Origin of the sequence: Sphingobium estronivorans (assembly GCF_008692605.1) — a bacterium.
Taxonomy (GTDB): domain Bacteria; phylum Pseudomonadota; class Alphaproteobacteria; order Sphingomonadales; family Sphingomonadaceae; genus Sphingobium; species Sphingobium estronivorans.
This window is the reverse complement of the sequence record NZ_LFCT01000012.1, coordinates 109,547-163,265: the sequence shown is the minus strand read 5'-3', so window position 1 is coordinate 163,265 and position 53,719 is coordinate 109,547. Positions and strand designations below refer to the sequence as shown.

The following is a 53,719-nucleotide window of genomic DNA, read 5'->3' as shown; positions in this document are numbered from 1 at the left end:
TCCGAATTTCCGGCACCACCTCAGTGTCCTGGATAAATTATATGATGGTGGCCGGGGCGTTGAAGTCACCTGCGAGCCAAAGGTGCGATTTCCCATCGCTTCAAATTTCGGTCGAACTTCCAGGTAAAGAGCCAACCTTCGTAAAGGAACGGCAGGAGGTTCGGTACCTTACCACGCTTCTTCGGAAGCGCGGGCCGGGGAAGAAAGGATAGATCGCGGACCTTCTCTTGAACTTGCAGTCTCTCCGCCTCTGTCCAACAGGGCGAAGAGGCTACTTCCGCGTCGAAATCCCGTGGGTCATAATCGCTGCATACCTTAACGTCCCAGACCTGTGTCGCCGGGTGATAGGACCAGTAGCAGGTATCATCGATGACATGGTATAACCCGAATATCTCCTCATAATGAGGGTCCGAGGGGTTTGGCAGTCCAAATGCCTCCACCATCTCGACGTGCCGGGCGGCGGCATGGATATTCACAAACATTGTTTTTAGGCTCCTTCAGCGGGTTAATCGAACAGCGCAGATGGCTGTCGCAACGGCTCTATGAATTTCGGCATGCGTTCCGGAAGCTGCGCAAATTTGCACAAAAAGACCGCCTAAGCCGCTGACGACGAACCGTTCTAATTTGTCGATGAAGCGTGAACCTTATGCTGGGCTCGTTAGCTTCTTTCGCAATAAAGGACAGCTCGACAGGGAAGGATGTGCGTGACCAAACCGATAATAGATACGGCATCGACAGCGTTCGATCTGCGGCTAGGCTGGTTGGAAGCTTTCGCGGCCACGGCCCGTCATCTCAGCTACGAACGTGCTGCAATCGATCTTGGGATTGAAGAGAGGCAGACGAAACGCAGAGTCGAACAGTTGGAAGGCTGGCTCAATCGGGTGTTGGTGCTCGATGGGACACCGCTGGAATTGAACAACGCGGACGACATTTGGTTTTTGCCAATCGCGATGGAATGTCTGGAGCGCTTCTCAGCCAGCAAAACTTGGCCAGGTAATGCGCCCCCAGAGCAGGTGCTTCGAAAATCGAAGACCTCAAACATCCGCTTGCTCGACCTGCAGACGTTTATAAAACTTGTGGAATCTGGGAACTTTAAGGCGACTGCCTATGAGATGGGATGCTCTCATGATCAAGTTCGTGAGAATATCTCGACCTTACAAGGAGCGTTGAGAAAGAACCTCGTTCGAGGCTGGTCAGTTCTGCAAGCAACAACTGATGGAATTAAATTTTTGGATACCTGCGATTTTATCCTAAGCTCCCTGTTCAAAAGCCGAGCTATCATTCCGGAAGATTATGATCCCAACAAACAAAAATTAATATCTTCCGCAAACACCCTCAATATTCATCGTATAAATCTTTCAGCATCTGTGTCTCGCCTCGAAAAGAAGAACAAGCCATCGAAAATGGACAAACTCGAAATTGCAGACTCTCGCAAAGCGTTAAATGTTCTTGATAATTTGCCGAGCGCTCTTTCCAGTTTATCAGACGCTGACGATTAGCGATATCGATGCTGGACCTGAAAGCAGAGCGGTGATCCCCGCGCCTCGCTAGATCTGGGCGGGGAGCACGTGGTATGCCCGAACCGAAAGCCCAATGTTGTTCGACGAGAAGCGTCAGTTTTTCAGCGCCGCACCGGCCGCCCCTACCGTAAGCCTGCAAAACTGCGGGGCTAGAGCATGCCCTGTCTTGCTGCTCCTTGGAAAAATGGTGAGCCGTCTCACATGGCAGGAGTTATGTAACTCGCACACATAGTGCGCAGCGTCGGATCGATCCCCTCGCCGTCCGGCACCAGCACGATAAAGGCGAAACCGTCGTTGCCAGCGGTCCTGATCAACTCCCAGCCCCATCCGTCCAGGCGTTCGGTCCAATCCCAAGGCGGAATATGATCTGGATCGCCGTAGCGGGTTTCGGAGAGCGGGTTCCAGAAGGGCGAGAAAGCCGCTTCCCTTATGAAGTCACCCTCCCCATCGCCCGGTTCGACGATGATGATGTGGGTCAACTCTTCCAGCGCGCAGGCAATGATATCTCGGATGCGATCGGACAGGAGGCGATGCAGGGTGGGATCGAGCGGCAGCAGCAGGGCCGCATTCATGTTGTTGATGTCGTAAAGTGACAGCATGGGGGAGATTCCTTTCGGGCATAAAAAATGCGCCCCGGAAGACGCTTTGTTCGTTTCGCTGGATTTGGGCTTCGAGAGGGTGGCCGGGCGGTCTTGGCTTAAATGCCCTCTGCCTTATCGTCTGGGTCACGACCTTGCTGATCGGCATAGGCCCGGCACAGATCGAGCAAGGTAGGGTCGATGCCTTCTGCGTCAGGCACGATCAGCACATGCCCCGCCCCTGAATCAGACAGCACAAAGGGCATTTCAAATATGGTGCCATGCCGCTGGACCCATTCGAAGGCCGGAACGCCGTCCATCAGGATCGGCCAGCCGGTTGCATCTTCGATCGCCGTCATGGTGTCACCCGGCTGGACGATGACGAAGATGCCTAATTCCGAAAGATCGCCATATTTCAACAACTGGTCACGGCGGGTTTGCAGGAGGCATTTCAGATCGGAGGCAATGGGGGTATCCAGATATGCGGCCAGTTCCTGCCACGTTTGAAAGATGTGCATGAGGTAGCTCCAATAAAAAAGCCCCCGACCGTGAGGCCGAGGGCGCGTTGTGTTTGATAATGGGTTGGGATCAGGCGGGCTTGGTCATCGCCTTATAGATGCCGATCAATAGCAGGATGCCGATGGGAATGCCCGTTGCCAGCGGATAGTGCAGGAGCAGATGCCATCCGCCCAGCACCAGCAGCAGACCCAGCGTTTCCTTGGTGCGAAAGATCAGACCAGCCAGGATCAGGAGAATGATCGCCAGCTTCAGGGCCATCATTATCGCCCCGAATAACAGCAATGCCCATATGACCCTTGCCATCAGGCGTTTTTGGGATTGGGTCCGAAACGGTTCTCGCCGGGCGTCCCATCGATCAGCATCATGGCCAGCACGATTAGCGGACCAATATAGGGAATGAAGTTCAGCAGCACGAACCAGCCGGACCTGTCCTGATCATGAAACCGCCGGACCTCGACGGCCAGCAGCGGAATAAACAGACCGAGCAGGCCCAGAACAAGGATTACCAGCATGAGCCTGCCAATCAGCCCCGTCTCGCCAAAATCGTTCTGATCGATGGCCGCCAGCGTCAGTGTGACCGCGAACAAGGCGATATATACCAACTGGAACATCCAGAATTCCCTGCGGCTGGCCCGGCCGGTGAACTGGGCATAACGCCGAACGGGAAGGATCATCCAACCGACATGATCGTCCTGTCCCGGATTGCCTGCCGGAGCGGAAGGCGCTGTTTTCTTCTGGCTGCCTCCGAACAGTAGCCGCTCCTTGGACCGTTCGAACTCGGTATCGGAAATGATACCGTCATTCTTGAGCTGATTCAGTTTTTCGATATTCCGCAAGGCCTCGGTATCGACCATCTGCGTTTCCTTTATGCGTGAGGGACTGAACCGCAACCCGGACGGGCACGGCTGAACAGGCAGCATCGCTATGGCTGTTGATGTTTCACTGCTCGCCCCCCTCACGCCTGGAAGAGCGACCTTCGGCTTCAACCTCGTGTCACCCCTATGTACCTCTCGGAGCGACGGCCGAAGCCGGATGTTCAGAACCCGCTGAGACAACGAGCGCGCACACCTTTACCGTCACCGGCTGGACATACGTGTACGCCACCCGGCCTCCGAATTTCGGCGACCGAGTTTGTCTCAAATTGGGGTTCTGACGCCCCACCCTCCGGCTTTCACGGAAGGCAGGGCTTTTCTGGCGGGATTAGAGCAGCTTCGCAATAGGCGTTTGAATCCGCCTGTTCATATAAGATGACGGATTTTGCGCGCCGGAGAGGAAAATTCATCCCCTTGCGAAACATTACACACAACGATATTGTTGTGTTCATGCTTCCGGCGCTCACTCCTCACTTCACTAATGGCCTGCTTGTCCTCCCGCCGGGATTGCATTTTGTGACGCTCCGGGAGTTTCGCGATGCGTTTGCCATAAATCCTAGGCGAGGTTGGCTATTTGAGGGGCTTATGGGCGCTTGCAGGGCTTTGAGAGAATCAGGGTGCAGCCGGATTTATGTTGGCGGCAGCTACGTTACGTCAAAGGTTGATCCTGGAGACTATGACGCCTGCTGGGATCCAACCGGCGTGTCAGGCGATCTCGACCCCGTTCTATATGATGACAATTTGGCCCTTGAACGACGGCAGCGATATCGGGGGGATCTTCTGTTTGGCAAGGTGGATGAGGGGCCTGCAGGCGAAAACTTCCGCTTCCTATCCCGAGACAAAATAACGGGAGAGGAGAGGGGCATGATCGGCATAAAATTGAGTCTTCTGGAAATACTAAATCTATGATAAAGAACGAAAAAGAATATCTTACCACGCGCAAAGCACTCTCGGGGTATGAGGATGCTTTGAGCAAGTTCGATATTCTTCAACTGATACGATCTGGCGTTGACCCCGTTATAGCTCGCGCGCAGCGGAATTCTTATGAAAGACAGGCAAAAGATCTTCGGGACCAATTAGAAGCATATGAAGCACTAAAAAGTGGAAATACGAATAATATATCCCTTGAAGAAATTGCCGATTTGGGAAAATCTCTCGTAGAAGCGCGCCTAGCGCGTGGCCTTACACAAAGAGAATTGGCCAATGTCGCCGGAATTCAGGAACAACAGATACAGCGATACGAAAAAGAATCATATGAAACAGCAAGTCTGAAGCGGATTTCTCACATTGCCAACGCAATAGGCATCGAGTTCTCGGCTAAACTTCGGATCAACAGAACAAATGAACCGGAGACATCGCAACTGCCAACAGGACTTTCGCTGGCAGATTTCCCCTTTGCAGATATGAATGCCAAGGGCTGGTTCGGCACGCGCATTAATCTGCGTAAGGTGTCAGCGGCAGAGCGCGTGAAGGTATTGGAAGGCTTCTTCGGTCAAGCGCCTCAGGAAATTGGCCTCGCATTGCATCGGAAAACGAACTCCGAGACTTCACCAGCTCGACGGGCAGCCTTGCTCTCATGGCAAGCACGCGTCCTAACTCGCGCTCGTCAGAAAGCTGCTTTGGCACGGCGTTTTGAAGCCCTCCCGGCTGACGTCATCTCCCAACTTCCTAAGCTCAGCACTGACAAGGACGGCATTAGAAAGGCCGTCGAAATGCTCCTGGGGTATGGAGTAATACTAATATTCGAACCTCATCTTCCCAAGACGAAGATCGATGGCGCCGCTATGTCTTTGGACAAGAAATATGCGGTCATAGGGATGTCAATTCGATTTGATAGAATCGACAATTTTTGGTTCGTTTTAATGCACGAGCTTGGACATATCGCACTTCACTGGCCCAAGGTTCTTTACACAGCAATCATTGACGAAAATGCCGGAGAAGGAGACGATGATACGTTAGAAAAAGAAGCTGACGAGTTCGCTGAGAATGCAATCATGCCAAAAGAAAAATGGCAATCATCCCTCATAAGATTCACAAAATCATCTCAAACTATTGAAGATTTCGCGAATCGTCATAACCTTCATCCAGCTTTAATTGCTGGCAGGATTCGGCGGGATCGAGGTTATACTGATTTCAGCGATATGCTCGGATCTGGCGAGATCAGGGCCAACCTTCAAGCTGCCGGGCTTTGGGAGTAACAGATGATGAACCTGTCGAATGCTGTCTATCTCTCCCAACTAAAGTGGAAGGCCGGAGAGCGGCGGGCACTTGCTACTGCACGATCAGCCCGTTCAGGTCGAATGATTCCCGCGTTCAAGATCCCGCCAGCGGGCGGGTTCGATCCTGAGCAGCAAAAGGTTCTGACCACGACCGAATATTTGCGGAGTTTTGGGAAACAGCTCGCGGATTGTTGGGATCGGCGTATCGCCTTCATCGACGCGGCATTGATCGATGATGAACACCATCGCGAAGCCATAGGCGGGCACCCGCTAACTGAACTGCTGGAGAGAGCCCGGCTCGCCGGAGGCAATGCAGCGCCAATTTTCTCGTCGGGAAATTCAGACGATTACAAGGCAGCCGTTCGCCGCTTTTTGGGCCGGAATGATAGTCCGCCATCCTGCCTACGGTTGAAGATCGATGAAATGGAAAATCTGGAAGGGCCGGAAGCGCTGCGGGTTATAGCAGCAGACTTCGGCGCCAATCCATCATCAACGGTCATCCTTCTGGACGGCGGGCCACTCGCGATCCACGAAGTGAACGAATTTGCAGACATTCTTGCCGGTCAGATTGCTCGCTTGATTGCTCCGAACACATGGATGCGGGTGTTCTGGAGCGCCACATCCTTTCCGGAGCAGCCGAAGTTGAAGGCCGGTATGGATGGCTCATTTCCACGTCTGGATTGGCAGCTCTACCGCGCATTGATGGAACATGCTGGCAGCCTTCCGGTTACCCCTATGTTTTCGGACTACGCGCTCGAATACCCATCGGCCTACGCACCTTTCAATGGCGCTCCATCGGCTCACCTTCGCTACTCGTCAGTTGATGAATATTTTATCTTCAAAGGCCCATCTGTTCGCCGCGAGCAAGGCTATAAGGCGATCTTTGAAGTGGCTGAGCGCCTTGTTTCCTCGGACGCTTACGCTGGCGCAGATTACAGCTTAGGTAACGCGTTCATCGACCGGCTAGCCACCGGCATCGGGAAAACAGGCCATGCCAGCATGTGGCGCTGGTCTTCTACGGACCATCATTTCAGCTTGGTTATCGAGCAACTGGCGGAGATGTTTAAGCTGCCGAAGGTCAGTGTGCGCGTTTCCGAGCCAATGGAGCAGTTGGCCCTGCTTTAAGGCATTGTGGCAGCTCCTCCTCCCTTCGACCCCGCCGAATCATAGGCCCGAAGTGCTTGCCGAAGGGAACCGACTCCGTCCCATTTCCGCCCCACGCTTCACCCACTGGGTTGCTGTGGGATCAAGCCAAAGGCACACAAACAAGGCAACCTTTCGGTCATAAGCCGAAAGGCACTTTCGCTAGGTTTTTCAGGAATTTCCTGCTGAAGGAATGGTGCCGCCTAGAGGACTCGAACCTCCGACCCTCGCATTACGAATGCGATGCTCTACCAACTGAGCTAAGGCGGCCTAAACCCTACTAATCCCGTACTAACTTCTTCCCCGCCGCGCTAGTCTGTTGGTTTCACTCGGCAATCCAGCGGAGACCCGCTAATTACGGATGCGATGCTCTACCAACTGAGCTAAAGCGGCGTTGGGGCGGGCAGATAACAGCGCTTTGAGCGAAGGACAAGCGTTCAATTTCCGGTTTCGCGCACCCTTTCCTCCGCTGAACCGCATCGGACCATCATTCCACCCCCGTCTTTACCGCCCGTTTACCATCCCATGGCACTCTCGAGTCTCGACTAAAGCTTTTATCTGACCTGAGGACCGATTGGATGGACATTCTGCGGGGATATGGAATCGCCAGTGAAGCGGACGATTTCGAGTCCGCGAACGACGCGGCCATCGAAACGCCGCCCATGGTCGGGGCGGACGAGCGCCGCATGCAGGTGCGCGCCTATAATTATTGGGCGTCGCTGCTGGGCGATCGCAACCTGCCGTCGATCGAGGACCTGTCCCCTGAGGATCTGGAGGATTTCGGTCCCTACAGCGTCCTGCTGGACTTCAGCACCGGCCTCGACAACCCGGCTGTCGTCTATCTCGGCACGGCGCTGCGCGCGGAGTGCGAGATCAGCGGGCCGATCCAGTTCATCAACGATGTCCCGGCCCGCTCGCTGCTGTCGCGCCTGACCGATCATTATCTTCAGATCATCGCCAATGCCGCGCCCATCGGGTTCGAGGCCGGCTTCCTCAACCAGCGCGGCGCGGAAATCCTCTATCGCGGCATATTGATGCCCTTCTCCTCCGACGACCAGACGATCGATTTCGTTTTCGGCGTCATCAACTGGAAGGAAGTGGCCAATCGCGACGTCAGCGCCGAAATCGACCGGGAGGTGGAGGAAGCCCTTCGCTCCGCGCCCAGCGCGCCGCCGGTCGCGCCGATCTGGGCGGACGGTCCCGCCGCCGACGAGGAATTCGGCACGCTCGACCTCAGCGGCATGGAAAGCCCGGCCGAGGACGCGCCGCTGGTCGACTGGCTGGCGCTCGCCCGCGACAGCGCGGAGCAGGCCCGCACCAGCGAGGCACGCAGCCATGCCGCGCTCTATCGCGCCATCGGCCTCAGCTACGACTTCGCGCTCGTCACCATCGCCCGGCCGGAGGAATATGCCGAACTGCTGGAGAATAGCGGACTGAAGGTTCAGGCCCGCGCACCGATGACCGCCGTGGTGAAGCTGGTCTTCGGCTCCACCTATGACAAGACGCGCATCACCGAATATGCGACCGCGCTGGACCATGCCCGCGCCAACGGCATAGAGCTTGGCGCTTTCGGCGACTATCTCGCCCGTTATGACGGCGGCCTCAAGGCCCTGGTCCGCGACGAACGCGCCCAGCGCCGCAGCGACAGCCCGGCCAAGCCCGACCGCCAGCAGACCGCCCGCGCCGCGATGAAGGCGGCGGTCGCGCTTGATCCCTTCGCCGTCGCGACCGACGGAGACGGCCTGGCCGTCGTTGTCGCTCGCCGGGAAAAGGACGGATCCCTCGTCATCGTCGGCGCCCTGCCTGAAGGATCGGACCTTAGCCAGCGGGCCATCGTCGCCGCCGCCGGTTGATCGCGCGGCAGTCGCCCTTCATCCGTAGCCAGGCTCACGCCGAGTTGACACACGGCGTTCCAGGGCCGATTCCTTGCAGTCATTCCCTCGGCATGGCGCTCTGCTCATGCTGCGATGCATCATATTATTACAACTCAGCGTAATTTTATTTCTTATTCTGGGTTGAGCCTCGCGACGCAGTAGCGCATAGTGGACGGCATCGGTTTGAGAAGTCGCGTGGCGGTTCTCCAGCGCCTTCTCCGTTCACCAGAAGCGGGTCCGATCCCGCGAGCAAGAGGCAAGCACATGACGGCATTGGCTGAGCCGAAGATCAAGGAAGTCGACATTTCCATTCGCGACGCGCTGGAAGCGGCGCTGGCACGGGGCACCCTGCCCGGCGAGAGCGAGGGGTTCGATCATGAGGCAATGCTGGATGCCGCCGCCTTCATCGGCCGCACCGCCGCCGCGCGCAAACCGGGCCAGGTCGCCATTGCCATGGAAACGCTGGGCGAAGGGGTCAGCGGGCGTTTCATGCGGATCGCCATCGTCAATGACGACATGCCCTTTCTGGTGGATTCGATCGCCAATGCGCTCGCCGCCGCGGACATCATCATCCACCGCCTGCTCCATCCGGTGCTGTCGGTCGAGCGCGACGGCCCTGGCCGGTTGAAGGCGATACTGGACGACGAAGCCGCCGGGGCACGGCGGGAATCGATGATCTATATCGAGGCGGACCGCGCCGATGCGAAGGCCCGCCGCACGCTGGAAAAGGCGCTGGCAGAAACGCTGGAGGATGTTCGCGCCGCCGTCGCCGACTGGCCGAAAATGCGCGAGGCGATGGGCAATGACGCCGACACCGTCACCGATGAGGAAGGCGCGGCGCTGCTGCGCTGGTTCCTGGCCCGCCATTTCACCCAGATCGGCCATGAACGCCGCACCCGCGACGGCAAGGCGAAGGCGCGTATCGGCATTTGCGCGCTGCACGATCAGGCGCTGCTGGCCCCGGCCTCGCTGGAAGCGGCCTTCACCTGGTTCGAGGAAGGCAAGCGCACCCCTCTCATCATCAAGTCCAATCGGCTGTCGCGGGTGCATCGCCCGGTGCTGCTGGACCTCATCATCGTGCCGGTGCGCGAGGGAAAGACCGTCACCGCCCTATCGATCCACGCGGGCATGTGGACCAGCGCAGGGCTGGCGACCACCCCGGACAAGGTACCACTGCTGCGCTCGGCGCTTTCCGCGCTGATGGACAAGTTCGCCTTCGATCCGCACGGCCATGCGGGCAAGGTGCTGACCCATGCGCTGACCGCTTTGCCCCATGACATCCTGATCGGCTTCGACCGCGAGACGCTGGAACGGCTGGTGCTGACCTTCATGTCGCTGACCGACCGCCCTCGCCCGAAGCTGGTGCTGGGGACGAGCGCGCTGGCGCGGCATCTTTACGCCTTTGCCTGGCTACCGCGCGAGGAGCTGACCACGACGCGGCGCGTGGCGGTGCAGGACATGCTCACCCAAGCGTGCAACGGCCCGGTGCTGAGCTGGTCCATCGCGCTGGAGGAAAGCGGGCTGGCGCTGCTGCGCATTACGCTCGACCTGCGCGACGGCGGGATGGTGCCCGATGAACAGCCGCTCGACCGGCAGTTGAAGCAGATGGTGCGTGGCTGGCTGCCCGCCGTCGAGGAGGCGCTGGCCGAGACCGAGGAGGCAGGCCGCGCGGCGGCGCTGGCGCAGCGGTTCGCGACCGGCTTTCCCATGGCCTATCGCAACGGCGCGGGTCCGGTCGAAGCCGCCATCGACATCCGCCTGCTCCACGGCCTGTCAGGTCCGGGCGACAAGTCGATCCGCATCTACCGCAATGGAGAGGACACGCCCGAACGGTTGCGGCTCAAACTCTACAGCCATGACGCCATCGCCCTCTCCGAAGTCGTTCCCGCCTTCGAGAATTTCGGCTTCCGCGTCATCGAGGAAATGATGACGCCGGTGGGCGCCAAGGACGAGGGGGGCACATTGGGCTTTGTCCAGCGCTTCGTGCTGGAACTGCCGGCGGGTGGCCATGCCGATGCGGTGATCGCCCGCGCCGACATCGTGACCGAAGCGATTGCGCAGGTCACCGAAGGCGTGGCGGAAAATGACCGCTTCAACGAACTGATCGTCACGGCGGGGCTGGATCAGCGATCGGTGGTGCTGCTTCGTGCTTTGTTCCGCTATCTGCGTCAGACGGGCATGGCCTATGGCATGGCGACCTTTGCCGAAACGCTGCGGCGCGAACAGGCGATCGCCCGCCAGCTGATCGAACTGTTCGAGGCGCTGCATAACCCCGCCGCCAAGGATGGCGCCGCCCGCGCCGCCGCCGCCCAGTTGGAGATCGAGGCGGGCCTCGAAAAGGTCACCGCCATCGATGAGGATCGCGTGCTGCGCCTGCTGCGCGTCGTCATCATCGCGACGCTGCGCACCAATTTCTACAGCGACGCGGCGGCGGAGGCGCTGGCCTTCAAGCTGGACAGCGCGATGATCCCCGGCCTGCCCGCGCCGCTGCCATGGCGCGAAATCTGGGTCTACAGTCCCCGTGTCGAAGGCATTCACCTGCGCGCCGGACCCGTCGCGCGCGGCGGCCTGCGCTGGTCCGACCGGCGCGACGACTTCCGCACCGAGGTGCTGGGCCTGATGAAGGCGCAGCGCGTCAAGAACGCCGTCATCGTGCCGACCGGCGCCAAGGGCGGCTTCTATCCCAAGCAGCTTCCCAATCCGCAGGTCGACCGCGACGCCTGGTTTGCGGAAGGGACCGAAAGCTACCGCATCTTCATCCGGGCGCTGCTCTCGGTCACCGACAATATCGTCAAGGGCAAGGTGAAGCATCCCGCGCAGGTGGTCGTGCTGGACGGCGAAGATCCCTATTTCGTCGTCGCCGCCGACAAGGGCACGGCGACCTTCTCCGACGTCGCCAACGCGATTGCGCTGGAGCGTGACTTCTGGCTGGGCGACGCCTTCGCCAGCGGCGGCTCCCACGGCTATGACCATAAGGCGATGGGCATCACCGCGCGCGGCGCGTGGATCAGCGTGAAGCGCCACTTCGCGGAAATGGGCGTCGACGTGCAGAGCGAGCCGGTGCGGGTCGTGGGCTGTGGCGACATGTCGGGCGACGTGTTCGGCAACGGCATGCTGCTGTCGAAAGCGATCAAACTGGTCGCCGCCTTCGACCATCGCCACATCTTCCTCGACCCCGATCCCGATCCGGCGAAAAGCTGGGAGGAACGCAACCGCCTGTTCCAGCTCCCCCGGTCGAGCTGGGACGATTATGACAAGAAACTCATCTCCAAGGGCGGCGGCGTCTTCGCCCGTTCGCTCAAGAAAATCCCCCTCACGCCCGAAGTGCAGGCGATATTGGGCGTCAGTGACACGGACATGGAGCCGACCGCGCTCATCTCCGCGATCCTCAAAAGCCCCAACGACCTGCTCTGGTTCGGCGGCATCGGCACCTATGTGAAGGCCGCCGCGCAGAGCCATGGCGATGTCGGCGATCCGGCCAACGACCGGCTGCGCGTCAATGCCGAACAGCTGCGCGTCAAGGTCGTGGGCGAAGGCGCGAACCTCGGCACCACGCAGGCGGCGCGCATCGCCTTTGCGCTGCGGGGCGGGCGGATCAACACCGACTTCATCGACAACAGCGCGGGCGTCGACTGTTCGGACAATGAGGTCAACATCAAGATTGCGCTCAACAAGGAAATGGCGGAAGGCCGCCTGCCCTTCGAGGATCGCAACACGCTGCTGGTCAGCATGACCGACGCGGTGGCCGACATCGTGCTGGAGGATAACCGGCTCCAGGCGCTGGGCCTTTCCATCGCGGAAGCCGGCGGCGCGGCGGACCTTGCCAGCTATGTGCGGCTGATCGAGACGTTCGAGGAGTCAGGGCGACTGGACCGGCAGGTCGAGGGGCTGGCCGCCAATGACCAGCTGCTGCGGCGCGGGCAGGACGGGCTGGGCCTCACCCGGCCCGAACTCGCCGTGCTGCTCTCCACCGCCAAGCTCGCGCTTCAGGACGCCATCGAACATGGCGACCTTGCCACCGACGCGTCCATGGGCGGCGAACTCGCCGCCGCCTTCCCGCCGGCGATGCAGAAGAAGGAAGCCGACGCCATCGCCGCCCATGCGCTTCGCAAGGAGATCATCGCCACCAAGGTCGCGAACCGCATCGTCAATCGCCTCGGCCTCATCCATCCGTTCGAACTGGCGGAGGAAGAGGGCTGCTCGCTCGCCGACCTCGCCAGCGCCTTCCTGATCGCGGAGCGGCTCTACGGCATCGGCACGCTGTGGGCCGACATCGACGCGGCGGACATGTCCGAAGCGGCGCGTCTCGCGCTGTTCGGCGACATTGCCAGCGGAATGCGCGCGCAGATCGCGGACATTCTCCGCGCCCTGCCGACCGGCACCCTGCCCGAAGCAGGCCATAGCGCGCTGGCCAAGGGTGTCGACAAGCTGGCGAAACAGGTCGACGACCTCCTCACCAGCGAGGCGCTGCGCCGCGTCGCGGCGGTCACCGACCGGCTGCTCGCGCTCGGCGCGCCGGAGCATCTGGCCCGCTGCACCGCCGGCCTGTTCAAGCTGGACGGCGCGGTCGGCATCGCCGCGCTGGCCGGGCGCATGGCAGTCGACGAGGTGGCGCTCACCCGCGCCTTCACCCATCTGGGCGAAGCGGTCGGCATCGACTGGGTCCAGTCCACCGCCGCCCGCATGGAACCCTCCGACCCGTGGGAGCGGCTCCTTATCTCCGGCGTCGCCCGCGACATGCAGCAGGTCCGCCTCGACTTCCTCGCCCAGGGGAAGGGCAAGGATATCGCCCACCATGTCGAGTTATGGCTCAAGGCCAAGGGCGCCCGCATCCAGCAGTTTCGCGCCCTTGTCCACCGCGCCAAGGCCGCCGCGACACCCAATGTCGCCATGCTCGCCGAAATCGCAGGACAGGCGAGAGGACTGCTCGGGCGGTAAGGCGCGGGCACAAAAATAACCGTCATCCCGCCTCCGCGGGATGACGGTTATCTTGAATCCGATACGCCCTTATTGCGCCTGAGCGAAACCGACTTGTGATCGGTCGAAGTCCGAGCGCGATGATATTATTGTGCGTCGTCAGGGATATTCACCGGCACCTTGCCCATCCCCGGTCCATAAACCGGCGTCACGCCCTCGCCCGTCCGGCCATGCAGCGCGTCGATCTCAGCTTGGCGCTGCTTCAGATACAGGTCGCGATAGGCCGAATAGGGATCGGCCTGATCGCGGATATTCTGGATCGTCTCATCGAACGCCGCGCGCTCGCCAAGCTGGTTCAGGATCGTCGCCGGGATCATATATTTGGGTTCGGTGAACGGCTTTCCGATCATGAAGGGGACCACCATCTTGTCCACCGTATCGCCGATGATGTCGCGCAGCGTCGTCGGCCCGACGATGGGCAGGTACATATACGGCCCCGGCCCCACGCCGTAATAGCCCAGCACATTGGCAAGGCCATTGGGCCGGTAGGGCAGGAAGAAGGGCTTGCGCTTCGCCACGTCGAACAGGCCCGCGACGCCCAGCGTCGTATTGATGGTGAAGCGCCCCGCCGTCTCCATCGCCTTGCCGGGCTTCAACTCCAGCATATAGGCGATGAACACCACCGGCTGCTGCAGGTTGGAGAAGAAGTTGCGGAACCCCTTGCGCACAGGCTTGGGCAGGCCCTTGTTATAAGCCTTGGCCACCGGTTCGATGACGGCCTTGTCGACCGACTGCACCGTCTCGAAGCTCTTGAGGTTCAGCCGTTCCATCGGATCGCCCGGCGGCGGGGCGGTTCGGCCCGTGACGACGATGTCGCCCTGCTGCGAAGCGGGCGCGACGGGCGCGGCAACCGTCCCCGGCAGGTTCGGCATCACCGGCGGCGGCGGCAGGATGACCACAGCGCCGTCCTGCGCGACCTGGGGCGGACCGGCCTCGGCCGTCCCGATCAGGGCAGTTTCGGCCACGGGCGCGCTTTGCGGCGGTGCATCGACCGCCCCAACCTGCGCGCCCAACATCATTCCAGCGGCAACGGCCGGCAACAGCATGTCTTCGTCCTTTATGGGCAGGCTTTCGGAACCGACGGCCTGTTCATGTCACCCCCGTCCCGGTGGCGGCTAGTTGGGATGGGCCCACCCGTCAATAGCAGGACGTCGCCACACAGCGCCGACGGGCGTTCCCGCGCGGCGTTCCGGCCACCATCCCATATATTTTGATACATTTTTTCCAGCCCCCCAGGTTTGCAATTGCGAGTCGTTCGCGTTATTCAAGCCTCACTCATTCACCTCAGGACTCGTCCAGCCTCCGATGCACGCCCCCGTCCGCGCTCAAGCCCCGAAGAAAAAGAGCGCCAAATCCTTCTGGCTGAAACAGCTTCATACCTGGCATTGGGTGAGCAGCGCGATCAGCCTGATCGGCCTGCTGCTGTTCGCCTTCACCGGGATCACGCTCAACCACGCCGCCGATGTCGAGGGATCGCCGCAGACCGTCGCCAAATCCGCCACCCTGCCCCCAGCCCTGCTGAAGCAGGTCGCGGCCGACGATGTCCCCGACGCCAAGAAACCCCTGCCTGCCCCCGTCGCATCCTGGGTGGAACAGCAGATCGGCCAGAGCGGCAAGGGCCAAGCGGAATGGTCGGCGGATGAAGTCTATCTCGCCCTTCCCCGCCCCGGCGGCGACGGCTGGGTGTCGATCGACCGGCACAGCGGCGAAGTCACCAGCGAAGCGACCAGCCGCGGCTGGATCAGCTATCTGAATGACCTGCACAAGGGCCGCAATGCGGGCGATGTGTGGAAATGGTTCATCGATATTTTCGCCGTCGCCTGCTTCCTCTTCGCCCTGACCGGCCTGGTGCTGCTCTGGCTCCATGCCCGCAAGCGCCCGACCACCTGGCCGCTGGTCGCCATGGGTTTCGCCGTTCCGGCGATTCTCGCCGTCATCTTCATCCATTAAGGGGGACCGTTCACCTCATGCAGATCAGCCACAAGATCGTCCTGTCGGGCAGTGCCGCGCTCGGCGCGCTCGCCACGCCCGCAGCCGCGCAGACGCTGGACGTCACCCTCACCTTGCCCCGCATGTCGGTGGCCGAATATCACCGCCCCTATGTGGCGATCTGGCTGGAGAAGGAGGGCGCGCCCGCCCGCACCCTCACCATCCTCTATGACGTCGACAAGCGTAATAATGGCGGCGCCAAATGGTTGCGCGATGTGCGCATGTGGTGGCGCGCCTCAGGCCGTTCGCTGACCGTGCCCGCCGACGGCGTGTCCGGCGCGACCCGCGCCCCCGGCACCCACAAGCTGAGCTTCACATCCGGCAAGGGCGGAATGCCGACCCTCGCCCCCGGCAAATATACGCTGATGGTGGAAGCCGCCCGCGAAAATGGCGGCCGTGAACTGGTCCGCGTGCCGCTCAATGTGACGGGCGCGGGCGCAAAGGGCAGCGCTGCGGGCCAGTTCGAACTGGGCGCCGTCAGCGCCGTCCTGTCACGCTGACAAAGGGGGAAGCCATGATGAATTTCCGCAAGTCGCTGCTGCTGCTCGCCGCCACCGCCGCCATGGCGATGCCCCAAATGGCGGGCGCCGCGCGCCCGTGGATGCTGCCGTCCGAAACCATGTTCGCAGGGTCGGGCAATGAGTGGCTGACCGTCGACGCCGCCATTTCCAGCGACCTCTTTTATTTCGACCATCCGGGTCAGGAGTGGCAGCCGGTCGTGACCGCCCCCGACGGCAGCACGGCACAGGTCGAAAACCGCACCGTAGGCAAGCTGCGCCAGACCTTCGACCTCGGCATCAAGGCCAAGGGCACCTACAAGATCGCCATCGTCAACGAAATGCTGATGGGCAATTACATGCTGAACGGCGAGCGCAAGATGCTGCCGCGCGGCACCACCGCAGCGACGCTGGCGACAGCCGTGCCGCAGGGCGCGACCGATGTGCAGACCGCAACGGCGACGACCCGCATCGAAACCTTCGTGACGGCGGGCCAACCGACCGGCACCGTGTTCACGACCACCGGCAAGGGGCTGGAAATGGTGCCCGTCACCCACCCCAATGACGTCGCCATGGGCGAGCCGGCCACCTTCAAATTCCTGCTCAACGGCAAGCCCGCCGCCGGGCTGGACGTGGTCGCCATTCCCGGCGGCATCCGCTACCGCTCCGACCTCAAGCAGATCGACGGCAAGACCGATGCGGAGGGCAAGATCACGCTGACCTGGCCGGAAGCAGGCATGTATTGGGTCAGCGTCAACTCCGGCGGGCGGCGCGGACCGGGCGAAGGAGGGCCTGGCGCGAATGGTTCCGGCGGCGCTCCCGGCGCTGGCGGCCCGCAGGGGCAAGCCGGTCCGGAAGGCGCTCGTCCCATGGGCCCGCCGCAGGATCGCGCCACCTATGCCATGACGGTCGAGGTACAGGGCTGACCACTCCCCCTCTGCGCATCGCCATTCCGCCCGGCCTGTCCCCCGACCCGTTCGTGGGCCTGAACAGGCCGGGCCGGATCAGCGACTTTGGCGGGCCGACCATGGGCACAAGCTGGTCGGCCCGCATCGCCGATGCGCCCCCCGGCAGCGCCGAAGCCATCCAAGCCGTCCTGGTCCGCGTCATTGCCGAGATGAGCAATTGGGAAGCGGACTCCGCCATCAGCCGCTTCAACGCCCTGCCCATCGGCCAATGGATGGCACTGCCCGACGATATGGCGCGGGTGCTACGCACCGGCCTCGACATCGCAAGGCTGTCGGGCGGCGCTTTCGATCCGGCGGTGGGGCGCCTGGTCGCGCAATGGGGCTTCGGCCCCGGCGGCCTGACCGGCCTGTCCACCGCCCCGCATCATCCTTCGCCCTGGACCGCCATCGAACTGGACGGCCAGCGCGCGCGTCGCATGGCCGATGTGACGCTGGACTTTTCCGGCATCGCCAAGGGCTTTGCCGTCGATGCCGTGGCGTCGGCCCTGCGCGCCCTGGGCGCCGCGCATTTCCTGATCGAGATCGGCGGCGAATTGCGGGGACAGGGCCTCAAGCCCAACCTTCAGCCCTGGTGGGTCGACATCGAGGCGCCTCCGGGCCTGTCGCTGCCGACGCTGCGCGTGGCGCTGTCCGGCCTGTCGGTCGCGACCTCGGGCGACTATCGCCGCTTCCGGGAAGAGTCAGGCACCCGCCTCTCGCACAGCATCGACCCGGCGACCGGCGTGCCCATTGCCCATGATGTCGCGTCCGTCACCGTGCTTCATGAAAGCGCGATGCTGGCCGACGCCTGGGCGACCGCGATCACCATTCTCGGCCCGGAACGCGGCATGGCGCTCGCCACCCGCCACGGTCTCGCCGCAATGCTGATCCGGCGAACGGAAACGGGCGGGACGGAATATCTGACCCCAGCCCTCGCCGCGATGCTGGATTGAATGACGGCTTCCGCACGATGCTCTGGAGCGATTCCCAAGCGTTAGGACAGGATCGCTGGTTAAGAAATCGCGGCAAACAAATAGCTGAGAGCGGCGATCTGATTCAGACCGAAAACCGCTCTAGGGATCGACCGTTCGGCCGATCAGCAATTTTTCTCGCATGATGGTTTGAGACATGGAGATCACATGATCCACGCCTTCAATGGTGATCGCCAAGGTCCCTTGCTCGGTCGTCTCGATAAGGTTTTTCGCCTTCAGATACCAGATATGGAACTCGAAATGCTCATCCGAGCAATTGAGCATCTTCTGAACAAAATACCGGCCAACCCCGGCATCCTGAGCATTTTCTCTTCTTCTTTTATATAGAAATATCAGGATTCTGGAATGCGCATCCGCGTCATCATACGCGAATTTCTCGCCATCGGCTTCTTCATTCGCAGGAAATCGGAACCCCGTTTTCTCTGTGTACAGAAGATTATACTGAGCGCGATTTTCGGCACTCCTGAGCGCCTTATAGGCGGTGATCACTTCGTTGAATTTCGTGACGTCGGCTGTTTCCGCATGGTCGGGGTGGTACATCTTCGCCAGAAGGCGGTATGCCGCTTCCAGCCCGCGCCCGTCACAGGTCGGGCTAACCTGCAAAATCTGATAGTAATCAATAAATGGTTGGCTATCAGTCATCGCAAAGCCCCCCGATCCCTGCCGATCTCCTCTATGCCGGTCCGATTAAATTGTGGCAACAGGTCTGAAACCCATCTGCCTTGTCAGGCGCGCGACGGGCCATGCCGCATCGCGGGTTTGACGGGTCGCCCGGCTCCAGCCAATCAGGCCTCCGCCCAGCGCCGCAACAGATTGTGATACACCCCGGTCAGCCGGATGACCTGCGCATTGTCATGCCCCAGATCGACCGCCAGTTGCTGGATGCTGCTGTCGAGGTCGAACAGCATCTGCCGCGCCGCATCGTCGCGAACCATGGACTGAAGCCAGAAGAAGCTCGCCACCCGCCGCCCCCGCGTCACCGGTTCGACCCGATGGAGCGAGGAGGACGGATAGAGCACGGCATGACCGGCGGGCAGCTTCACCCGCTGGACGCCGAAATTGGTCTCGACGGTCAGTTCGCCGCCATCATAGCTTTCCGGCTCCTCCAGAAAGATCGTGATCGACAGGTCCGACCGCACGCGAAAGCCCGTGCCTGCCTGAATGCGCACGGCATTGTCGACATGGGTGCCGAAGGCCTGCCCGCCCGCATAGCTGTTGAACAGCGGCGGAAACACCTTGAGCGGCAAGGCGGCGGCGATGAACAAGGGCGAACTGCCCAGCGCGTCCAGTACGATCTGCCCCGCCTGCTGGGCCTGCGGCGCATCTTCCGGCAATTGCAGGTTGCGCTTGGCGAGCGCCGATTGATGGCCGGAGGTGACATTGCCGTCGACCCAATCCGCCGCGTCGATCAGCGAACGGACGCGCGCCAGGGTTTCGGCATCGAGCAGGTCGGGAATGACGGTCAGCATGTCGGGGCCTCCTTGCCCAGCAGAGCGGCAAGCCCCTTCTGCCGCCACAGATCCTCGGGCCAGTCACGCAGATGCGCGGCGGCCTTGTCAAGGAAGGCAGGCGTCGCCGTTGCCCGCACGCGCCCGAGCCAGAGCAGCGCCTCCTCGGCCGCGCCATCCTCAGCCAGCAATCGCGCGAGATTGAATTGGCCGCGAAAATCGCCGCCTTCCGCCGCGATCCGGTAATGCCGCAACGCTTCGGTCCGGTCCGCCGCGACGGCCCAGCCGTCCTCATGGAAGCTGCCGATATAATTGGCCGCCTTGGCCCCGATCAGGCCCGGATCGGCCGCCGCCTTGCGGAACCAGTCCAAAGCCGCCGCATGATCCCCCCGCAGGGCAAGTTGCGTGGCATGGTTGTACATGGCTTCGGCCACGCCCTGCCCCGCCGCGACGCGATAGCATTCCGCCGCCCGTTCAGGGTCCACGGCGACGCCCCAACCCAGTTCGTAACAGCGCCCGACCATGTTGAGCGCGAACATGTCGTGGCTGGCCGCTGCCCGGTTGAACCAGCCGAAGGCCGCGCGCGGATCGGCGGGCAATTCTCCCCCGTCCAGCAGCATCTGGCCCAGCACAAGCTGCGCCTGCGTCACCCCGCCTTCCGCCGCAGCCCGGACCAGCGCAACGCGGTCCGTCCCCGGTTCCGCCAGCCGCGCGGCCAGTGCCTCCGCACTCATCGCGTTCAATTCGGTCAGCGAAGGCGGGGACGGTTCGGTCATCCGCTCAATATTTGACGCTGAGTGTCGCAAAGGCCGACCGGCCCGGTGCAATGCCCGCATAGTGGCTGGTATAGGCCTGGGTGAAATAGGTCTTGTCGGTCAGGTTCTGGACATTGACGGCCAGGCTGATCTTCTCGTTGAAATCATAGCTCGCCCGGGCATCGAAACGCCAGTAACTGGGTATCGAGCGGGCGATGATCTTCGTCGCCGGATTGACCGTGACCACGCCCGCGCTGTCCTGCGTCGCGGTGCGGTTGTCGGCATAGCCGCCGAACACCCGGCTCATGTAGAAGGCGCCGCCGCCCAGATTCAGCCCCGGCAGAACTTCCACATTGGTCCAGAGCGAGAAGCTATGCTTGGCGGTCTGCGGGAACTGGCGGCCGGTATTGACCGATTCCACCAGCACGGTCTTGGCCGCCTGCCCCGGCACCGCCGCCGCGGTCAGCGCGGTGAAGCCGCCGTCCACGATCTTCGCGTCCATATAGGTATAGCCGCCGAACACGCTCCACTTGGGCAGGATTTCGCCGTTGAAGCCCAGCTCCACGCCCTTGATCCGGCGCTTGCCAATGAACTGGATGCTGTTGTCGGCGCCGGTGACACGCGCGTTCTTCGTCTCGGTCTGGAACAGGGCAACGTTCAGCGACAGGCGGGAATGGAACAGATCCGCCTTGGCGCCGATTTCATAGCTCTTGGTGCGCTCAACCTTCAGCGTCTCCTCCGCAGCGGTCCGCAACGCGGCGATGGCGGCGGCGGTGTTCCCCGGGGTCGTGGTGGCCGCGATCGTGCCCAGCGCATTGGCGTCCTGCCCTTCGCCCAACAGGCTGTTGGGCGGCGTGGCCGAGGTGGCGTAGGAGGCATAGAGGCTGGTGTTCGCGGTCGGCTTGAACACCGCGCCCGCCTGCCAGTTGAACACGCCGTCGTCGCGGCTGACCGTCGGGGAAACGCCGTTGATCACCGGCAGCGTCAGCTTCGAATGATAATCGTCGTAGCGCGCGCCCAGATTGACGATCAGCGACTGGCCGATGCTGATCGAATCAAAGGCATAGATCGCCTTGGTATTGGCGTTGTTCTGGGTTTCCTGCGCCGGGGTGGTGCGAGTGATCGGACCGGTGGCGGCATAATTGCCGTTCACATAATTGACCCATGGATCGGAAGGGTTCGGATTGAACAGGCTGGTGCAGTCGAAGGTCGCGACCTGCGCCGCGCTGCATGACGGGCCGTTGGTCGTCGTGCCCGGCGTGAAATGCCGCGTCGTCACAATATAGGTGCCGCGCCGTGCCTTTTCCCAACTGAGTTCCGCGCCGGCGGAGAAGCTGTGTTCGATCCCGCCCGTGTTGAACTTGCCGAACAGGTCGATCTGGTTCGTCAGCGTGTCGACATAGCCATAGCGGGTGTTGGCCCGACGCCAGGCCTGGCCGCTATTGAAGACATTGCCCTGGCTGTCGTCGGGCTGGGTATAGATATAGGCTTGGTCATTATGGCTGTAGCGCGCGGTATTGCGCAGCGTCACGCCGCCGAAATCATGTTGCGCGCGAACGGTGAACTGGTCCGTTTTGCTCTTGCGGAAGTCGCGGTCCTTCAGGCCGTAATAAGTGTCGCGGTCGACATGGCCGGTGGTGCCGTTGGCCAGGGTTACGTCGCCAATGGCCGGTTCCGAGAAGGTGAAGCCTGTCGGCGCGTTGCAAACCGTGGTCGAGCAGACATAGGTGTAGGGAATGCCGCTGTCGGGCAGCTCATCCGTATCGAGATGATACCAGGACATCGTCAGCTGGGTCGGCGTGTTGAGGCCGATGGTGAGCGAGGGCGCAACGCCCCAGCGCTTCTGCCAGATGGCATCGCGGCCGGCGACATCCTGATCGTGCCACATGCCCGCCACGCGGAAGGCGACGGTGTCGGTCAGCTTGTAATTGAGGTCCGCCGTGATCCGCTTGTAGTCGGCGGTGCCGTAGGACAGGTCCATGCTGGCGAAATCGCGGTCGCGGGGCAGTTTGGTGATGATGTTGAGCGAACCGCCCGCGCTGCCGCGCCCGCCCAGCGAGCTGTCGGAGCCGCGCACCACCTGAATCTGTTCGACGGCGAACACTTCGCGCGACTGGGCCGAACTGTCGCGCACGCCGTCGACATATGTGCTGCCCTGGCTGTCGAAGCCGCGGATGAAAGGACGGTCGCCAATGGGATTGCCGCCCTCCGCCGCGCCGAAGGTGATGCCCGGCACGGTGCGCAGCGCATCGACCAGCGTGGCCGATCCGGTATCCTTGATGACATTTTCGCTGACAATCGCGATGGAGCGCGGTGTGTTGATCAGCGGCGCGGTCGCCTTGGGCGAGATGATGTCCTGGTTATAGCGGCCGTTGACGACGATCTGGCTGGCGTCCCCCTGCTGGTCGACCGCCGCCGCGCCCGCCATGTCGTCGGCCTTGTCCAGCGCCTGCGCGGGGCTCGACACGAACGCTCCCACGCATCCGAGCGCCAGAAAGGCGGGCACCGTGCGGCGACGACTATCGTTATGCATGATGGCTGATTCCCCCTAGCGCATATCTCTTGGGGCTCAGTTATTGCGACGCGTTCGCATAGTCAAACACTATTGAGAAACAAACTCAGTTTCATTCAGGCCGCGGAAAGCGCATATCCGTTCATTCCCGGCGCAGGACGAAGGGTATCTCGACGCTGCCGCGCACCCGAACGGCCTGCCCGTCGCGGATTGTCGGGCGCCACCGCCAACCGCGCACTGCATCACGGGCGGCATTATCCAGCCGGGGGAAGCCGCTGCTCTGGGTGATGGCCAAGCTCTCCACCGTACCGTCGACTGCGAGCGTCAGACCGAGAACCACCGTCCCCTGTTCGCGCTTGCGGCGACTTTCGACCGGATAGCGGGGCGGTCTGCCCGCCACCATCTGCGTGCCGATCTCTCCGCCCTGCACGATGCCGGGCGCCGCCGCGGGGGCGGGCGCGGCCACCGGCACCGGCGTGGAAACCGGTGCCGCGGCGATGGGAACCGGGATGATATCGGGCGTCGTCCCGATGGTCGGCACCGGCGGGACGGGCACTTGCACCAACGGCGGCGGCGCCACGACCTTCGCCGGCGGGGGCGGCGGCGTTTCAGCAGCAGGCGGCGGTGGCGGGGGCATCAGGTTCACCACTGACAAGCGCGCTTCCCGCTTGGGATGGATATGTTGGCGCGCCTGTATCAAGGCGCCGATCAGGATGGCATGCACAATTATGATAAGGGCAACCGCCGCCACGTTGATCCCGCGCCCTTTGCCATAGCGCGAGTCGGGCGTGGCGAGCGTCGCGACCATATCCGGGCGAACCAGCACCAGCTTTGGCGGGGACGAGACAATCGAATCCTCCGCGACTTCCGTCAACCTATCCGCAGCATGGAACATGGCAGATCCCCTTTAAGGCCGTGCGCATGGCAGGCATAACGCAAGTCCTAATGCAACTCAATCGCATATAAAATAACTCAGGGACAGGCGGGCGGCGACCCGAGGAGGAGAGGAGTGTACCGCCGCCCGCCCGTTTCCCCCGGCAAGGGACGAATGCCGGGGGAGGATAGATCAGAACATATAGTTCAGGCTGAACACCGCCGATCGCGTCGGCGCGGGCTGCGCCCAGCTCTGGCTCGTGCTGTTGCGCACGGTCGTCACATATTTTTCGTTGGTGACGTTCTGGATATTCACCTGCGCCTTCAGCCTGTCCGTGATCGGATAGGACGCCATGAGGCGGTGAATGGTGTAGCTCGGCACATGATAGGCCACATAGGGCGTGGTCGTGCCGGGCGCCAGTTGCGCCAGCGTCGGCTGGTTCATCAGGAAGCGGCCCTGATAGGTCAGGCCATAGCCCAGTTCCAGGCCGAAGCCGAAGCGATAGGTGGTGAACAGGCTGCCCGAATGTTTGGGCGTGTTGACAAGCGCATGCCCCCGCGTGGGGTCAAGGACTGCTGCGCTGTTGGCGCAGGTGCCCGCCGTCCCGCCGACAGCGCCGGGATGGGCGAGGCAGTAATCGGAAACGCCCTGCTTCACCTCGCTCTTGAGGTACATGTAATTGGCGGAGATCGTCCAGTTGGCGGTGATATTGCCCGACGCGCCCAGGGAGATGCCCTCGACCCGCTGGAAGCCGTCGGTCGCCTGGTCAGGCAGCGTCGGATCGCCGGAAACCAGCTTGATCTGGTTGCGGTCGTTGCGGAACAGGGCAGCGGTCAACAGCAGCTTCTTGTCGAACAGGTCCGCCTTCGCGCCGATCTCGTAATTTTCGGTCGTCTCCGGCCTGACGTTGCAGGTCAGCACGGAACAGGCGCCGTCGACCGAAGATTTGGACGGCAGCTTGCTGTTGCCATAGGCGACATAGAGGCTGGTGTCGGGCGTCGGCTTCACCACTGCGCCGATGCGGTAGGAGAAGAGGTTGTCCTTGACCCGGAATGGCCCCGTCACGCCGCTCAACTGGCCCAGATTGGCCGCTCCGGCGGTCGCGACATAGCTGAAGGTGCGATTGAAACCCTCCACCCGTTCATAGCGGATGCCGCCGTTCAGTTCGAACCAGTCGGCGAACTTCATCGTGTCGAACAGATAGGCGGCATAGCTGGTCTGCTCACCCACATTCCTGCTGGCCAAAATGAAATTGATCGGACCGGTATAGACGTTGCTGCCATAGGTGAAACCTGCCGGTCCTTGCACCACCTCGCCGGGATGGGCGATGCTGACCAGCGGGAAGGCAGGCGTCGAGCCGTCGGCATTGCGCGGCAACGTGCCCTGGGTCTGGCGATACTTCTCCCACAGGGCGGACGCGCCCAGCACCATCGTATGCTGAATGCCGCCGGTCGCGAAATCGGCGCTCAGGTCGAGCTGGTTATAGGCCGTTTCGTTGGAAATCAGGCGCTGCACGCCGCGCCCGCCGCTCGGCAGATAATAGCCCGCAGGAACGGTCGCGGGGCAGGCCGCGCTGACGCCGTTGATGTCCATCGGCTGAAGCCCGGTCGATGCCAGGCAGAATGTGCCGGTCGGCTGGCTTGTAATCGTGTTCTGGCGGATATGTTCGTAACGGGTCAGGTTGCGGATCTTCACCGCATCGCTGAATTCATGCGCGAAGATCGCCTGGACCGAATCCGTCTTGCTGTTCTGCTGGTCGAGATTGGCGAAGCCATAATAGCCGCTGCGGTCGAAATCCTTCAGGAACCCGCCATTATTGGCATAATAGCGAAGCCCATATTGCGGCATCCCCTTGTCATCCAGATGCTCGGCCTGAAGGGTCAGACTGGTCGGGCCCTCAACGCCGATGGTGATGGCGGGCGCGATGCCCCAGCGCTTGTAGTTTTCGACGTCGCGGCCCGGCACGTCATTTTCATGATAGACAGCATTGATGCGCACCGCGATCAGATCGTTGATCCGCCGGTTGGCGTCCACGGTCGCGCGATAATAATTGTCCGTGCCGATGCCTGCGTTGAACACTGTCTGGTCATCGGCCAATGGACGCTTGGTGACGAGGTTGATCGTGCCCGCGACCGATCCGCCGCCGTTCATGACCGAATTGGCGCCGTTGGTCACTTCGACCTGCTCGATATTATAGACCTCGTTGCGGTTGAGGAACGCGCCCGAGCGCACGCCGTCGACCGTCACGTCATTCTTGGCATCCTGACCGCGCAGAATGATGCGGTCGCCATAGCCAAAACCACCCTCGCCCGCGCCGAAGGTGATGCCCGGCACGGTGGACAGCACCTCGCGCAGCGTCAGCAGGTTCTGCTGCTGGATGGTTTCCTTGCCGATCACCGTGATGGTCTGCGGCGTGTCCAGCAACGGACGGGTATATTTGGGCGATTCCGCTTTCTCGACCTTGACCGGCGATTCATCGAGCGCCGTGTCGGTGACGGTCATCCCGCCCAGCCTGGCACCTTGCGCGCCGTCCTGGGCCTGTGCGGTAGAGGCGAAGGCCATGGCCCCGACGCAGCTGAGCGCCAGGAAGGACGGACGTGACATTGTTTTGGACATGAAGACAAACCCCTTTTTCAATCCCTGAGGGGCCTGCTATTGCGACTCGTTCGCATAGTCAATGCTATTGCGAATGATTATTATTTTAAGTCTGTGCAATATCCTGAAAAAGCCAGCATCGGATGGCGCTCGCCAGATTGGGAGGATCATCGGCCGCCATGCGCGCCACATCGATGCGCGCGATCAATGCATTGATGGGCAAACCCTCCCGCGCGGCGACCGCGCGGAGGGCTTGCCAGAATATCGGTTCAAGGCTGATCGCGGTCTGATGCCCCGCGATGGTCACGCTGCGCTTGACGGGCGGCGCGAAGGGCGATGCCGCCAACGCCGGAGCGTCCGGAGAGGCATCGCCCTCGTTCATCAGTACATATGCTGCCCGCCGTTGATCGACAGCGTGCTGCCGGTCACGAAGCCCCCATCCTCGCTGCAGAAGAAGGCGACGCCGCGGGCGATCTCATCGGCATGGCCGAGACGGCCGACCGGAATCTTGGCGACGATCTTCTCGAGCACCGCCGCAGGCACGGCCGCGACCATTTCGGTGTCGATATAGCCGGGCGCGATGGCATTGACGGTCACGCCATATTTCGCGCCTTCCTGCGCCAGCGCCTTGGTGAAGCCATGGATGCCCGACTTGGCGGCGGCATAGTTCACCTGGCCATATTGACCGGCCTGGCCGTTGATCGAGCCGATGTTGACGAACCGGCCCCAGCCGCGTTCCCGCATCCCGCCGAAGGTCGCCTTCGCCATGTTGAAGCATCCGCCCAGATTGATGCGCATCACTTCGTTCCAGTCGTCGAAGCTCATCTTCGCCAGCACGCCGTCGCGGGTGATGCCCGCATTGTTGACCACGATGTCGATCGGACCCAGCGCTTCCGCGACCCGCGCGCAACCGTCCAGACAGGCCTGATGATCGCCCACATCCCATTTGAAGGACGAAATACCGGTCTTTTCGGAAAATGCCTGCGCCTTGGCGTCATTACCCCCATAATTGGCGGCGACCGTATAACCCATGTCCTTGAGCGCCAGGCTGATTGCCTCGCCAATACCACGCGTTCCACCCGTGACGACTGCAACCTTGCTCATAACCGCTCTCCTCGAGAAAAAGTGACGGACGAAACTACCTCTCCAACCAACCAGCCAACTCACGGCGGACCAGATTCTCGTATAGATTCATAGCGTCCGGGGTTGCGTTCAAACAACTCAAATGGACAAATTTATGACCGCCGGCGGCGATAAATTCTGCTTTGCCGCGAATGCCGATTTCCTCTACGGTTTCGAGGCAATCTGCGGCGAATCCGGGCGTCAGCACGGCGATGTTGTGCACCCCCTGCCCAGGCAGAGTCTTCAAACTGTCATCCGTTGCCGGACCCAGCCACTTGGCGCGACCGAAACGCGATTGGAATGTCACGCGAACCTCCCGGTCCAGCGCTTCCGCCAGCAGCCGGGCGCTCTCGACGCACTGGTCACGATAGGGATCGCCCAGCAGCCGCGTCCGTTCCGGCATGCCGTGGAAACTGGCGATCAGCAGGTCGGGCACGAAATCGAGCGCGGCCAACTGTGCCAGCGTGGACGTGCGCAACGCCTCAATATAAGCGGGGTCGGCAAAATAGGGCGTCAGGGTTCGAATAGCGGGTTGCGCCCGCATCTTGCCCAGCGCCGCATAGGCCGCGTCCAGGGCCGTCGCGGTCGTCGCCGCGCAATATTGCGGATAGAGCGGCGCCAGCAATATGCGATCGCATCCCGCCGCGACCATCGCCTCCAGCCGGGACCCGATGGACGGATTGCCATAACGCATCGCCCAATCCACCGTCAGCTCCGGCAGGTGCTGTTGCAGGGCGCTGGCGGCCGCGCGGGTATGGACCGCCAGCGGCGATCCTTCCTTCATCCACACCTGATGATAGGCATGGGCCGATTTGCGCGGGCGGGTCATCAGGATCGGACCGCGCAAAATGGGTTGCCAGAGCCATTGCGGAATTTCGACCACGCGCGGATCGGACAGAAATTCCTTGAGATAACGCCGTACCGACGCCGCATCGGGCGCATCGGGCGTACCGAGATTGATGAGGAGGACGCCGATCTTGCCCATCAACCCTCCATCGTCAGCGGCAATGTGCGGAAACGCCGCCCAACCGTGGTGAACAACGCGTTGGCGACGGCGGGCGCCATGACCGGCGCAGCCACATCGGTAAGACCCGCGGGCGGCGCCGTACTGCGGATCAATTCGACCGTTACCTCCCCCACATCGCCCAGGCGCGGCAACCCCATGCGGCCAAGGATGGCGCGGGTCGGCATGCCCTTCGCATAGGAAACCGATGCACCCATGGCATAGGCCAGACCGTGGATCAGACCGCCTTCTATCTGTTGCCGGGCAATGTCTGGATTGATCTGCTCTCCCCCGTCAACGGCTGCGATGATCCGCCCGACCTGCAATTTTCCTTCCGAAATCCCGGCCTCCACCATGATCGCGATACAGGCGCCATCCATCATGTGCGCGGCCAACCCCTGCCCGCTGCCAGCAATCCCGCCCTGCCAGCCGCCCATGGCGCCGACCGTGGTCAGGCAATGGGCCAGGCGCGGATTGCCGCCCAGCATCTGGATGCGGAAGGACATTGCCTCCATCTGCGCCTGATGCGCCAACTCGTCCATGAAACTTTCGGTGAAGAAGGCGCCATGCATATGCGCGTTCCCCCGCGCGAAACCGAGCGGCAGGCCAATCGCGGCCGGGAAGTGATCCACCGCCCAATGGGGCACGGCATAGGGCAACTCCATGCCCGCCACCGCCAACCGGGTCGATAGGCCAGCCGCTTCCGCGCTGGCCTCATACGGCAACTTCCCGTGGGCGATGCGCGCCCATGTCTCCGTCATCGCGCAGGGCGCGGCGACCTTGGCCGACCAACCCTCGATCGCGCCATTGCGGCCGATCCTGCCGGCCATGCGGGCATGCGCCGGCGCGCTGGGCCGGTCCTGAATCACATCCTCCAGCCGCGACCAGAGCAACTGCACCGGCCGTCCCATCTCGCGGGAGAGAAGCGCGGCCTGCACCCCCGCCTCGCAATCCATGCGCCGGCCATAGCCGCCGCCCGAATGCAGCGGATAAAGCGTCACCGCGCCCGCCGACAGGCCAAGCGCCTTCGCGATGGCGGCGCGCGCCAGGCTGGGCGCCTGCGTCGCCATCCACACCTCCGCCGCATCCTCCGTGATCCGCGCCGTCGCGCTCATCGGCTCCAGAGCCAGATGCAATCCCGGCCGGACCCGATATTCGCTGGCGACGATGGCTGTCCCTTCCAACGGCTTCGGATCGCCCTGCGCATAGAGCCGTTCGCCGGACGAATTGGAAAATGCCTGCTCCAGCGCGGCGTCGATCCCGGCGCTGTCCACTGCTTTGCCGGAAAGCGCGAAGACCGGGTCGGCCAGGTCCAGCGCCTTGTTCGCGGCCCACCAGTTGCTGGCGACCGCCGCCACCCAGCGTTCCTGCCGGATCAGCTTCAGGAAACCGGTGACGGATCTGGCTGCGCCCTCATCGACGCTTTTCAGCACGGCGTCGCCAATCGGGCCCTGCCGGATCGACGCAAAAACCATGTCGGGCAAGCGAATATCGGCGGAAAAATTATGGCTGCCGTCAATCTTGGACGGGGTGTCAAGCCGCGGCAACTCCTGCCCCGCCAGCCGGTCAACCTCCGCCTGGCGATAGGGCAATATGTCGGGCAGGTCATAGGTGGCGGCATCTTCCACCACTTCGCCCAGCTTCAGCTTGCGCTGCCCGCCGTCGGAAATGATGCCGTTCTGAATGTCGCAACTCTCCCAGGCCACGTCCCAGCGCGCCGCCGCCGCCTTGCACAGCAGCACCCGCGCCGCCGCGCCTGCCTCGCGATAGGCTTGATGGAACATGGGAAGCGAGGTGCCCGCCCCCGTCAGCATCAGCGCGCGCCGCGTCGCATATTGGTCGATGGTCCATTCCCCTGCCGCCCCGGCAAGGCGGCTCCAGTCATTGGCCAGCCATTCGCGCGCCAGCAGCCTATTGGCATAAAGGGGACTGACCGGCGCGCTCTGCACGCCCACGGTGCGCCAGTCCGCGCCCAGTTCATCGGCCAATATCTGCGGCAACAGGGTGGTGATCCCCTGCCCCATCTCCGTCTGGGGAACGATCACGATGACCTGCCCCGCCTTGTCGATCTTGAGGAAGGCATTGAAGGCAGTCTCATTCGGCGCGGTGTTCAGATTGGGGCGATAGACCCGCGGCCACACCCCCCATGCCAGCAGCAGCCCGGCGGCCGCACCGCCACCGACCAGCAGCGTACGCCGGTTCCATCCCTTTTCCGTCTGCTGACCCTGCTTCCGCGGTGCGCGCCCCATATTTCCGCTGATAAAGGTGCATGGAAGCTCTGGAAAGCCCTATTGCGCGCCAATCGGCTCAAGCTGAAGGCGGCGTATCTCGATCACCGGGCAGCGGTCCATCACCACCTTCAGCCCTGCCGCCTCCGCGCGGGCGGCTGCGGCATCGTTCACCACGGCCAGCTGCATCCAGACCGATTTCGCGCCGGCGGCGATGGCATCGTCCACGGCGTCGCCCGCCGCCTCGCTGCGGCGGAAGATGTCGACCATGTCGATGGGCACACCAATGTCGGACAGGCGCGCCCAGACGAATTCGCCGTGGACATGCTCACCCGCAATCTGCGGATTGACCGGCAGGACGCGGTAGCCATGGTCCTGCAAACTCTTCATCACGCCATAGCTTGGCCGGTCGGGACGATCGGAAATGCCCACCAGCGCGATAGTGCGGGTTTCGTTCAGCAGATCGGCAATGTCCTGCGCTGCGGTCAACGGCATTTAACGGTCCTCCATGGTCTTTCCGACATGGGAAAGACGCAGGACGCGCGCAAGCCGTTCCCTCAGCGGGGATTTCCCTTCAGCCACGCCGCCACCTTCTCCGCAATGACACGGAAGGCCGCGCCATGCGCGTCGTCGCCCGCCGCCGGAGGATCGCCCGCATCGGACCGGCGGCGAATCTCGATGGCGAGCGGAATGCGGCCCAGGAAGGGCATCCCCATCTCCCCGGCGGCGGCTTCGGCGCCACCCTGACCGAAGGGATCGGACAGTTCCCCGCAATGCGGGCAGGCGTATCCCGCCATATTCTCGACAAGGCCGATCATCGGCACATGGGTCTGCGCGAACAGGCTGACTGCCCGCGTCGCGTCGATCAGCGCCAGATCCTGCGGCGTCGAGACGATGACGGCCCCGGCGGGCTTGTGCTTCTGCACCATGGAAAGCTGCACGTCGCCGGTGCCGGGCGGCATGTCGACGACCAGCAGTTCCGTCTCCCCCCAGTCCGCGTCGATCAACTGCGCCAGCGCATTGCCCGCCATCGGCCCGCGCCACGCCAGCGCCTTGCCCGGTTCCACCAGATGCGCCATCGACAGCATCGGAATGCCGAAGGGGCTTTGCACCGGGATGAGCTGCTTGTCCTTCGCCTGCGGCTTGCGGTCCTCGCTCGCCATCAACCGGGCCTGCGAGGGGCCGTAAATATCGGCATCGACCAGTCCGACCCGCACGCCCAAGCGTTGCAGCGCGACCGCCAGATTGGCCGACAGCGTCGATTTGCCGACCCCGCCCTTGCCGGAGGCGACGGCGATGATCCTCACCGGCCCCTTCTTCTCTGGCCCCTTCTTCTCTGGGGCCCTGTCTCCTGCCGAACGCTCGGCGGTCATGGCGATGCGCACGTCGCTCACCCCCGGCACGGTCAGCGCACCCTCGCGGATCGCGGCGGACACGGCCTCGCGCTGCTCGGACGACAGCCCCGCCACGTCCAGCGCCAGCGACATCACGCCATCCTTCACGCGGGGCGCGCTGGCGCGGCCATCGGTCAGCGTTTTCAGGCGGGCGGCGAAATCTTCCAGTTCGGTCATAGGTCGGCCCTGTAGAACCTATCGCCGCTCCGCGAAATCCCTTCCGCGACATCATTCGAAACAATAATCGTTGCGATGGCCACTGTTTTTCGCGGAAAAGCCTTCCTATAGAGGAGCAATGAACAGAATTTTCGGGTGGATGCCCCGCATTGCAAGCGCCATGGCCCAGGGTCCCTGGGGTGGCAAGGGCGACGGGCCGGATGGACAGGACGGCAAGGGCGGGGACGGCGGACGCGAGGGCGGGCCGCGCAATCCCTGGACGCAGCCGGGCCGCCCTTCCGGTTCCAAGGGACCTTCCGCGATCGAGGAACTGCTCCGCCGCAGCAAGGAAAGCTTCGGCCAGGGCGGCGGTTTCGGCAATCTGCCGCCTCGCCCCACCGGTCGCACGCTATGGCCCGCCGCCATCGGCATATTGGTGCTGCTGTGGCTGGTGCTGACCTGTTTTCACCGTGTCGGCCCGCAGGAACGCGGCGTCGTCACCCTGCTCGGCAAATATAGCCGCACCCTCTCGCCGGGCATCAGCCTGACGCTCCCCGCCCCGCTCGAAAATGTGACGACCGTGGACGTGGAGGAAATCCGCACCATCGACATCGGATCGACCCGCGCGGAAAGCGAAAATCTGGTGCTGACCGGCGACCAGAACATCATCGACCTCGCCTATTCGGTACGCTGGAACATCCGCAGCCCGGAACTCTATCTCTTCCAGCTGTCCGACCCCGACGCCTCGGTCCGCGAAGTCGCGGAAAGCGCGATGCGTTCGGTCGTCGCCAGCGTCAGCCTGGAGGACGCGCTGGGCGCGGGCCGCAGCGAGATCGAGCAGCAGGTCGAGCAGCGGATGCAGGAAATCCTGGACGGCTATCGCTCCGGCATCCGCGTGCAGGGCGTCGCGATCAAGCAGGCCGACCCGCCGACCGCCGTCAACGATGCGTTCAAGGCCGTGTCCGCCGCGCAGCAGACCGCCCAGACCTATCTCAACGAAGCCCGCGCCGCCGCGCAGCAGGTGACGGCCAAGGCGCAGGGCGAAGCCGCCGCCTTCGACAAGGTGTATGAGCAGTACAAGCTCGCGCCCGACGTGACCCGCCGCCGCATGTATTATGAAACCATGGAGGGTGTTCTGGCGAACGTCGACAAGACCATCGTCGAAAGCGGCAATGTGACGCCGTTCCTGCCGCTGCCCGAACTCAAGCGCCGGGCGCAGGCGGCCACCGCCCAGAACGGGAATACGACCGAGGGAGGCCAGTGATGCAGACCCTGGTCCGCCATCCCGTCGCGCTCGCGCTGCTGGCCATCGCGGCGCTGCTGCTGATCGGCAGCACCATCGCCATCGTGCCCGAAACCAAGCAGGGCGTGATCGTGCGCTTCGGCGATCCGAAGAAGATCATCAACCGCTACCGCCCGAACGAGGATTTCGGCAAGACCGGCGCGGGCGTGATCCTGCGCTGGCCCTTCATCGACCAGATCGTCTGGATCGACAAGCGCGTGCTGTCGGTCGAGATGGAACGCCAGCAGGTCCTTTCCACCGACCAGTTGCGCTTGCAGGTCGACGCCTTCGCCCGTTACCGCGTCGTCGATCCGCTGCGCATGTATATCGCGGCGGGCAGCGAGGAACGCGTGTCCGACGCGCTGCGCCCGATCCTGGGTTCCGCGTTGCGCAACGAACTGGGCAAGCGCCCCTTCGCGGCGCTGCTCTCGCCCGAGCGCGGACAGGTGATGGACAATATCGAAGCCGGCCTCAACCGCGTCGCCCGCCAATATGGCGCGCAGATCGTCGATGTGCGGATCAAGCGCGCCGACCTGCCCGACGGCGCGCCGCTGGAAAGCGCCTTCACCCGCATGCGCACCGCGCGCGAGCAGGAAGCGCTGACCATCCGCGCGCAGGGCGCCAAGCAGGCGCAGATCATCCGGGCCGAGGCCGACGCCAATGCCGCGCGCATCTATTCGGAAAGTTTCGGCAAGGACGCGCAATTCTACGATTTCTATCGCGCGATGCAGGCGTATCGCTATACTTTCGCGCCGGACAAGCAGGGGTCGACCAGCATGGTGTTGTCCCGCGACAATGATTTCCTGAAGCAGTTTCAGGGGCGCTGATAAATCGAGGGCGCTGTTTTCATTACGGAACCAGCGCCATTCAATGACGGTTAAGGCAAGGCGGCGCATCCCGCTCTCTCCGCAGAGTCCCGCCTTTCCTTCGCCAAGTTCATGAGAGGACCGTCACGAGTGCGTTACGCTTATGCCATTACCGGCGCCCTGCTGCTCGGCGGCACCGCCATTGCCGTTACCACCAGCTCCAATGTCGGGGCGCAGGTCGCCCAGAATGAGGGCATGCAGGCCGCTGCCCCCGCCGGCGCGCCCGCCAGCCTGGCCGACATGGTCGAAAAGCTGCAACCGGCCGTGGTCAACATCTCGACCAAACAACGCGTGCAGGTGCAGAACCCCTTTGCCGGCACGCCTTTCGGCGACCTGTTCGGCCAGGGTCAGCAAGGCGGCAAGCCCCAGACCCGCCAGGCACAGTCGCTGGGTTCGGGCTTCATCATTTCGTCTGACGGTTATATTGTCACCAACAACCATGTGGTGTCAGCGGGTGCGGAAGGGGCCACGGTGGATTCGATCACCGTCACGCTGACCAACCGCGAGGAATATCCCGCAAAACTGATCGGCCGCGACCCGGCGACGGACATCGCGGTGCTGAAGATCGAGCCGAAAAAGGCCTTGCCCTTCGTCAAGTTCGGGGACAGCACCAAGGCGCGCGTCGGTGATTGGGTGATCGCCATCGGCAACCCCTTCGCCCTGTCGGGCACGGTGACGGCGGGCATCATCTCCGCCGTGCATCGCGGCACCGGCGGTACCTATGACAAGTTCATCCAGACCGACGCGTCGATCAATCAGGGCAATAGCGGCGGCCCGATGTTCGACATGCGCGGCAATGTGATCGGCATCAACAGCCAGATCCTGTCGCCCTCGGGCGGCAATGTCGGCATCGGCTTCGCGATCCCGTCCGAACAGGCGCAACCGATCGTCGAGACGCTGCGCAAGGGACAGCCGGTCAAGCGCGGCTATCTGGGCATCCAGATCAGTCCGCTGGGCGAGGATCTGGCCGATTCGCTCGGTCTGGCGAAGAATCGCGGCGAATTCGTCCAGGGCGTGGAACCGGGCAAGGGCGCGGACAAGGCCGGAATCAAGGCAGGCGACGTGATCGTCAGCGTCGCCGGCCAGGAAGTGACGCCGGACCAGAATCTGTCGTCCATCGTCGCCAACCAGCCGATCGGCGGACGCGTGCCGATCGTGCTGCTGCGCAACGGCCAGCGCCAGACGGTGACCGCCGTGGTCGGTGAGCGTCCCTCCGAAGACGAGCTGAATGCCTTCGCCCAGCAGCAGGACGATGATTTCAGCCAGCAGCAGCAGGACGACCAGTCCGGCAACGGCCAGGCAACCCGCCAGTCGCTCGGCATCTCGGCCATTCCGCTGACCTCGAACATCATCCGCCAGCTCGGCATCGCGGCCGATACGCGCGGCATCGTCATCACCGCCGTCGACGGGTCGACCGATGCCGGCGCCAAGGGCCTGCGCCGGGGCGACGTCATCATCACCGCCAACAATCGTCCGGTCGCCAGCCAGGCCGAACTGGACGCGCAGGTGAAGGCCGTGTCTGGACAGGGGCGCAGCGCGATCCTGCTCCAGGTGCTCCGCCGGGGACAGCCCGCTGTCTTCCTGCCGGTGCGTCTGCGCGACAAATAAATAATTGAAAATCCGCCGATCGTTACGGGTCGCGCTTGCCGGAGGCACCTTCTCCCCGTTAAACAGGGAAAGGCAGACTCCGGCGGGCGCGGCCCGCAACATTTTGAGGAGCATGACGCAGATGAGCGACGGCATTTTCATCGGCCTTGGCGCACCGGACAAGAATGGCGGCAGCCCCCAGACGCTGAACCTGCGCAGGGCCAATCGCCACGGCCTGATCGCGGGCGCGACCGGCACGGGCAAGACCGTGACGTTGCAGGGCATCGCCGAAAGCTTCTCCGCGCTAGGCGTCCCCGTTTTCCTGGCGGATGTGAAGGGCGACCTCTCCGGCATTTCCATGGCCGGGTCGCCCACCGCGAAAAATGCCGACAAGCTGGTCGAGCGCGCCCGGGAAATCGGCGTTGAAAATTACAGCTATGCCGACAATCCCGCCATCTTCTGGGACCTGTACGGCGAACAGGGTCATCCGGTCCGCACCACCGTCAGTGAGATGGGGCCTCTGCTGCTCTCCCGGCTGATGGGCCTTAACGAAACGCAGGAAGGCGTGCTCTCCATCGCCTTCAAATATGCCGATGAACAGGGGCTGCTGCTGCTCGACCTTGGCGATCTGCAATCCATGCTCGCTTATTGCGCGGAGAATGCCGACACGCTGTCCGCCCAATATGGCAATGTGACCAAGGCCAGCGTCGGCGCGATCCAGCGCCAACTGCTCCAGTTGGAATCGCAGGGCGGCGGCCATTTCTTCGGCGAACCCGCGCTCGACATTCACGACATGCTGAAGGTCGATGACCAGGGCCGCGGCTATGTCAATATCCTGGCCGCCGACAAGCTGATGCAGAGCCCCAAGCTCTACGCCACCTTCCTCCTCTGGCTGCTGAGCGAATTGTTCGAGACCCTGCCTGAAGTGGGCGACCCCGACAAGCCGGTGCTCGTCTTCTTCTTCGACGAGGCCCACCTCCTGTTCGACGACGCGCCCAAGGCGCTGACCGACAAGATCGAGCAGGTCGTCCGCCTCATCCGCTCCAAGGGCGTCGGCGTCTATTTCGTGACCCAGAACCCGATCGACATTCCCGAGGATGTGGCGGGCCAGCTCGGCAATCGCGTCCAGCACGCGCTGCGCGCCTTCACCCCGCGCGACCAGAAGGCGATCAAGGCGGCGGCGGACACCTTCCGCCTCAACCCGGAGCTGGATGTCGAAACCGCGATCACCGAATTGAAGGTGGGCGAGGCGCTGGTCTCGCTGCTTCAGGAGGACGGCTCGCCCGGCATCGTCCAGCGCACGCTGATCGCCCCGCCGCGCTCGCGCCTTGGCCCGGTCGATGCCAAGGAACGCGCGATCATCCAGTCCATATCGCCTTGCACGGGCAAATATGACACGACGGTCAACCGCGAATCCGCGCAGGAAATCCTCGCTGCGCGGGGTCAGGCCGCCGCCGCCGCGGCACAGGCCGCCCAGGCGCAGGCCGAAGCCGACAAGGCCGCCGCCGCCCAGGCCAAGGTGGAGGCCAAGCAGCGCGAGGCCCAGTTGAAGGAACAGGCACGGCAGGACGCCGCAGCCGCCCGCGAAGCCGCCAAACCGTCCGGTTTCGACAAGGCGATCCAGTCCGCCACCCGCTCCGCCGCCACTTCCGTGGGCCGTCAGGTCGCCAATGAAGTCGGCCGCGCGGTCTTCGGCGGATCGACCCGCAGATCCTCCGGCGGCATCGCGGGGCAGTTGGTGCGGGGCATTTTGGGCAGCCTGTTCAAATAAGCGCGGGAGAAACGCCATGCGTATCGCAAAGATGTTCATCGGCACTTTCATCGCCATGGGCGGGCTGATCCTGCCCGCCCATGGTCAGGATTATCGCGACCTGCATCGCGCCGCCGACGCCGCCATCGTCAGCGACGTCGCCCGCAACCGTCAGGCGGACCGCGACGCCCAACGTCAGCCCTATGCGTCGCCCGGCTATGGCCGGATCCATACGGCGGCGGCCGCCCGCAACGCCTGCATCGCCAAGGCGCGGGAAGAAGCCGGTCCGGGCAGCCGCGTGATCGGCCGTCCCTTCGCCAGCACCATGGCGACCGGATGGGAGGTGGAGGGCGAGGTCGGCCCCGCTGGCGGCCAGCGCCCGGTGCCCTTCGTCTGTTCGGTCCGCAACGGCTCGGTCAGCGGAATAATGTTGCGCCCTGATCGTTAACCATCTGCGATCGTGCCGAAAGGCGGAGCATCACCGCCCCAATTATTGCTGTGCCTTTTCCTCTGCCGGCGCTGTTGCGGGAGTCGTTGTGCGGACGCTAAGGAGAGTCCATGCATAACCCCTCCGGTCCCAGCCACCCCTTGAGCTTCGGCAATTTCAGGGCCTATCTGCTGGGACGACTGGCGTCGGTGCTGGCGCAGTACGGCATGATGATCGTGCTGGCCTGGCAGGCCTATAATATCGCCCGCGAAACGATGAGCACGGGCGCCGCATCCGCGCAGCTCGGCCTGATCGGCCTGGCGCAATTCCTGCCGCTCTTCTTCCTGACGCCCCTGACGGGGTGGGTCGCCGACCATTTCGACCGGCGCAAGATCGCCCGTTTCACCCTGCTGCTCCTGATGGTGGCATCGGGCGTCATGGCCTTCGCGACCTATGAGGGCTGGGTCAGCCTGCCGCTGATCTTCGGCATCTCGGCGATTGTCGGCATCTCCCGCGCCTTCAACGGCCCAGCCTTTAGCGCGCTCGCCCCCAATCTGGTGCCGCGTGACGTGCTGCCCAACGCCATCGCCATTTCCAGTGTGGTCTGGCAGACGGGCATGATCGCCGGGCCGGCGCTGGGCGGCTATGCCTATGCGGTTCAGCCCTGGGGCGCCTATGCACTGGCGTCGGGGCTGTTCGCACTGGGGCTCCTCTGCCTGATGATGATCGGCCCGGTGCCGCAGCCGCCGCGCGATACCAGCCGCCATCCGCTGCGCCAGATGGTCGATGGCTTCACCTATGTCCGCGGCAACCGGCTGGTGCTGGCCACGATCACGCTGGACCTGTTCGCCGTGCTGCTGGCGGGGGCGACGGCGCTGCTGCCGGTCTATGCGCGCGACATATTGCATGTCGGGTCGGAAGGGCTTGGGCATCTCGCCGCCTCCCCCGGTATCGGCGCGGGCGTCACCGCCCTCTTCTTCTCCTTCCGCCCGATGAAGACGGAGGTGGGCCTGAAAATGCTGGGTGCGGTGATCCTGTTCGGCATCGCCACCATCGTCTTCGGCTCCACCGCCTTCCTGCCGCGCGCCATCGCGCCGGAAGTCGGCGTCGCTGCCCTGATCCTGCTGGGCTCCGCCGACATGGTGTCGGTCTATGTGCGCCAGTCGCTGATCCAGCTCCACACCCCCGACGAGATGCGCGGCCGCGTGTCCAGCCTGTCGCAACTCACCATTTCCGCTTCCAACGAACTGGGCGAGGCCGAATCCGGCTTCCTGGCCGCGCTGGTCGGCCCGGTCGCGGCGGTGATCGGCGGCGGGATCGGCGCGATCCTCATCACCCTTGTCTGGGCGAAGCTCTTTCCAGAGCTGCGTCTTGCCCGTACCTTCGACTCACCTGAAATCCTACCCGAACAAAGGGCGGCCGAATCCACCCAGGAGAAAGCGCAATGAAGGCATCCAGCATCTTGGAAACCATCGGCAATACGCCGCATATCCGCGTCAGCCGGCTGTTCGGCGACGCAGAGGTGTGGATCAAGTCCGAACGGTCCAACCCCGGCGGATCGATCAAGGATCGAATCGCCCTGTCGATGATCGAGGCAGCGGAAGCATCCGGCGACCTCAAGCCCGGCGGCACCATCATCGAACCGACCTCCGGCAATACCGGCGTGGGCCTGGCGATGGTCGCCGCAGTCAAGGGTTACAAGCTGATCCTGGTCATGCCCGAAAGCATGAGCGTGGAACGCCGCCGCCTGATGCTGGCCTACGGCGCCAGCTTCGACCTGACCCCGCGCGAAAAGGGCATGAAGGGCGCGATCGAACGGGCGCTGGAACTGATCGACCAGACCCCCGGCTCGTGGATGCCCCAGCAGTTCGAGAATCCCGCCAATATCGACGTCCATGTGCGCACCACGGCGCAGGAGATCGCCGCTGACTTCGCGGACTCTCCCATCGATGTCCTGATCACCGGCGTCGGCACCGGCGGCCATATCACCGGCGTGGCGCAGGAATTGAAGAAGCGGTGGCCGAACCTCAAGGTCTATGCGGTCGAACCGACGCTCTCCCATGTCATCAGCGGCGGCCAGCCCGGCCCGCACCCGATCCAGGGCATCGGCGCGGGCTTCATCCCGGCGAACCTCCATACGCAGTTGCTCGACGGCGTGATCCAGGTCGAAGCCGCCGAGGCCAAGGATTATGCCCGCCGCGCCGCCAGCGAGGAAGGCATGCTGGTCGGCATCTCGTCGGGCGCGACGCTCGCCGCCATCGCCCAGAAGCTGAAGGAACTTGGCGCGGGCAGCCGCGTTCTGGGCTTCAACTATGACACTGGCGAACGCTATTTGTCGGTGCCTGATTTCCTGCCCGAATAAGGCGCCTCGGGATCGGGCATGACCGACGTTCCATCCACCGGCCGGCCACATCGTGCGATGTGGCTGATCTGGCTTATGCTCTTCGTCGGCCTGCCCGCGACAATCGCGATGTGGGAGGGGCGCTCGCCTTCAGTGTCGAAGCGATCCTCCCCCACCGTGACGGCCCGCCTCATGCGGCCCGCGACCCCGCCACCGCCCGTCGAGCCGGTCGAGCTGTATGCGCTCGACCGGGATCAGGCGCGGGCGTTCAATGCCGCCATGCCCTTTTCCCATCAGCCCAATCCCGCGGCGCGGCCCTTCCTCTTCGCCGGTTCGGAAAACGACCTCGCCCGCGCCACGGATTGTCTGGCCGCCGCACAGCTCTATGAGGCGGGCGACGATAACATGGGCGAACGGGCGGTCGCGCAAGTGGTGCTGAACCGCGTGCGCCATCCCGCCTTCCCCAAAACCGTCTGCGGCGTGGTGTTCCAGGGTCAGGAACGCGCCACCGGCTGCCAGTTCACCTTCACCTGCGATGGCGCACTCGCCCGCACGCCGACCCAGGCGGCCTGGGAGCGCGCCAGAGAGATCGCGAAGGCCGCGCTGGCGGGCAAGGTCTACAAGCCGGTCGGCTATGCCACCCATTATCATACCGATTGGGTCGTCCCCTATTGGAGCGGCAGCCTGGACAAGATCACGTCGGTGGGCACGCACCTCTTCTTCCGCTGGCGCGGCTGGTGGGGAACGCCGCCCGCCTTCCGCCGGACGAGCGAGAATGGCGAGCCGCTGATTGCGCGCATCGCCCGCCTGTCGGCCGCGCATCAGGGCGGGCCGGGTGCAGTCATTGTGCCGTCCGCGGCCCTGCTCGCCGGAGGCGCGGTCAGCGAACTTGCTGCCCGGCCACAGCAGGCGATCGGGGCGGATTCGCTGGGCAAGATGATGGCCGGAGTGCGGCTGATCGCGATTGCGCCGGGGGCTAAGAGCTTCCTCGTCGAACTGGGACGGAGCGCGGCGCCGGACAGCTGGCCCACATTGGCGCAGACCTTCTGCGCTGGGCGGCCGGAATGCCGGATCATGGCCTGGCGCATCGGCACCGCGCCCGCCGGCCTGCCGCTGTCGGGCGATCAGATGGAAAACATGGCCTTCGCCTATATCCACAATAATGCGACGGGTTTGCAGCGCTCGCTGTGGAATTGCGTCCAGACGCCGCGCGGCAAGAAGGAAGAATGCATGCGCCAGCGGGTTCCCACGGCCGCCGCCTCCGTAACGCCCCCCGCGCCGGCGGAGCTGGCCGGCGTGCGTCGCAAGGAACGGTTCGAAACGGTGAAGATCACGCCGCCCTCAGCGCCCGCAGCGCAGGTCGTGGTGCCGCCCGTCAAACCTTGAGCGCCTAGGGCAAGCTGCGCTCAATCAGACGCGGGCCGCTTGCTCACCTCCTTTGTTGTCGCATCGTTTTTCACGAAAAACCCGAGTTCGGAGTCATGTGCCTCCGGCTCGCCCACTTTTTCGCACGATGCTCTAGGGAACCCGATCCTCATCTTCGAACAGGCTCAGCCGGGGCAGTGCGCCGATCCGCGCGACCAGTTCGGACTGGCGACGGCAATCCAGCTTCACATAGATATTCTTCATCTGCGTCCGCACCGTGTTGAGCGCCACGCCCCGCGCCTGCGACAGTTCTTCCAGCCCCTGTCCCGCGCAAAGCGCCTGCGCCACCTCCGCCTCGGCCCGGGTGAGGCCGTAAAGCGCCCGTATGCGGCTGACCAGGCTTCCATCCTGCCCGTCCGGTTCCGTGGCGATGGCGACGATCTGCCGCTCCGCACCGACCCGCACGGACGCGATCGACAGCATATAGGGCTGCCGCCCTTCGCGGTGGATGAAGATCGCGCTCGCCTGCCCGCCCTGCCGCGCCGAAGCCGCCCTCAGCGCCGTCTGCAAGGCGTCGTCGTCGCGGGGATCCCGCGCCTTCACCTGCCGCTGGCGCAGCAACAGCGCATCGCCCCGGCGCAGCAGCGCATCCGCCCCGCGATTGCAATCGATCAGCCTGCCGTCAGGACGCAGCGTGAAAACCGCATGGCCCAGCATGTCGAGCGTCGCCTGCAAGGACCGGCCGTGGTGCCGGACCCGATCGAGCTTGCTGCGGATCGCGAACATCCGGCCGACATGGCCGATGCTCTGCTGAATAGCCTGCTCCTCCCGCGCGCCGAAGGGACGCTGCGTGCGGCCGCGATGCAGGCCGATATGGCCGGTCGTCCCGTCCCTGCGGATCGCCCCACCCAGGCAGCGGAACGTATCGTCGCCCATCGACCTGATCCACTCATTGTAGATCCGGCTGCTTTCATAGGTCCGGTCGGGCACCAACGTCTCGACATTCCAGACGCGATTGGCATGGTCGGCGCGATCCAGTGCCACGCTCCAGATGTCGTCTTCCTGAAACTCCTGATCGTAAACGGCCATCTGCCCATCGGAAAAATAGCCCGAATAGGAAATCTCGGCGACATGATCGGGCGCAAGGCCCCAGTGCAGCACCCCCGACCGCGCGCCGACCGCATCGGCGAGCGTCGCGGCGAGCCGGCCGAACGCCTCGTCATCGGTCGCCGCATCGTAAATATCTTCCGTGCGGATCACCGCCCAGCCCCCCTGTCCTCCCGCCGCCCCGGGTCATAACCGGGCCTGATTACACCGGCTTATCCCCTGCCGCATTGCATGAAACGGACATCGACCCGTTCCATTGGTCGCAAAAACGGATAAGGCTGGCCCCGTGAATTCCACGCCTTCCCCATTGCCCGCTCCGCCGATGTGGCGACCCGTGGCGGCGCTCAGCGCGATCACCCTACTGGTTCAGGGCGCCACGCTGATGTCGCTGGGCGTATTCCTGCCCGCGCTGGCGGCGGATTTCGGCGGTCAGGCGGGAAGCGCGGCCACCGCTTTCCTGCTGGCGATGAGCATCGTCGCGTGGCCGGTCGGCGGGGCGCTGGACCGGTTGGGCGCGCGCCCGGTGCTGCTGGGCGGCATTGCGCTCAGCGCCGCCGGATTGGCCGCCGCCTCGCTGACGCAGGACCGGATCGGGCTGGCGGCGGCAATGGCAGCGGCCGGCGCGGGCGTCGGCGCATCGACCATCGTGCCGGGCATCGCGATCATCACCCGATATCATGCGGAGCGGCGTGGACTGGCGCTGGCCGCCTTTCTGGGCGCGGCCATCGTGGCGGGCGCGGCGGTGCCGCCGCTGGTCGGGACCGCCATCGCCGATGCGGACTGGCGCGTGGCGATGCGGCTTTGCGCGCTGACGATGGCGATTGCCTGCCCGCCGCTGGTGCTGGCGGTCCCCGCCGGCCGGATCGCCAGAGACCCGGCATCCCGCCTTTCCGGGGCGGTTGGCGCGGCCCTGCGCAACGGCGATTTCCGCCGGTTCGTCGCGGCCACGGCCCTGCTGCAACTGGCGATCAACGGCATCCTGTTCGCGGCGGTCGACGGGCTGATGGCGCAGGGGCTGCCGCAACCCGACGCCGTCGCCGCCTACAGCCTCGCCAATCTGCTGAGCCTGCCCGCGCTGCTGCTGGGCGGGATGCTGGCGGACCGGCTGGGCGCGCAACCGGCGCTGATCGGCGCCGCGCTCGCGCTGGCGGCCGGCACGGTCGCGCTGCTCGGTGCGGGGACCATGGCGATGGGCGGGGTCACCGCCTTCGTCCTGATCTGGGGCATGGCCAGCGCCCTGCCGGGCCAGTCGGGGTCGATGCTGCTGGCCGATATGGTGGAACCGGATGCCTTTCCCCGGCTGCTGGGCATCAACACCGCCATCATCGGCCTGATCGGCGCGATGGCGCCGGTCGCGACCGACCGGATGCGCATCGCCGGCGGCGGCTACGGGCTGCCGGTGCTGGTCTATGCCGGCCTGGCGCTCTTGGCGGCGGCGCTCGTCGCGCTGATCCGTCCCCGCACCCGATAGGCGAGGCCCCCTTCACAAACTGCGCCGACCCGCCTATATGGGGCGTTCAAATCCGGTCCACGCACCGCCTTCGGGCGAGGCAGGGGCCGTCCCCCGGATCGCTCGGGGCCCGGTTTCGTCTAGCGCTCGAAACCGGCGGAATGGGGCGAAAACGGCGGGTTACAAACGCTGACAGTGCGGATCGGACAGTCCCGGCCCGCACTTTTTTGCGTGGCGGCATAGGGGCGAATCACCCCCGAAAGCGGTCAGGCCAGGCTGAATTTTCGCTGCGATGCGAAAAAATTCGACGAACTACAGGCAGGATACGCAATGGCGACCAAAGCTCTCCCCCCGATCAGCAATACCGGCGCGAAGAAGCGCATCAGAAAGGTATTCGGCGACATCCACGAAGTGGTGCAGATGCCGAACCTGATCGAGGTTCAGCGGGAGAGCTATGAGCAGTTCCTGCGGTCCGATCCGAAGGTCGGCTATGTCTCCGGCCTGGAGAAGACCCTGCGCTCGGTCTTCCCGATCCGCGATTTCGCCGGCACCGCCGAAATGGACTTCGTTCATTACGAGCTGGAGGACCCCAAGTACGACGTCGAGGAATGCCGTCAGCGCGGCATCACCTATGCGGCGCCGATGCGCGTCACCCTTCGCCTGATCGTGTTCGAAGTCGACCAGGACACCGAAACCCGCTCCGTGCTCGATATCAAGGAGCAGGACGTGTACATGGGCGACATGCCGCTCATGACCGGCAACGGCACCTTCATCGTCAACGGTACCGAGCGCGTCATCGTGTCGCAGATGCACCGTTCGCCGGGCGTCCTGTTCGACCATGACCGTGGCAAGACCCACTCGTCGGGCAAATATCTGTTCGCCGCGCGCGTCATTCCGTACCGTGGTTCGTGGCTGGACTTCGAATTCGACGCCAAGGACATCGTCAACGTCCGCATCGACCGCAAGCGCAAGCTGCCGGTCACGGCGCTGCTCTATGCGCTGGGTCTGACGCCCGAGGACATGCTCGGCTATTTCTACAACAAGGTCACTTTCGTCCGTGGCGAAGGCGGCTGGCAGATTCCCTACACCGCCGAAGCCTGGCGCGGCCAGAAGCCGGCCTTCGACATCGTCGACGCCAAGTCGGGCGAAGTCGTGTTCGCCGCCGGTCACAAGATTTCGCCCCGCGCCGCCAACAAGGCGGAGAAGGACGGCCTTGAGACGCTGCTGATCCCGACCGAGGAAGTCTATGGCCGCTACAGCGCCTATGACCTCATCAACGAGAACACCGGCGAGATCTATATCGAGGCCGGGGACGAAGTGTCGCCGGAAAATCTGGAAAAGCTGGACAAGGCGGGCATCGACCGCCTCGAACTGCTCGACATCGACCATGTCACCACCGGCCCCTGGATCCGCAATACGCTCAAGGCCGACAAGGCCGAGGAACGCGATCAGGCGCTGGCCGACATCTACCGCGTGATGCGCCCCGGCGAGCCGCCGACGAAGGAAACCGCCGAAGCCCTCTTCGCGGGTCTCTTCTTCGATCCGGAGCGCTATGACCTCTCGGCCGTGGGCCGCGTGAAGCTCAACATGCGCCTCGACCTCGATGCCGAGGACACCGTCACCACCCTGCGCGTCGAAGACATCCTCGCCGTGGTCAAGGAACTGGTGAACCTGAAGGACGGCAAGGGCGAGATCGACGACATCGACAATCTCGGCAACCGCCGCGTCCGTTCGGTGGGCGAACTGCTGGAAAACCAGTATCGCGTCGGCCTGCTGCGCATGGAGCGCGCCGTCAAGGAGCGCATGTCGTCGGTCGACGTGTCGACCGTGATGCCGAACGACCTCATCAACGCCAAGCCCGCCGTGGCCGCCGTGCGGGAGTTCTTCGGTTCCTCGCAGCTCTCGCAGTTCATGGACCAGACCAATCCGCTGTCGGAAGTCACGCACAAGCGCCGCGTGTCGGCACTTGGGCCGGGCGGTCTGACCCGCGAGCGCGCCGGCTTCGAAGTCCGCGACGTTCACCCGACCCATTATGGCCGTATCTGCCCGATCGAAACGCCGGAAGGCCCGAACATCGGTCTGATCAACAGCCTCGCGACCTTCAGCCGCGTCAACAAATACGGCTTCATCGAGACGCCCTACCGCAAGGTGATCGACGGCAAGGTGACCAATGAGGTCGTCTATCTGTCGGCGATGGAAGAGGCCAAGCACACCATCGCGCAGGCCAACGCCGAAGTGACGGAAGAGGGCACGCTGGCCGAGGACCTCATCTCGGCACGTGAAGCGGGCGAATTCCTGATGGCGCCCAAGGACCACATCACCCTGATGGACGTCAGCCCGAAGCAGCTGGTGTCGGTCGCGGCCTCGCTGATCCCGTTCCTGGAAAATGACGACGCCAACCGCGCGCTCATGGGTTCGAACATGCAGCGTCAGGCGGTGCCGCTGGTCCGTGCCGAGGCGCCGTTCGTCGGCACCGGCATGGAAGGCACCGTGGCCCGTGACTCGGGCGCGGCCATCGCGGCCAAGCGCGCTGGCATCATCGATCAGGTCGACGCGACCCGTATCGTGATCCGCGCCACCGGCGATATCGAACCCGGCCAGTCGGGCGTCGACATCTACACGCTCCAGAAGTTCCAGCGTTCCAACCAGGACACCTGCATCAACCAGCGTCCGCTGGTGAAGGTGGGCGACCTGATCGAAGCCGGCGACGTCATCGCCGACGGCCCGTCGACCGAGTTTGGCGAGCTGGCGCTGGGCCGCAACACGCTGGTCGCGTTCATGCCCTGGAACGGCTACAACTACGAAGACTCCATCCTGATCTCCGAGCGGATCGTGAAGGATGACGTCTTCACCTCGATCCATATCGAGGAGTTCGAGGTCATGGCCCGCGACACCAAGCTGGGGCCGGAAGACATCACCCGCGACATCCCCAACGTCGGTGAGGAAGCGCTGCGCAACCTCGACGAAGCGGGCATCGTCTATATCGGCGCCGAAGTGGAGCCGGGCGACATCCTGGTCGGCAAGATCACCCCCAAGGGTGAATCGCCGATGACCCCGGAAGAAAAGCTGCTCCGCGCGATCTTCGGTGAAAAGGCGAGCGACGTGCGCGACACCTCGCTGCGCTTGCCTCCGGGCGTCGCCGGGACGGTCGTCGAAGTCCGCGTCTTCAACCGCCACGGCATCGACAAGGACGAGCGCGCCATGGCGATCGAACGGGAGGAAATCGACCGTCTCGCCAAGGACCGCGAGGACGAACGCGCCATCCTCAACCGCGCGACCTTCAACCGCTTGCAGGAAATGCTGCTCGGCCAGACGGCTGCTGCGGCGCCCAAGGGCGTACGCAAGGGCGTGGAGATCGACGGAGCCCTGCTGGGCGAGGTCGAGCGTCATGAATGGTGGAAGTTCGCAGTTGCGGACGACCAGCGTCAAGCCGGCATCGAAGCCGTCAAGGCCCAGTATGACGAAGCGGTGAAGCTGATCGTCGAGAAGTTCGAGGATCGCGTCGACAAGCTCCAGCGCGGCGACGAGCTGCCCCCGGGCGTGCTCAAGATGGTCAAGGTCTTCGTCGCGGTGAAGCGCAAGCTGCAACCGGGCGACAAGATGGCCGGCCGTCACGGGAACAAGGGTGTGATCTCGCGCATCCTGCCGATCGAGGACATGCCGTTCCTGGAGGACGGCACCCATGTCGACATCGTGCTGAACCCGCTGGGCGTGCCGTCGCGCATGAATGTCGGGCAGATTTTCGAAACGCATCTGGGCTGGGCTGCCCGTGGCCTCGGCCAGCAGCTCAAGCATGCGCTGGAGGACTGGCGGGAAGCCAATCCGAACGCGCAGGCTGGCGAGATGCCGGACGCGGTCAAGACCCGCCTGCTGGAAACCTATGGCGAGCAATATGCCGATCAGATCGAAGGCCGCACGGCCGAGCAGATCGTCGACCTTGCCGAGCATCTCCAGCGCGGCGTGCCGATGGCGACGCCGGTGTTCGACGGTGCCCGCGAAGCCGACGTGTCGGCGATGCTGGAACTGGCGGGCCTGCACTCGTCGGGTCAGTCGGACCTGTTCGATGGCCGCACCGGCGACCGTTTCGACCGCAAGGTGACTGTCGGCATCATCTACATGCTGAAGCTGCACCACCTGGTCGACGACAAGATCCACGCACGCTCCATCGGCCCCTACTCGCTCGTCACCCAGCAGCCGCTGGGCGGTAAGGCGCAGTTCGGCGGCCAGCGCTTCGGTGAAATGGAGGTGTGGGCGCTTCAGGCCTATGGCGCCGCCTACACCTTGCAGGAAATGCTGACGGTGAAGTCGGACGACGTGGTCGGCCGGACCAAGGTCTACGAAGCGATCGTCAAGGGCGACGACACCTTCGAAGCCGGTATCCCCGAAAGCTTCAACGTGCTGGTCAAGGAAATGCGCTCGCTGGGCCTCAACGTCGAACTCGCCGCCATGGACGAGGTCGAGGACGACGACGGTTTCGCGCAGGCGGCGGAGTGACAGGCAAGCGGCTCTATCCGCCCTACGACCGACTGGTTGAAGAGTGCGGATGGAGCCTCAAGCTGAATTCCCATAAACCTGCCGATTTTCACATCGTGCTGACCAAGGAGGAATTGACGATAGATTTTGATGCAAGCCGCGATGGGGTTTTCAAAACCATCAAAGCCGACATCTACGCTTTCCCAGCAGATCTAATCGTCGACCGCCTCGGTCTTGAAGTGCCGCCGAACGTCAATGTTTTTGAGGTGATTGAAAGCAACTTTGAACTCGTCAGAAACTCTCTGCTCGCCCCCGCCTTCCGGGGACAGGTGAGAGAAACGCTCGCAAAAAGTGAGACGGAGACGGTCAACGAAGCTCAACCGCAAGACAGCATTACAGACGCTCTGAAACTGATTGCAAATTCGCTCCTGCCGTGGAGACTAAAATGAACGAACTGACCAACTTCGCGAACCCGGTCCAGAAGCCGGAAACCTTCGACCAGATCCAGATCGGCCTTGCCTCGCCTGAGCGCATCCGCAGCTGGTCCTTCGGCGAGATCAAGAAGCCGGAAACCATCAACTACCGCACGTTCAAGCCCGAGCGTGACGGCCTGTTCTGCGCCCGCATCTTCGGTCCGATCAAGGACTATGAGTGCCTCTGCGGCAAGTATAAGCGCATGAAGTATAAGGGCATCGTCTGCGAAAAGTGCGGTGTCGAGGTCACGGTGTCGAAGGTCCGCCGCGAGCGCATGGGCCATATCGAACTGGCCGCGCCGGTCGCGCACATCTGGTTCCTGAAGTCGCTGCCCTCGCGCATCGGCCTGCTGCTCGACATGCAGTTGAAGCAGCTGGAGCGCGTGCTGTACTTCGAGTCCTACATCGTCACCGAACCGGGCCTGACCCCGCTTGAAAAGTTCCAGCTTCTCAACGAAGACGAACTGCTCGACGCGCAGGACGAATATGGTGAGGACGCCTTCTCCGCCGGCATCGGCGCGGAAGCGGTCAAGCAGATGCTGATGGACCTCGACCTTGAGGGCGAGAAGCAGGCGCTGCTGGACGAGCTGGCCGTCACCAAGTCCGAACTGAAGCCCAAGAAGATCATCAAGCGCCTGAAGGTGGTTGAGAGCTTCCTGGAATCGGGCAACCGCCCGGAGTGGATGATCCTGGACGTCGTGCCGGTCATTCCGCCGGAACTGCGCCCGCTGGTGCCGCTGGACGGCGGCCGTTTCGCGACGTCGGACCTCAACGACCTCTATCGTCGCGTCATCAACCGGAACAACCGCCTGAAGCGGCTGATGGAACTGCGCGCGCCGGACATCATCGTCCGCAACGAAAAGCGCATGTTGCAGGAAGCCGTCGACGCCCTGTTCGACAACGGCCGCCGTGGCCGCGTCATCACCGGCGCCAACAAGCGTCCGCTGAAATCGCTGTCCGACATGCTCAAGGGCAAGCAGGGCCGCTTCCGTCAGAACCTGCTCGGCAAGCGCGTCGACTATTCCGGCCGTTCGGTCATCGTGACCGGCCCGGAACTCAAGCTGCACCAGTGCGGCCTGCCCAAGAAGATGGCGCTCGAACTGTTCAAGCCCTTCATCTACGCCCGCCTCGACGCCAAGGGTCTGTCCATGACCCTCAAGCAGGCGAAGAAGTGGGTCGAGAAGGAGCGCAAGGAAGTCTGGGACATCCTGGACGAGGTGATCCGCGAGCATCCGGTGATGCTGAACCGCGCGCCGACGCTCCACCGCCTCGGTATTCAGGCGTTCGAGCCCGTGCTGATCGAGGGCAAGGCGATCCAGCTGCACCCGCTCGTCTGCTCGGCCTTCAACGCCGACTTCGACGGTGACCAGATGGCCGTCCACGTTCCGCTCTCGCTGGAAGCCCAGCTGGAAGCGCGCGTGTTGATGATGTCGACCAACAACATCCTCTCGCCCGCCAACGGCAAGCCGATCATCGTCCCCTCGCAGGACATGGTGCTGGGTATCTATTACCTGTCCATGGAGCGCGAAGGCGAGCCGGGCGAAGGCATGCTGCTGGCCGACATGCAGGAGGTCCATCAGGCGCTCTATGCCAAGGCCGTCACCCTGCACTCGAAGATCATCAGCCGCGTGCCGCAGACCGACGAAAACGGTCAGCAATATATGAAGCGGTTCGAGACCACGCCGGGCCGCATGCTGCTGGGCGAATGCCTGCCCAAGTCGCACAAGGTGCCCTTCGACGTCGTCAACCGCCTTCTCACCAAGAAGGAAATCGGCGACGTGATCGATCAGGTCTATCGCCACACCGGCCAGAAGGACACGGTGCTGTTCGCCGACGCCATCATGGCGCTGGGCTTCCGCCATGCGTTCCAGGCGGGCATCTCGTTCGGCAAGGACGACATGGTGATCCCGGACTCGAAGGAAGGCACCGTCGCCGAAACCAAGGCGCTGGTGGCTGACTATGAGCAGCAATATCAGGACGGCCTGATCACCCAGCAGGAAAAGTACAACAAGGTGATTGACGCCTGGAGCCGTTGCGGCGACCAGGTCGCGAATGCCATGATGGACGAGATCCGCGCCCAGCCCAAGGATCCGCAGACCGGCCGCATGGCCCAGATCAACTCGATCTACATGATGGCGCACTCCGGTGCCCGTGGTTCGCAGGCCCAGATGAAGCAGCTCGCCGGCATGCGCGGCCTGATGGCCAAGCCGAGCGGCGAGATCATCGAGACGCCGATCATCTCGAACTTCAAGGAAGGCCTGACCGTCCTTGAGTACTTCAACTCGACCCACGGCGCTCGTAAGGGTCTGGCCGACACCGCGCTCAAGACGGCGAACTCGGGTTACCTGACCCGCCGTCTGGTCGACGTGTCGCAGGACTGCACCATCGTCGAGGAAGATTGCGGCACCGAAAAGGCGCTGGAGATGAAGGCCATCGTTCAGGGTGGTTCGGTCATCGCCTCGCTCGGCGAGCGCATTCTGGGCCGCACCACGGCGCAGGACATCGTCGACAGCAAGGATGGCAGCATCGTCATCCCGATCGGCACGCTGCTGGACGAAGCCATGATCGCCCAGATCGAAGCCATCGGCACGCAGGCCGTGAAGATCCGCAGCCCGCTGATCTGCGAAAGCCGGATGGGCGTGTGCGGCAAATGCTACGGCCGTGACCTCGCCCGTGGTACGCCGGTCAATATCGGTGAAGCGGTCGGCGTCATCGCGGCGCAGTCCATCGGTGAACCGGGCACGCAGCTCACCATGCGGACCTTCCACATCGGCGGCGCGGCGAACTTCAACGAAACGTCGAACCTGGAATCGATGGCGGACGGCACGATCGAACTGCGTGACATGCCGACCATCACCGACAAGAACGGTCGTCGCCTGTCGCTCGCTCGCAACGGCGAGATCGCGATCATCGACTCCGAAGGCCGCGAGCGCGAAACGCACCGCCTGCCTTACGGCGCCACCATCCTGTTCGCGGATGGCGATGCCGTGAAGAAGGGCGACCGCTTCGCCGAGTGGGACCCGTTCACCATGCCGGTGATCACGGAAAAGCCGGGCATCGTGAAATATGTCGACCTGATCGACAACAAGACGCTGACCGAACAGACCGACGAAGCCACCGGCATCGCCCAGCGCGTCGTCATCGAGCATCGCGGTGCCGCCCGCACCAAGGAGGATCTGCGTCCGCGCCTGACCCTGCTGGACGACAATTCGGGTGAAGCCGCGCGCTACATGCTGGCGGTCGGCGCGACCCTGTCGGTCGACGACGGTGCGCAAGTGCAGGCCGGTGACGTGCTGGCGCGTGTCTCTCGCGAAGCCGCGAAGACCCGCGACATCACCGGCGGTCTGCCGCGCGTCGCCGAACTGTTCGAAGCCCGCAAGCCCAAGGACAATGCGATCATTGCCAAGGTGTCGGGCCGCGTCCAGTTCCTCAAGGATTACAAGGCGAAGCGCAAGATCGCCATCAATCCCGAGGATGGCGGCGAGCCGGTCGAATATCTGATCCCCAAGAGCAAGGTGATCGACGTTCAGGAAGGCGACTTCGTGAAGCGCGGCGACAACCTGATCGGCGGTTCGCCCGACCCGCATGACATTCTGGAAGTGCTCGGCATCGAGCCGCTGGCCGAATATCTGGTCGCGGAAATCCAGGAAGTCTATCGCTTGCAGGGCGTGAAGATCAACGACAAGCACATCGAGACGATCGTTCGCCAGATGCTGCAAAAGGTCGAGATCATCGAGTCCGGCGACACCACCCTGCTGGTGGGCGAGCAGATCGACCGCGAGGAAATGGACGAGATCAACGCCAAGCTCCAGCCGGGCTTCGCGCCTGCCGCGGGCAAGCCGGTGCTGCTCGGCATCACCAAGGCCTCGCTCCAGACGCGCTCGTTCATCTCGGCGGCCTCCTTCCAGGAAACCACCCGTGTCCTCACGGAAGCGGCGGTTCAGGGCAAGAAGGACACGCTGGTCGGCCTGAAGGAAAACGTCATCGTCGGCCGCCTGATCCCGGCGGGCACCGGTGCCGGCATGAACCGCATGCGGGTTGCCGCCTCGTCGCGTGACGCGGCAATGCGGGCCGCGCTGCGGGCCTCCAGCCAGGTTGACCTGATCGCGCCCAAGACGGCCGCGCAAGAGCACGCTGCCGAACTGCGCCAGGGTCCGGAAGCCGCCATTGGCGACGATCCGCTGGGTGCCGTCCAGGGTGAGGATTTCACCACCGAGGACATGGAATAAGCCCTTTGAAAAACGGGATGCCGCTTCCGATCTTGGGAAGCGGTTCCCAAGCCTTCATGGCCTCCTGGGCCATGTAAAGAGCCCGCCGGAAGCGACAGCTTGTTCCGGCGGGCTTTCTTTTTGCCCGGGGATGGTTTTTTGCCCGGGGATTGGGG

At 63.4% G+C, this 53,719-nt stretch carries 41 protein-coding genes and 1 tRNA gene; 22 read left to right on the top strand and 20 right to left on the bottom strand.

What is annotated here, in order from left to right:
• Nucleotides 1-65: 65 nt before the first annotated feature.
• Nucleotides 66-482 carry a hypothetical protein gene (locus F7P65_RS10580; RefSeq protein WP_150291713.1) on the bottom strand — a complete coding sequence of 139 codons (417 nt, stop codon included), beginning with the start codon at nucleotides 480-482 and terminating at the stop codon, nucleotides 66-68.
• A gap of 222 nt (nucleotides 483-704) precedes the next feature.
• On the opposite strand from F7P65_RS10580, the gene F7P65_RS10575 reads away from it, so the two are divergent.
• The gene (locus F7P65_RS10575) at nucleotides 705-1,499 is read left to right on the top strand and encodes a LysR family transcriptional regulator (protein WP_150291712.1); all 795 of its coding nucleotides are present in this window, start codon (nucleotides 705-707) and stop codon (nucleotides 1,497-1,499) included.
• Between the two features lie 218 nt (nucleotides 1,500-1,717).
• Here F7P65_RS10575 and F7P65_RS10570 read toward each other — a convergent pair whose 3' ends face one another.
• The 4 genes from F7P65_RS10570 to F7P65_RS10555 form a co-directional block, all read right to left on the bottom strand.
• Nucleotides 1,718-2,119 carry a hypothetical protein gene (locus F7P65_RS10570; RefSeq protein ID WP_150291711.1) on the bottom strand — a complete coding sequence of 134 codons (402 nt, stop codon included), beginning with the start codon at nucleotides 2,117-2,119 and terminating at the stop codon, nucleotides 1,718-1,720.
• A gap of 98 nt (nucleotides 2,120-2,217) precedes the next feature.
• Nucleotides 2,218-2,616 (bottom strand): hypothetical protein, encoded by a 399-nt coding sequence (locus F7P65_RS10565; protein ID WP_150291710.1) that lies wholly within the window; start codon nucleotides 2,614-2,616, stop codon nucleotides 2,218-2,220.
• A gap of 70 nt (nucleotides 2,617-2,686) precedes the next feature.
• Nucleotides 2,687-2,878 carry a hypothetical protein gene (locus tag F7P65_RS10560; protein ID WP_150291709.1) on the bottom strand — a complete coding sequence of 64 codons (192 nt, stop codon included), beginning with the start codon at nucleotides 2,876-2,878 and terminating at the stop codon, nucleotides 2,687-2,689.
• Between the two features lie 41 nt (nucleotides 2,879-2,919).
• Nucleotides 2,920-3,603 carry a DUF805 domain-containing protein gene (locus F7P65_RS10555; protein ID WP_150291708.1) on the bottom strand — a complete coding sequence of 228 codons (684 nt, stop codon included), beginning with the start codon at nucleotides 3,601-3,603 and terminating at the stop codon, nucleotides 2,920-2,922.
• Nucleotides 3,604-3,864: 261 nt separating this feature from the next.
• Between F7P65_RS10555 and F7P65_RS10550 the strand changes: the two genes are divergently transcribed.
• Genes F7P65_RS10550 through F7P65_RS10540 form a run of 3 tightly spaced genes read left to right on the top strand, consistent with a single transcriptional unit; the run spans nucleotide 3,865 to nucleotide 6,833 of the window.
• Entirely contained in the window at nucleotides 3,865-4,398 is a 534-nt protein-coding gene (locus F7P65_RS10550; RefSeq protein WP_150291707.1) for a DUF6932 family protein, read from the top strand.
• A complete protein-coding gene (locus F7P65_RS10545; RefSeq protein WP_150291706.1) occupies nucleotides 4,395-5,687 on the top strand; it encodes an XRE family transcriptional regulator in 1,293 nt (430 codons plus the stop codon). The genes F7P65_RS10550 and F7P65_RS10545 overlap by 4 nt, the downstream gene beginning before the upstream one ends.
• Nucleotides 5,688-5,690: 3 nt before the next feature.
• Nucleotides 5,691-6,833: a beta family protein gene (locus F7P65_RS10540; RefSeq protein WP_150291705.1), complete on the top strand. Its 1,143-nt coding sequence runs from the start codon at nucleotides 5,691-5,693 to the stop codon at nucleotides 6,831-6,833.
• Between the two features lie 212 nt (nucleotides 6,834-7,045).
• Here the strand turns inward: F7P65_RS10540 and F7P65_RS10535 are convergent.
• Nucleotides 7,046-7,121: transfer RNA gene (locus tag F7P65_RS10535), tRNA-Thr, on the bottom strand.
• A gap of 308 nt (nucleotides 7,122-7,429) precedes the next feature.
• On the opposite strand from F7P65_RS10535, the gene F7P65_RS10530 reads away from it, so the two are divergent.
• The gene (locus tag F7P65_RS10530; RefSeq protein ID WP_150291704.1) at nucleotides 7,430-8,704 is read left to right on the top strand and encodes a PAS domain-containing protein; all 1,275 of its coding nucleotides are present in this window, start codon (nucleotides 7,430-7,432) and stop codon (nucleotides 8,702-8,704) included.
• A gap of 285 nt (nucleotides 8,705-8,989) precedes the next feature.
• Nucleotides 8,990-13,663 (top strand): NAD-glutamate dehydrogenase, encoded by a 4,674-nt coding sequence (locus F7P65_RS10525; RefSeq protein ID WP_150291703.1) that lies wholly within the window; start codon nucleotides 8,990-8,992, stop codon nucleotides 13,661-13,663.
• A 125-nt stretch (nucleotides 13,664-13,788) separates the two neighbouring features.
• Here the strand turns inward: F7P65_RS10525 and F7P65_RS10520 are convergent, their stop codons facing one another.
• Entirely contained in the window at nucleotides 13,789-14,748 is a 960-nt protein-coding gene (locus F7P65_RS10520) for an MlaA family lipoprotein (RefSeq protein WP_150291702.1), read from the bottom strand.
• A 259-nt stretch (nucleotides 14,749-15,007) separates the two neighbouring features.
• Here F7P65_RS10520 and F7P65_RS10515 point away from each other — a divergent pair, with 259 nt between their 5' ends.
• The 4 genes from F7P65_RS10515 to F7P65_RS10500 all read left to right on the top strand — a co-directional run bounded on the left by F7P65_RS10515 (nucleotide 15,008) and on the right by F7P65_RS10500 (nucleotide 18,088).
• Nucleotides 15,008-15,652, top strand: coding sequence for a PepSY-associated TM helix domain-containing protein (locus F7P65_RS10515; RefSeq protein WP_150291701.1), 645 nt, complete (start codon nucleotides 15,008-15,010; stop codon nucleotides 15,650-15,652).
• A 17-nt stretch (nucleotides 15,653-15,669) separates the two neighbouring features.
• On the top strand, nucleotides 15,670-16,191 hold the full coding sequence (locus F7P65_RS10510; protein WP_150291700.1) for a DUF2271 domain-containing protein: 522 nt from the start codon (nucleotides 15,670-15,672) through the stop codon (nucleotides 16,189-16,191).
• A 14-nt stretch (nucleotides 16,192-16,205) separates the two neighbouring features.
• Nucleotides 16,206-17,114, top strand: a complete 909-nt coding sequence (locus F7P65_RS10505; RefSeq protein ID WP_150291699.1) for a DUF4198 domain-containing protein — start codon at nucleotides 16,206-16,208, stop codon at nucleotides 17,112-17,114.
• 101 nt (nucleotides 17,115-17,215) lie between these two features.
• Nucleotides 17,216-18,088: an FAD:protein FMN transferase gene (locus F7P65_RS10500; RefSeq protein WP_150291720.1), complete on the top strand. Its 873-nt coding sequence runs from the start codon at nucleotides 17,216-17,218 to the stop codon at nucleotides 18,086-18,088.
• Nucleotides 18,089-18,208: 120 nt separating this feature from the next.
• On the opposite strand, the gene F7P65_RS10495 is transcribed toward F7P65_RS10500, so the two are convergent.
• From F7P65_RS10495 to F7P65_RS10440, 12 genes are all read right to left on the bottom strand, one after another.
• Nucleotides 18,209-18,769, bottom strand: a complete 561-nt coding sequence (locus F7P65_RS10495; RefSeq protein WP_150291698.1) for a J domain-containing protein — start codon at nucleotides 18,767-18,769, stop codon at nucleotides 18,209-18,211.
• 143 nt (nucleotides 18,770-18,912) lie between these two features.
• Nucleotides 18,913-19,596, bottom strand: coding sequence for a Fe2+-dependent dioxygenase (locus F7P65_RS10490; RefSeq protein ID WP_150291697.1), 684 nt, complete (start codon nucleotides 19,594-19,596; stop codon nucleotides 18,913-18,915).
• Complete coding sequence (locus F7P65_RS10485) at nucleotides 19,590-20,351, bottom strand: tetratricopeptide repeat protein (protein WP_150291696.1); 762 nt, start codon at nucleotides 20,349-20,351, stop codon at nucleotides 19,590-19,592. The genes F7P65_RS10490 and F7P65_RS10485 overlap by 7 nt, the downstream gene beginning before the upstream one ends.
• A 4-nt stretch (nucleotides 20,352-20,355) precedes the next feature.
• A complete protein-coding gene (locus tag F7P65_RS10480) occupies nucleotides 20,356-22,863 on the bottom strand; it encodes a TonB-dependent receptor (RefSeq protein ID WP_150291695.1) in 2,508 nt (835 codons plus the stop codon).
• Between the two features lie 121 nt (nucleotides 22,864-22,984).
• Nucleotides 22,985-23,737, bottom strand: coding sequence for an energy transducer TonB (locus F7P65_RS10475; protein ID WP_150291694.1), 753 nt, complete (start codon nucleotides 23,735-23,737; stop codon nucleotides 22,985-22,987).
• 171 nt (nucleotides 23,738-23,908) lie between these two features.
• Nucleotides 23,909-26,332, bottom strand: a complete 2,424-nt coding sequence (locus F7P65_RS10470; protein WP_150291693.1) for a TonB-dependent receptor — start codon at nucleotides 26,330-26,332, stop codon at nucleotides 23,909-23,911.
• An 85-nt stretch (nucleotides 26,333-26,417) separates the two neighbouring features.
• Nucleotides 26,418-26,693 carry a ribbon-helix-helix domain-containing protein gene (locus F7P65_RS10465; protein WP_150291692.1) on the bottom strand — a complete coding sequence of 92 codons (276 nt, stop codon included), beginning with the start codon at nucleotides 26,691-26,693 and terminating at the stop codon, nucleotides 26,418-26,420.
• Complete coding sequence (phbB, locus tag F7P65_RS10460; RefSeq protein WP_150291691.1) at nucleotides 26,693-27,415, bottom strand: acetoacetyl-CoA reductase; 723 nt, start codon at nucleotides 27,413-27,415, stop codon at nucleotides 26,693-26,695. The genes F7P65_RS10465 and phbB overlap by 1 nt, the downstream gene beginning before the upstream one ends.
• A 34-nt stretch (nucleotides 27,416-27,449) precedes the next feature.
• The gene (gene hemH, locus F7P65_RS10455) at nucleotides 27,450-28,418 is read right to left on the bottom strand and encodes a ferrochelatase (RefSeq protein WP_150291690.1); all 969 of its coding nucleotides are present in this window, start codon (nucleotides 28,416-28,418) and stop codon (nucleotides 27,450-27,452) included.
• Entirely contained in the window at nucleotides 28,418-30,685 is a 2,268-nt protein-coding gene (locus tag F7P65_RS10450; RefSeq protein ID WP_150291689.1) for a molybdopterin cofactor-binding domain-containing protein, read from the bottom strand. The genes hemH and F7P65_RS10450 overlap by 1 nt, the downstream gene beginning before the upstream one ends.
• A gap of 39 nt (nucleotides 30,686-30,724) precedes the next feature.
• Nucleotides 30,725-31,159, bottom strand: coding sequence for a CoA-binding protein (locus F7P65_RS10445; RefSeq protein WP_150291688.1), 435 nt, complete (start codon nucleotides 31,157-31,159; stop codon nucleotides 30,725-30,727).
• Nucleotides 31,160-31,221: 62 nt separating this feature from the next.
• A complete protein-coding gene (locus F7P65_RS10440; protein ID WP_150291687.1) occupies nucleotides 31,222-32,235 on the bottom strand; it encodes an Mrp/NBP35 family ATP-binding protein in 1,014 nt (337 codons plus the stop codon).
• Nucleotides 32,236-32,353: 118 nt separating this feature from the next.
• On the opposite strand from F7P65_RS10440, the gene hflK reads away from it, so the two are divergent.
• From hflK to F7P65_RS10400, 8 genes are all read left to right on the top strand, one after another.
• Nucleotides 32,354-33,478: an FtsH protease activity modulator HflK gene (hflK, locus tag F7P65_RS10435; protein ID WP_205452020.1), complete on the top strand. Its 1,125-nt coding sequence runs from the start codon at nucleotides 32,354-32,356 to the stop codon at nucleotides 33,476-33,478.
• A complete protein-coding gene (hflC, locus tag F7P65_RS10430; RefSeq protein WP_150291685.1) occupies nucleotides 33,478-34,323 on the top strand; it encodes a protease modulator HflC in 846 nt (281 codons plus the stop codon). Before hflK ends, hflC begins: the two co-directional genes overlap by 1 nt.
• A gap of 129 nt (nucleotides 34,324-34,452) precedes the next feature.
• A complete protein-coding gene (locus F7P65_RS10425) occupies nucleotides 34,453-35,970 on the top strand; it encodes a Do family serine endopeptidase (RefSeq protein WP_150291684.1) in 1,518 nt (505 codons plus the stop codon).
• A gap of 121 nt (nucleotides 35,971-36,091) precedes the next feature.
• On the top strand, nucleotides 36,092-37,720 hold the full coding sequence (locus F7P65_RS10420) for a helicase HerA-like domain-containing protein (protein ID WP_150291683.1): 1,629 nt from the start codon (nucleotides 36,092-36,094) through the stop codon (nucleotides 37,718-37,720).
• 16 nt (nucleotides 37,721-37,736) lie between these two features.
• Nucleotides 37,737-38,147 (top strand): hypothetical protein, encoded by a 411-nt coding sequence (locus F7P65_RS10415; RefSeq protein WP_240334261.1) that lies wholly within the window; start codon nucleotides 37,737-37,739, stop codon nucleotides 38,145-38,147.
• A gap of 110 nt (nucleotides 38,148-38,257) precedes the next feature.
• Nucleotides 38,258-39,574: an MFS transporter gene (locus F7P65_RS10410; RefSeq protein WP_150291682.1), complete on the top strand. Its 1,317-nt coding sequence runs from the start codon at nucleotides 38,258-38,260 to the stop codon at nucleotides 39,572-39,574.
• A complete protein-coding gene (cysK, locus tag F7P65_RS10405; RefSeq protein ID WP_150291681.1) occupies nucleotides 39,571-40,488 on the top strand; it encodes a cysteine synthase A in 918 nt (305 codons plus the stop codon). Before F7P65_RS10410 ends, cysK begins: the two co-directional genes overlap by 4 nt.
• 18 nt (nucleotides 40,489-40,506) lie before the next feature.
• Entirely contained in the window at nucleotides 40,507-41,853 is a 1,347-nt protein-coding gene (locus F7P65_RS10400) for a cell wall hydrolase (protein ID WP_150291680.1), read from the top strand.
• Between the two features lie 132 nt (nucleotides 41,854-41,985).
• On the opposite strand, the gene F7P65_RS10395 is transcribed toward F7P65_RS10400, so the two are convergent.
• Nucleotides 41,986-43,092: a helix-turn-helix transcriptional regulator gene (locus F7P65_RS10395; protein ID WP_150291679.1), complete on the bottom strand. Its 1,107-nt coding sequence runs from the start codon at nucleotides 43,090-43,092 to the stop codon at nucleotides 41,986-41,988.
• Nucleotides 43,093-43,225: 133 nt separating this feature from the next.
• Between F7P65_RS10395 and F7P65_RS10390 the strand changes: the two genes are divergently transcribed.
• From F7P65_RS10390 to rpoC, 4 genes are all read left to right on the top strand, one after another.
• Nucleotides 43,226-44,410, top strand: coding sequence for an MFS transporter (locus F7P65_RS10390; protein WP_240334260.1), 1,185 nt, complete (start codon nucleotides 43,226-43,228; stop codon nucleotides 44,408-44,410).
• A 309-nt stretch (nucleotides 44,411-44,719) separates the two neighbouring features.
• A complete protein-coding gene (gene rpoB, locus F7P65_RS10385) occupies nucleotides 44,720-48,883 on the top strand; it encodes a DNA-directed RNA polymerase subunit beta (RefSeq protein ID WP_150291677.1) in 4,164 nt (1,387 codons plus the stop codon).
• Nucleotides 48,880-49,311 carry a hypothetical protein gene (locus F7P65_RS10380; RefSeq protein WP_150291676.1) on the top strand — a complete coding sequence of 144 codons (432 nt, stop codon included), beginning with the start codon at nucleotides 48,880-48,882 and terminating at the stop codon, nucleotides 49,309-49,311. Before rpoB ends, F7P65_RS10380 begins: the two co-directional genes overlap by 4 nt.
• The gene (gene rpoC, locus F7P65_RS10375) at nucleotides 49,308-53,564 is read left to right on the top strand and encodes a DNA-directed RNA polymerase subunit beta' (protein ID WP_150291675.1); all 4,257 of its coding nucleotides are present in this window, start codon (nucleotides 49,308-49,310) and stop codon (nucleotides 53,562-53,564) included. Before F7P65_RS10380 ends, rpoC begins: the two co-directional genes overlap by 4 nt.
• Nucleotides 53,565-53,719: the final 155 nt, after the last annotated feature.

Excerpts from the sequence above, each read along its gene's own strand:
- F7P65_RS10545 (WP_150291706.1), top strand. The coding sequence starts at position 4,395 with ATGATAAAGAACGAAAAAGAATATCTTACCACGCGCAAAGCACTCTCG.
- F7P65_RS10480 (WP_150291695.1), bottom strand. The coding sequence starts at position 22,863 with ATGCATAACGATAGTCGTCGCCGCACGGTGCCCGCCTTTCTGGCGCTC.
- F7P65_RS10540 (WP_150291705.1), top strand. The coding sequence starts at position 5,691 with ATGATGAACCTGTCGAATGCTGTCTATCTCTCCCAACTAAAGTGGAAG.
- hflC (WP_150291685.1), top strand. The coding sequence starts at position 33,478 with ATGCAGACCCTGGTCCGCCATCCCGTCGCGCTCGCGCTGCTGGCCATC.
- F7P65_RS10525 (WP_150291703.1), top strand. The coding sequence starts at position 8,990 with ATGACGGCATTGGCTGAGCCGAAGATCAAGGAAGTCGACATTTCCATT.
- F7P65_RS10445 (WP_150291688.1), bottom strand. The coding sequence starts at position 31,159 with ATGCCGTTGACCGCAGCGCAGGACATTGCCGATCTGCTGAACGAAACC.
- F7P65_RS10495 (WP_150291698.1), bottom strand. The coding sequence starts at position 18,769 with ATGACTGATAGCCAACCATTTATTGATTACTATCAGATTTTGCAGGTT.
- hemH (WP_150291690.1), bottom strand. The coding sequence starts at position 28,418 with ATGGGCAAGATCGGCGTCCTCCTCATCAATCTCGGTACGCCCGATGCG.
- F7P65_RS10560 (WP_150291709.1), bottom strand. The coding sequence starts at position 2,878 with ATGATGGCCCTGAAGCTGGCGATCATTCTCCTGATCCTGGCTGGTCTG.
- F7P65_RS10570 (WP_150291711.1), bottom strand. The coding sequence starts at position 2,119 with ATGCTGTCACTTTACGACATCAACAACATGAATGCGGCCCTGCTGCTG.
- F7P65_RS10505 (WP_150291699.1), top strand. The coding sequence starts at position 16,206 with ATGATGAATTTCCGCAAGTCGCTGCTGCTGCTCGCCGCCACCGCCGCC.
- F7P65_RS10450 (WP_150291689.1), bottom strand. The coding sequence starts at position 30,685 with ATGGGGCGCGCACCGCGGAAGCAGGGTCAGCAGACGGAAAAGGGATGG.
- F7P65_RS10490 (WP_150291697.1), bottom strand. The coding sequence starts at position 19,596 with ATGCTGACCGTCATTCCCGACCTGCTCGATGCCGAAACCCTGGCGCGC.
- F7P65_RS10510 (WP_150291700.1), top strand. The coding sequence starts at position 15,670 with ATGCAGATCAGCCACAAGATCGTCCTGTCGGGCAGTGCCGCGCTCGGC.
- F7P65_RS10530 (WP_150291704.1), top strand. The coding sequence starts at position 7,430 with ATGGACATTCTGCGGGGATATGGAATCGCCAGTGAAGCGGACGATTTC.
- F7P65_RS10400 (WP_150291680.1), top strand. The coding sequence starts at position 40,507 with ATGACCGACGTTCCATCCACCGGCCGGCCACATCGTGCGATGTGGCTG.
- F7P65_RS10515 (WP_150291701.1), top strand. The coding sequence starts at position 15,008 with ATGCACGCCCCCGTCCGCGCTCAAGCCCCGAAGAAAAAGAGCGCCAAA.
- F7P65_RS10420 (WP_150291683.1), top strand. The coding sequence starts at position 36,092 with ATGAGCGACGGCATTTTCATCGGCCTTGGCGCACCGGACAAGAATGGC.
- F7P65_RS10410 (WP_150291682.1), top strand. The coding sequence starts at position 38,258 with ATGCATAACCCCTCCGGTCCCAGCCACCCCTTGAGCTTCGGCAATTTC.
- F7P65_RS10415 (WP_240334261.1), top strand. The coding sequence starts at position 37,737 with ATGCGTATCGCAAAGATGTTCATCGGCACTTTCATCGCCATGGGCGGG.
- F7P65_RS10465 (WP_150291692.1), bottom strand. The coding sequence starts at position 26,693 with ATGAACGAGGGCGATGCCTCTCCGGACGCTCCGGCGTTGGCGGCATCG.
- phbB (WP_150291691.1), bottom strand. The coding sequence starts at position 27,415 with ATGAGCAAGGTTGCAGTCGTCACGGGTGGAACGCGTGGTATTGGCGAG.
- F7P65_RS10475 (WP_150291694.1), bottom strand. The coding sequence starts at position 23,737 with ATGTTCCATGCTGCGGATAGGTTGACGGAAGTCGCGGAGGATTCGATT.
- hflK (WP_205452020.1), top strand. The coding sequence starts at position 32,354 with ATGAACAGAATTTTCGGGTGGATGCCCCGCATTGCAAGCGCCATGGCC.
- F7P65_RS10580 (WP_150291713.1), bottom strand. The coding sequence starts at position 482 with ATGTTTGTGAATATCCATGCCGCCGCCCGGCACGTCGAGATGGTGGAG.
- F7P65_RS10520 (WP_150291702.1), bottom strand. The coding sequence starts at position 14,748 with ATGCTGTTGCCGGCCGTTGCCGCTGGAATGATGTTGGGCGCGCAGGTT.
- F7P65_RS10500 (WP_150291720.1), top strand. The coding sequence starts at position 17,216 with ATGGGCACAAGCTGGTCGGCCCGCATCGCCGATGCGCCCCCCGGCAGC.
- F7P65_RS10440 (WP_150291687.1), bottom strand. The coding sequence starts at position 32,235 with ATGACCGAACTGGAAGATTTCGCCGCCCGCCTGAAAACGCTGACCGAT.
- rpoB (WP_150291677.1), top strand. The coding sequence starts at position 44,720 with ATGGCGACCAAAGCTCTCCCCCCGATCAGCAATACCGGCGCGAAGAAG.
- F7P65_RS10485 (WP_150291696.1), bottom strand. The coding sequence starts at position 20,351 with ATGACCGAACCGTCCCCGCCTTCGCTGACCGAATTGAACGCGATGAGT.
- F7P65_RS10470 (WP_150291693.1), bottom strand. The coding sequence starts at position 26,332 with ATGTCCAAAACAATGTCACGTCCGTCCTTCCTGGCGCTCAGCTGCGTC.
- cysK (WP_150291681.1), top strand. The coding sequence starts at position 39,571 with ATGAAGGCATCCAGCATCTTGGAAACCATCGGCAATACGCCGCATATC.
- rpoC (WP_150291675.1), top strand. The coding sequence starts at position 49,308 with ATGAACGAACTGACCAACTTCGCGAACCCGGTCCAGAAGCCGGAAACC.
- F7P65_RS10550 (WP_150291707.1), top strand. The coding sequence starts at position 3,865 with ATGACGGATTTTGCGCGCCGGAGAGGAAAATTCATCCCCTTGCGAAAC.
- F7P65_RS10565 (WP_150291710.1), bottom strand. The coding sequence starts at position 2,616 with ATGCACATCTTTCAAACGTGGCAGGAACTGGCCGCATATCTGGATACC.